Below are 56,579 nucleotides of genomic sequence, written 5' to 3'. Positions count from 1 at the left end.
GCGCTGTTGCAGAGCTGATGCAATTTCCGCGGTCTGCGGTGATTCGGTGCGGTGGGGTCGCCCGCGCCGTTTCCCCGCGCCCCCTGTCCGGTGCGTCCTGCTGGGCGTGCGCTGTCCCGTGCGGTGCGCTGGGCTGTTGCGCAGTTCCCCGCGCCCCCCATCGGGTGCGTTCCCCTCCGGGTGCGCGGTCGCGTGCGCGTGCGCTGTTGCTTCGCGCAGTTCCCCGCGCCCCTGTCGGGGGCGTTTGCCTGGCGGTGCGCTGATTGGTGCGGGGGCGTTTGTCTGGTGGTGGGGCGGGTGGCAGCGGTGGGCAGCGACCGCGATCCAGGGGCGCGGGGAACTGCGCGAAACGCCAGCGCACCGCACGGGACAGCGCACGTGCAGCGGGACGCACCGTGAGGGGCGCGGGGAACTGCGCGGGCAACCACAGCGCACCCGCACCGAACAGCGCACCGCCAGGCAAACGCCCCCCGACAGGGGCGCGGGGAACTGCGCGACAGCCCAGCGCACCGCACGGGACAACGCACGTCCGGCGGGACGCACCGTGAGGGGCGCGGGGAACTGCGCGACAGCCCAGCGCACCCGCGCTGAACGGCGCACGTCCAGCGGAACGCACCCGAGGGGCGACGCGTCGCACGCCATACAGTGGAGGGCATGACAGCACAGCCCCCTGCCACGGAGCCCGGCGACCCCGGCACCCACGGCGCCCCCAGCATCGCCGGCAAGCCCACCTCCGCTTCCCGGACGACGCTCAGCCACATCATGACCCACAACGACACCAACCTCCTGGGTACCGTGCACGGCGGCGTGATCATGAAACTGGTCGACGACGCGGCGGGAGCGGTCGCGGGACGGCACTCCGGCGGCCCGGCGGTCACCGCGTCCATGGACGAGATGGTGTTCCTGGAGCCGGTCAGGGTCGGTGACCTGGTCCATGTGAAGGCGCAGGTCAACTGGACCGGGCGGACCTCCATGGAGGTGGGCGTCCGGGTCATGGCGGAACGCTGGAACGAGTCGACGACCGCCACGCAGGTCGGCTCCGCGTACCTGGTGTTCGCGGCGGTCGACGCGGACGGCAAGCCCCGCATCGTGCCGCCGGTGGAACCGGAGACCGAGCGGGACCGGCGGCGCCACCAGGAGGCCCAGATCCGCCGCACCCACCGGCTCGCGCGCCGCGAGGCGATCCGTGAGCTGCGGGCCCGCCGGACCGCGGACGGGATCGTCGACTGACCCGGAAACCCGCTGGTCCGGGTCTGACGCGCGGCCTAGGGTGCCCGCATGAGCTCTCTGGTGCGACATGTGACCCTCGACTGCGCGGACCCCTACCGCCTGGCCTCCTTCTGGGTACGGGTGCTCGACGGGCGGCTCGGTGACGACGACCACCCCGGCGACCCCGAGGTCCTGGTGACCTCGGCGGGCGTCGACCTCCTGTTCATCCGGGTCCCGGAGGGCAAGACGGTCAAGAACCGGGTCCACCTCGACCTCCAGCCGCAGGACCGCACGCGCGAGGAGGAGGTCGAGCGGCTGCTCGCCCTCGGCGCCGTCCTCGTGGGGGACCACCGCCGCCCGGACGGTACGGGGTGGGCGACGCTGGCCGATCCCGAGGGCAACGAGTTCTGCGTGGAGCGCAGCGCGGCGGAGCGGGCTGCGGCCTGACGGTCAGGTCACGCCTGTCCGTCAGGCGGACGGCGCGCTGCTCAGGCCCCCGGTCGGCGACTGCCCCGGAACGCGGACTCCAGTGCGGCGGCCTGGCTGAGGGCCGCCGGTACGCGCAGGGCGTGCGCCTCACAGGCGTACACGTCCAGGCCGGGACCGCTGGCGCTGTGCACCTCCTCCACCAGTACGGGTTTCTCGGTCAGGGCGCCGCATCGGTAGCAGTACTGAGGGTTCATGGAGAAAGCCTCGGCCTGGACGCGCGACAGCTCAAGGGGGTTGCAGCAGCTCGCTGACATTCACCCGTTTGCGCACGTCGAACATGCTCGTTGCGCACGTTCGGCCCCGCCGACCACTGAACCGGCCGGGCCGGGCCCGGACACGACCCCGCCCCCGGTGCCGAGGGCAGCCGGGGGCGGGGGTGGTGCAGGGGGTGGGGTCAGAGGAGACCCAGGGCGCGGACCGCGTCGCGCTCCTCGGCGAGCTCCTTGACCGAGGCGTCGATGCGGGCGCGGGAGAACTCGTTGACGTCCAGGCCCTGGACGATCTCGTAGGCGCCGTCCTTCGTGGTGACCGGGAAGGAGGAGATGAGGCCCTCCGGGACGCCGTAGGAACCGTCGGACGGGATGCCCATGGAGGTCCAGTCGCCGTCGGCGGTGCCGTTGACCCAGGTGTGGACGTGGTCGATGGCGGCGTTCGCGGCGGAGGCGGCGGACGAGGCGCCGCGGGCCTCGATGATCGCGGCACCGCGCTTGGCGACGGTCGGGATGAAGTCGTCGGCCAGCCACTTCTCGTCGTTCACGAGCTCGGCGGCGTTCTTGCCGCCGACGGTCGCGTGGAAGATGTCCGGGTACTGGGTGGCGGAGTGGTTGCCCCAGATGGTGAGCCGCTTGATGTCGGCGACCGTGGAGCCCGTCTTCTTCGCGAGCTGGGTCAGCGCGCGATTGTGGTCGAGACGGGTCATCGCGGTGAAGCGCTCGGCCGGTACGTCCGGGGCGGCGGCCTGGGCGATCAGGGCGTTGGTGTTGGCCGGGTTGCCCACGACGAGGACCTTGATGTCGTCCGCGGCGTGGTCGTTGATGGCCTTGCCCTGGGGCTTGAAGATGCCGCCGTTGGCCTCCAGCAGGTCACCGCGCTCCATGCCCTTGGTACGGGGGCGGGCGCCGACCAGCAGGGCGACGTTGGCACCGGCGAAGGCGACGTTGGGGTCGTCGCTGATGTCGATGCCCTGGAGCAGCGGGAAGGCGCAGTCGTCCAGTTCCATCGCGGTGCCCTCGGCGGCCTTGAGCGCCGGGGTGATCTCCAGGAGCCGCAGCCGGACCGGCACGTCCGCGCCGAGGAGCTGGCCGGAGGCGATACGGAAGAGCAGGGCGTAACCGATCTGGCCGGCTCCGCCGGTGACGGTGACGTTCACGGGAGTGCGGGTCATGGCGTTCTCCGTATGACAGCTGGCGGTGGGGCGTCCCTGCCCCGGAAACGGGACCCCGCGCGAGCGCCCACGTGATCGATCAGCGGTCCCGATGATCGATCTCTTGGCGTCAAGAGAGATCCAGCGGTCAGGCTATCGCGCTCGGGCGGTCCCGGATCGGCGGGGCCGTGTGGCCCGCCCCACAGCCGGGGCGGGGGCCCCGCGGACGGCTGGTTCCGTGCTGTGCGGGGCCCGGCGGTCGGTGGTCGGGGCGGCTGCGCACCGGGCCGAGCGGTCCGTGCGGAGCGGGGACGGGCGGGGGTGAAACGGGGGCGGCGTGCGGTGCGGGGTGGGCGGCCGTCCGCTCAGGGGGGGGGGAGAGCGGACGGCCGCCGGGGGGTGGTGGCCGCTCCCGTGGGGGTATTCCTCCGTGTGCCCGGTGGTGTCCGTTCCATGCACGTTCCGGGCGTCGGTTTCGGTACGGGCGCCGGACGGGGCGCCGGACGGCTCCCCGGCGGCGGGTGGCGGTCGGGGCGCGCGGCGCGGATTCGGCCGGAATGCAGCGACCGCACGGGCCCGGGGGCGGGCCCGTGCGGTCGGTGGGACACGGCTCGGGCTACGGAGCTACGGGGTGCAGCCCTCCGTGGCCGCCCGGACCGTGGCGCACGCCTTGGCGTCGCCGGCCGCCTTGACCGCCACCATCGCGGTGTAGGCGTCGGTGTCCGGTGTGGTGCCCACCGTGCTGAGCTGCTTCTTGGCGCCCGGCGCGGCTATCTCTATGGTGTCGCCGTCCGCGGCCTGGGTGATCCGCGCCCAGGCGGACCCGCAGGTCTTGCTGTAGCGGACCTCGACCGTGGAGGTGCCGACCCGGATGGTGGCCGTGGTGCGTGCGTACTCGCCGCCGCAGCCCATGGTCTCCGGGTCCTTGCCCGTGCAGTCGGTGCCGCTGCACTCGACGCCGGCCGGCAGCGGCTTCTTGCTGACCTTGGCGGCGGGGGACGGCTTGGCCTCCGCGTCGCCGTCGCCGTCGAAGCCGCCCGCGAAGTAGAAGGCCGCCGCGATCAGGGCCAGCGCGCCGACGGCGCCCGCGAGGAACATCGTGGTGCGGCGCCCGCCCGCGGCGCCGGAGCGCTGTCGCGGCGGTCGACCGCCGGGAGGGCCGCCCCCCGGGCCGCCCGGGCCCGCGGCCTGCGGGACGGGACCGCCGCCGTGGGCGGGACGGCGGGTGGCGGGGCCGTTGGGGACGGCTCCGCCGAGGGGGCCCTGGTAGCGGACGCTCTGGAAGGTGACGTCATTGCCGGAGGGGGGAGTGTCGGAGGAGGTCCCGGGGCCGCCGGAGAAGCCGAGGGCCCCGTCCGCGGCCGGTCGGCCCGGAGCTCCGGTGCGCGGGCCGCGGGCGGCGTGCGCACCGCCCCGGGCGCCGGGGGCGCGGCCCGCGGGTCCGGTCGGGCCGGCGGGGCGCCCGGCGGCTCCCCGGTGGGCGGCGCGACCGCCCCGGACGTCGGTGCCCCCGGTCTCGCCGAGCGCGGCCCGCGCCTGGGAGATCCGGATGGCCTCCATCGTCATGTCGTGGCGCATCTCGGAGCGGCTCCAGGCCCGTTCCGCCAGCTCCCACAGCGTCGTCAGGTGGACCGGGTTGGTGCCGGTGACCTCGGCGAGCGCGACGATCGCGCCCTTCGGGGCGAGCAACCGACCGTTGAGGTAACGCTCCCAGGAGGTCTTGCTGTAGCCCGTGCGGTCCGAGACCGCCGCGATGCTCAGACCGCTGCGGTCGACCAGCCTGCGGAGCTGCCCCGTGAACTCCTTGACCTGTGGGTCGAGTTCTTCCGGCAAATCCTTCCAACGAGGCATTGTGTCCCCCTATCCCCCTGAACGTACCGGTACGCCGTCGCCGTCGCTGTGCGTACCCGTGAACCCACGAGCCCGTGGCCCATCCCGGTCCGGCTACCCACAGGGATGCCCGGGGCGGGAACGTCAGTTCCCCACCCGGGGGCGCACGGAAGCGTTCGAACCACCCTGCATGCGCCTCTCGCGCGCGGGTGGTCCGCTGCCTGCGCGCCAGTGTCCCACCGTCGGGGCCGTCCGCGATACGGAACCCGGCGTTCGGTTTCGACGGTCGTGGAGACGGGTCGACACCCGGTCCACGGCGGCTTACCGCCGGTCACCGTACCGCGCCCGCAGCCCGTGCGCAGGGGGTGCGGGCGATTTCGACCGCGGTCGACGCCCTCGGGCGTCGGCGCACGGGGTGCGGACACGACGGCGGCCCGCACCCGGGTGGGGGTACGGGCCGCGAGCGGTCCCGGGCTACGCCTTGATGGTGAAGTGGAGCACGTCTTCGAGGAACGGGACGTCCAGCAACGGTTCGGGTTGGGTCATCAGCGCCAGCAGCACGATCGCCCCGCCCAGCACCCCGTAAGTGATCATGTCCGTGAAGCGGGAGCGGACCGCCAGCATGCCCACCGACGGCAGCGCCCAGCGCAGCAGCCCGGCCGCGAGCAGCGCGCCCCCGATCAGCAGCGCGCCGACCCGGGAGGCGTCGAGCCCGGTGAGCAGCAGCCCCGCTCCGACCGAGCCGAGCACCACGAGCATCGGCCACTGGCGGGCCGGGGCCGGCGCGCCCCCGGGGGCCGTCCGGCCGCCGCCCTCGGGGCGGGCGGTGTCCCGGGTCAGGGAGAAACGGCGGTTGCGGACCTTGGCGACGGGCGCACCCGGGACCGGGCCGGTGGCGCCCTCGGCGCCAGGCGCGGCGCGGGGGGTGTCAGCCGACACCGTTCGCGTTCCGTTCCGCCGCCTCGACGACGTTGACGAGGAGCTGGGCGCGGGTCATCGGTCCGACGCCGCCCGGGTTCGGGGACAGCCAGCCCGCGACCTCGGCGACACCGGGGTGCACATCGCCGACGATCTTCCCGGTCTCGTCGCGGGAGACCCCGACGTCCAGGACGGCGGCGCCCGGCTTCACGTCCTCCGGCTTGATCAGGTGCGGAACGCCCGCCGCGGCCACGATGATGTCGGCGCGCCGCAGGTGGGCGGCGAGGTCACGGGTGCCGGTGTGGCACTGGGTGACGGTGGCGTTCTCGGAGCGACGGGTCAGCAGCAGCGGCATGGGGCGGCCGATGGTGACCCCGCGGCCCACGACGACGACCTCGGCTCCGTTGATCTCGACCCCGTGCTGGCGCAGCAGCCGGACGATGCCGAACGGGGTGCAGGGCAGCGGGGCCGGCTCGCCCAGGACCAGTCGGCCCAGGTTCGTCGGGTGGAGTCCGTCCGCGTCCTTGGCCGGGTCCATGAGTTCGAGGACGCGGTTCTCGTCGATGCCCTTGGGCAGCGGGAGCTGGACGATGTAACCGGTGCAGGTGGGGTCGTCGTTCAGTTCGCGGACGACCGCCTCGACCTCCTCCTGCGTGGCGGTGGCGGGCAACTCGCGCTGGAGGGAGGCGATGCCGACCTGCGCGCAGTCGCGGTGCTTGCCGGCCACGTACTTCTGACTGCCCGGGTCGTCGCCGACCAGGACCGTTCCGAGCCCGGGCGTCACGCCCCGCTCCTTGAGGGCCGCCACGCGGACGGCCAGTTCGGACTTGATCGCTGCTGCGGTGGCCTTGCCATCGAGAATCTGGGCGGTCATGGCCCCATCTTCGCGGATGGCACGGGCCGGGTTCCAATCCGGTGGGTGCGGCCCGCACCGACCGGCGCGTACGGCGACGGGCCGGGCCCCGGTGGGTGCCCGGCCCGTCGCCCTGCGGATCAGTGGAAGAAGTGGCGGGTGCCGGTGAGGTACATGGTCACGCCGGCCTTCTTCGCCGCCTCGACCACCGACTCGTCGCGGACCGAGCCGCCGGGCTGGACCACGGCCCGCACCCCGGCGGCGAGCAGGATCTCCAGCCCGTCCGGGAACGGGAAGAACGCGTCCGAGGCCGCGAACGAGCCGCGGGCCCGCTCCGCGCCGGCCCGCTCGACCGCGAGCTTCGCGGAGTCGACCCGGTTGACCTGGCCCATGCCGACGCCGACCGAGGCCCCGTCCTTGGCGAGCAGGATCGCATTGGACTTGACGGCCCGGCAGGCCCGCCAAGCGAACGCCAACTCGGCCAGTTCGCCCGGCGGGAGCGCGTCACCGGTCGCCAGCGTCCAGGAGGACGGGTCGTCGCCGTCGGCCTGGAGCCGGTCGGTCACCTGGAGCAGCCGGCCGCCGTCGATCTGCTTGACCTCGACGGGCGCGGCGGGCGCCCGGTGGGCACGCAGCACCCGGATGTTCTTCTTGCGGGTCAGCACCTCCAGGGCGCCGTCCTCGTACTCGGGCGCGACGATGACCTCGGTGAAGACCTCGGCGACCTGCTTCGCCATCTCCTCCGTCACCGGCCGGTTGACGGCGATGACCCCGCCGAACGCGGACAGCGGGTCACTGGCGTGGGCCTTGCGGTGCGCCTCGGCGACGTTGGCGCCGATCGCGATGCCGCACGGGTTGGCGTGCTTGATGATCGCCACGCAGGGCTCGTCGTGGTCGTACGCGGCCCGGCGCGCGGCGTCGGTGTCCGTGTAGTTGTTGTACGACATCTCCTTGCCGTGCAGCTGCTCGGCGTCGGCGAGACCGCCGGTGCCGTCCACGTACAGGGCGGCCCCCTGGTGCGGGTTCTCCCCGTAGCGCAGGGTGCTGCGGCGCTCGAAGGTGGCGCCGAAGAAGTCGGGGAACGCCGAGTCGTCGACGGGCGCGTACGAGGAGGCGAACCAGGAGGCGACGGCCACGTCGTACGCGGCCGTGTGCTGGAACGCCTCGGCGGCGAGCCGCTTGCGGGCGGGCAGGTCGAAGCCGCCGCCGCGCACGGCGGCCAGCACGTCCGCGTACCGGTCGGGGCTGGTGACGATCGCGACGGAGGGGTGGTTCTTGGCGGCGGCGCGGACCATCGAGGGGCCGCCGATGTCGATCTGCTCCACGCACTCGTCGGGGCTCGCGCCGGACGCCACGGTCTCCCGGAACGGGTAGAGGTTGACCACGACCAGCTGGAACGGTTCGATGCCGAGCTCGGCGAGCTGGGCGCGGTGCGAGTCGAGGCGGAGGTCGGCGAGGACGCCGGCGTGCACGCGCGGGTGCAGCGTCTTGACCCGGCCGTCCAGGCACTCGGGGAAGCCGGTCAGGTCCTCGACCTTGGTGACCGGGACCCCGGCGGCGGCGATCTTCGCGGCGGTGGAGCCGGTGGAGACGAGTTCGACGCCCTCGGCGTGCAGCCCGCGCGCGAGGTCTTCCAGCCCGGTCTTGTCGTAGACGCTGATCAGCGCCCGGCGGATGGCCACCTGCGCCCCCTCGGGGCTCTGCGTACCTTCGGCGGTCACGGGATAACTACCTTTCGTCCCTCGATCGAGTAGCCGTCGCGGGCCAGCCGGCCGACGACCTCGACGAGCAGCTTGCGTTCGACTTCCTTGATGCGCTCGTGGAGCGCGGCTTCGTCGTCCTCGTCCCGGATCTCGACCACGCCCTGGGCGATGACCGGGCCGGTGTCGACGCCGTCGTCGACGAAGTGGACGGTGCACCCGGTGACCTTGGCGCCGTACGCGAGGGCGTCGCGCACGCCGTGGGCCCCGGGGAAACTCGGCAGCAGGGCGGGGTGCGTGTTGACGGTCCGGCCGCCAAAGCGGGCGAGGAACTCCTTGCCCACGATCTTCATGAACCCGGCCGAGACGACCAGGTCGGGTGCGTGGGCCGCGGTGGCCTCGGCGAGCGCCCGGTCCCAGGCGTCGCGGGAGCCGTAGTCCTTCACCTGTCGCACGAAGGTCGGCAGTCCGGCGCGCTCGGCGCGCTCCAGGCCGAGGGTGCCGGGTCGGTCGGCGCCGACCGCGACGACCTCGGCGCCGTAGCGCTCCGGGCCCGCGGCGGCGATGGCGTCGAGGAGGGCCTGGAGGTTCGTTCCTGATCCGGAGACCAACACGACGAGGCGCTTGGCGGCCACGGTGGGGCCCTTTCTTGCGGGGGCGTTTCACTGGTCCGGCGCGGCGTGAGCCGGACGGTCCGCCGTCGTCCGTCCCCGCCCGCCGTACGACTCCTTGGAGGTTCGCACGAAGGCGTGGTCTCCCCGGATACGGGGAACTCTACGAAGCGGCCGACCGGCAGCAACGATACCGTCCGGGGCGGTGTGACCCCCTGGACGGGGGCGGAACGCGTCCGGCCGGCGACGGGCCCCGGGGCCGGGCCCGGTCCGGACGCGGGGTCGGCGCGGAGGCGGGCCGGAACACCGGCCCGGTGTGGTTCGTTGACCGGGTGCCCGGGCGGACGCGCGACCGACGGCACCCCCGATGGGGGGCCCGTACGGTCGCTCACCCGCGCGGGGCCCGTACCATCACTGGGGTCCACAGCGGTCACCGAAGACTCAGGCCGGATCGTCCCGGCCGCATCGGTGGACCGCGCGAGATCCACCGCGTTCCACCGAGGGGAAGTCGCACACCTGATGCCGGATCCCAGCCTCCGACTCCTGCCGCAGCACACGTGGCCCGCGCCCGGGTCCGCCCACGGCGCCGTCCTGCTGCGGGACCGCGGACAGACCGAGCCCAAGGGGGCGCCCGCTCCGCACGGCGGGGAGGGCTCCGGCAGCGAGAACGGCTCCGGCAGCCGGCCCGGCGCGGACCAGGACAACCCCTACGCACCGCCGCCCGAGGGCAGCCCCGACCGGCCGTGGCGGCCCCGGCGCCCCGAGGGCTCCGACGGTTCCAGCGGTTCCGGCGGTTCCGGCGGTTCCGGCGGCGAGGACGACCAGCGCGGCGGGCGCGGCCCGTGGGGCGGCCAGTGGAGCGACCGGCAGCCCGGGCGCTCCGCCGGTCGGTTCGGTGACCGACCCGGCCAGCAGGGCGGCGGCCCCGAGGGGCAGCAGTCCGGCATGCGCTGGGACCCCACGGACCCGTCGCAGCGGCGGGCCCGTTACTCGCTGCTCACCGGTATGTGGGCCTTCTTCTTCGCGTTGTTCAGCTGGCCGTACGTGGCGCTGATGTTGGGTGCCCTGGCCGTGTACTGGGGCGTGAGCGCGGTGCGGGGTGCGCCGCCGCGGGGTGAGCGGAACGCGGCGGGGTCCGGTGCGGGGTCCGGTGCGAACGGCTCCGGTTCCGGGAACGGGGGTGCCGTGGCCACCGGGGGCGCCGGTCGGGTCACCCCGCGGTCGATGAGCACCGCGGCGATCAGTGGGCTCGTCACCGGGGGGCTCGCGTTGGCGATGGTCGCCGCGACGTTCACGGCGCAGTTGGTGTACCGGGACTACTACGTGTGCGTCCGGGACGCGTTGACCGTTCCGCAGAAGGAGTCCTGCGAGGACTTGTTGCCGGAGCAGTTGCGGCCGCTGCTCAGCACGAAGGACTGACGTCCGGTCGGGCGGTTCTCGGGTGCGCCCCGCTGCGCGTGCGCTGTTCCGCTCGGGTGCGCGGTGCCGTTCGCGCAGTTCCCCGCGCCCCTTGATCTGGTGCGTCCACCTGGGGGTGCGTGGTCCGGCTCGGGTGCGTGGTGGGTTTTGCGCAGTTCCCCGCGCCCCTTGATTGGGTGCGTTCGGCGGGGAGTGCGTTGTTCTGCGCGCTCCCGATCAACCCAACAACGCACGCGCATCAGGACGCACCCCGATAGGGGCGCGAGGAACTGCGCAACACCACAGCGCACCCCGCAGAACAACGCACGCGCATCACGACGCACCGATCAGGGGCGCGGGGAACTGCGCGAAACCACAGCGCACCCAGGCCGGACAGCGCACGCGCAGCGGATCGCACTGATCAGGGGCGCGGGGAACTGCGCGAATCGGACCGCGCACCCGAGGTGGACCAGGTACCCCCAGGTGGACGTACCCGATAGGGCGCGCGGGGAACTGCGCAGCAGCACAGCGCACCCCAGCAGGGGCTCAACGAGAGCGAGTGCGGGCGAAGGCCAACAGCAGGCCGACCACCGCGGTCCACACCGTCGCGGCCGCCCCCGACTGCCACCACACGGGACCGACGTGGGCCAACGCCCCGGACCCCAACGCGCCCCCGGACACCAGCGCGAACCCCCCGGCAAGGGCCCCGCACCACACCGCCCCCTCCAGCACCCGCAACGCGACCCACCACGGCCCGCCGCCCAGGCGCCCCGCGGCCCACGCCACCGCGGCCCCCGCGGCCAGCGGCACGACGAGGACCCCCCAGGACGCCCACCCGGCGCCCCCACCGGGCACCGCGGCGAGCAGCGGGAACGGCGGCAGCGGACCGGCGTACCCGGAGGTGAGGAGACCGACGGGCACCGGGGAACCGAGCAGCAGCCCGGGCCCGAGCCCGTACCCCGCCGCCCACACCGCGGCGTTCGGCACCAGCGCCAGCGCCAGCAGGAGCACCGTGAACTGTCCGGACCACCCGTCGGTGAGCCCGGGGAACGAGGCGCGGACCGCGTCCCCGTGCCACAGCAGCGACGCACCGACGACGAGCGCGCCGGCGCCCACCAGCACCAGCGCTCCGGTCCACCCGACGAGCGCCCCCGACCACAGGTGCTTGCGCCAGGCGGCGCCCCGCCCGTCGCCGCGGAGCAGCGGGAAGTGGGCCGCCCGGCCGGACCCGGTCGGCGGCCAGGTGGGACGCGGTCGCCCGTGCGCGGTCCAGATGCCGGCCGCGGCGGCGGGCCCGACCAGTGCGGGGATCCAGACGCCTCCGCTCAGCCAGGAGGGCCGCAGGTCGCCGCCGGAGGCGTACCCGGCGGCGACCACCGCGACCAGGAGGTAGCCGGCGACCACCCCGGACCAGACCGTCGCCACGCCGCCCGGTCCGGACCGCGCGGCGTCGCGGCCGGCCCGGTGGGCCAGCCACGCGGGCAGCACGGCCAGCAGCAGGGGGGTGAGGCCGACGGGTGAGGCGGCCCCGGTGAGCGTGTCGGTGCGGACCAGGTCGGCGCCGTGGGTGAGGAGCCAGACGCCGGCAGCCGTGTGCAGCGCGCCCTGGGGGCCGCTGTCCGGGTACGGCGAGCTGCTCCACAGGGCCAGGACCAGCACGGCGAGACAGGCGAGGCCCAGCCCGGCCGCCGCCGCTCCGGTCAGCATGCAGGAGCCGAAGGCCGGGGCCCGTTCCCGGACCCCGGCGAGCAGGGAGGGCGCCGGGGCGGGCTCCGGTACGGGTTCCGAGGCGGGCGCGGGCACGGGCGGGGGTGCTGCCGGTACGGGCAGGGGCGCGGTGAGGGCGTGGGGGGTGCTCCGGGTCACGCGCGCCATGCTCCCAACGACACGCGCTTTCTTCGCGTAACGAGCGATTACCGGATGTGTCGCTCAAGATACTTTTATGTTCTTTTCTGATCGGTGGCCCGGCTTCTGTTCGGGGACGGCGTACGCGCGGTCGGCCCGCCCCAGGACGGGGCACCCGTGGTGAGCCGGCCCTCCGCCGCCCTGCCCCCGCCGAAGGAGCGGCGCCGGCTGCGCGAGGCGGGAGCGCTGACCCAGGAGCAGGTGGCCGCCCGGGTGGGGGTCACCCGGGAGACCGTACGGTCCTGGGAAACGGGCCGGACCGACCCGCGCGGTCGCAAGCGTCACGCGTACGCGACCCTGCTGGCGGAGCTCCGGGCCGAACTCACCGCACCCGATCGGCCGTACCCGACGGAGACGGCCGAGACGGTCGAGGCGGTCGAGGCGAGCGAGACGGTCGAGACGCTTCGGGCGGCCGGGGCGGTCGAGGCGGTCGGCGGGGCGGCGGAGCGGCGGGCCTCCCCCCGGGCGCCCACCACGCCGTCCCGAGCGCCCGCGCCGCCCCGCGCACCCACCCGGCCGCCCGCCCACGGGCGCCGCCCCGGCACCGCGCCCCCGCGCTCCACCGCGCCCCCGCTCGCGGGCCAGGTCCGCCACCACAGTCACGCACCGCCCGGAGGGCAGTCACCCGTGAACGCCATCGCCCAGCCCCTGCCCGTGACGGGCCCGTTCGGGCGCCGGCACGCGGCCGACGGTTCCGTGGTCGTCGCCGAGCGCGCCGACGGACTCACCGCCACCCAGGCGTTCGACCAGCTGTACGGGCACAGCGCCCCCGCACTGGTGCGTCAGGCGTATCTGCTCACCGGGCGGCGGACGCTCGCCCGGGAGTCGGTGGAGCGGGCGTTCCACCAGGCGTGGCAGCGGTGGCCGGAGGTCGCCGTGGACCGGGACCCGGCGGGGTGGGTGCGGGCCGCCGCGTACGAGTACGCGATGTCGCCCTGGCACCGGTTCCGGCGGGCGCACCGTCAGCCCGAGCCGCCCCCGGCGCACCCCGACGACCGTGCGCTGCTGAGCGCGCTGCTGGAGCTGCCGCCCGCCCACCGTCGGACGCTGTTGTTGTACGACGGCGTCGGGCTGGACCTGCCGGAGACCGCGGCGGAGACCGAGGCGAGCACCCCGGCGACGGCGCACCGGCTGACGAACGCCCGCCGCAGCGTCGCCGAGCGCGTGCCCGGGCTGGGCGATCCGACCGCGCTGCACCAGGGCCTCGACCGGCTGGCGCGCGGCGAGAAGCTGCAACCGCCCCGGGTGGGCACGATCCGGGAGGACTGCGAGCGCCGCACCCGGTTCTGGACCCGGACGGCCATCGCGTTCACCGTGCTGATCCTCGGGGCGACGGCGCTGACCCTGCGCACCGCGCCGACCGCGTACGAGCCGCCCGAGGCCCCGCCGGAGAGCGTGCGGGGCGTTCCGCCGCGGATGGGTCCCGGTCCGCTCACGGGCGAGCGGCTGGCCCTGCGCGACCTGCTCCGCGAGGCCCCCCGCCGCGGCCCGTACCGGACCCATCCCGAGCTGCGCTGAGCGGTGCCCACAACGGCCGGTGGGCCGCACCCCGTGAGGGTGCGGCCCACCGGCCGTGCTGTGCGCCAGCTGAGCGGGAACTACTTCAGCAGCTCGCGCGCCAGGGTCGCCGTCTCGGTCGGGGTCTTGCCGACCTTGACGCCAGCGGCCTCCAGGGCCTCCTTCTTGGCCTGCGCCGTGCCGGAGGAACCGGAGACGATGGCGCCGGCGTGGCCCATCGTCTTGCCCTCGGGCGCGGTGAAGCCGGCCACGTAGCCGACGACCGGCTTGGTGACGTTGGCCTTGATGAAGTCGGCCGCCCGCTCCTCGGCGTCGCCACCGATCTCGCCGATCATGACGATCAGCTCGGTCTCGGGGTCGTCCTGGAACGCGGCGAGCGCGTCGATGTGCGTGGTGCCGATGATCGGGTCGCCACCGATGCCGACGGCGGTGGTGAAGCCGATGTCGCGCAGCTCGTACATCATCTGGTACGTCAGCGTGCCGGACTTCGAGACCAGGCCGATGCGACCCGGCTTGGTGATGTCGCCGGGGATGATGCCGACGTTCGACTGGCCCGGGGTGATGATGCCGGGGCAGTTCGGGCCGATGATCCGGGTCTTGTTGCCCTTCTCGACCGCGTACGCCCAGAAGGCCGCCGAGTCGTGCACCGCGATGCCCTCGGTGATCACCACGGCGAGCGGGATCTCGGCGTCGATCGCCTCGACGACCGCGTCCTTGGTGAACTTCTCCGGGACGAAGATGACCGTGACGTCGGCGCCGGTCTTGTCGATCGCGTCCTTGACCGAGCCGAAGACGGGGATCTCGGTGCCGTCGAAGTCGACCGAGGTGCCCGCCTTGCGCGGGTTCACCCCGCCGACGACGTTGGTGCCGTCACCGAGCATGAGGCGGGTGTGCTTCATGCCGGTCGCCCCGGTCATGCCCTGGACGATGACCTTGCTGTCCTTGGTGAGGAAGATAGCCATGGCTGTGAGAACCTCGTCCCTTACTTCGCAGCCGCGAGCTCGGCGGCCTTGTCGGCCGCTCCGTCCATGGTGTCCACGCGCTGCACCAGCGGGTGGTTGGCGTCGGACAGGATCTTGCGACCCAGCTCCGCGTTGTTGCCGTCGAGGCGCACGACGAGCGGCTTGGAGACCTCTTCGCCCTTGTCCTTGAGCAGCTGGAGGGCCTGGACGATGCCGTTGGCGACCTCGTCACAGGCGGTGATGCCACCGAAGACGTTGACGAACACGGACTTGACGTCCGGGTCGCCCAGGATGATCTCCAGACCGTCCGCCATGACCTGCGCGGAGGCGCCGCCGCCGATGTCGAGGAAGTTGGCGGGCTTCACGCCGCCGTGGTTCTCACCGGCGTACGCGACGACGTCGAGGGTGCTCATCACGAGCCCCGCGCCGTTGCCGATGATGCCGACCTCGCCGTTCAGCTTGACGTAGTTGAGGTTCTTGGCCTTGGCCGCGGCCTCCAGCGGGTCGGCCGCGTCCTTGTCCTCCAGGGCTGCGTGCCCCGGCTGACGGAACTCGGCGTTCGCGTCCAGGGAGACCTTGCCGTCGAGGGCGATGACCCGGCCGTCGGCGACCTTGGCCAGCGGGTTGACCTCGACCAGGAGCGCGTCCTCGGCCTTGAAGGTGTCCCACAGCGTCACCAGGATCTCGGCGACCTGCTCGGCGACCTCGGCCGGGAACTTCGCCTGGGCGACGATCGCGCGGGCGGCCTCGATGGTCACGCCCTTGTTGGCGTCGACGGGCACCTTGGCGAGGGCCTCGGGGGTCTTCTCCGCGACCTCCTCGATGTCCATGCCGCCCTGGACCGACGCCATGGCGAGGAAGGTCCGGTTGGTGCGGTCGAGGAGGTACGAAACGTAGTACTCCTCGACGATCTCGGGCGCGGTCTCGGCGATCATCACCTTGTGGACCGTGTGGCCCTTGATGTCGAGGCCGAGGATGTCCGTCGCGCGGGCGACGGCCTCGTCCGGCGTCGCGGCCAGCTTGACGCCGCCCGCCTTGCCGCGGCCGCCGACCTTCACCTGCGCCTTGACGACGGACTTGCCGCCCAGTCGCTCGGTCGCTTCGCGCGCCGCCTCAGGCGTGTCGATGACTTCACCGGCCAGCACCGGTACACCGTGCTTGGCGAAGAGGTCCCTCGCCTGGTACTCGAACAGGTCCACGCGCGTCCGTCCCTATCGTGGTCTCGCGGTTCGTTGTCTGCGTGGGCGTGCCGCGAGGGGCAACGTGACTCCGCGGTCACTTGGGGGGCGCACACGGTCGGCCGGGTACGCGGCATGTCCGTCTCGCAGGTTATCCCCGACTGACGGGGGACCTTGAATCTCGGGTGGTCCGGGGGCGGTGATAACAGTCACAAGGCCCAGTGGGGCACGTGGGAGGCGTGTGATTCACGAGACCCGACCCACCACGAGCGGCGGGTGTGCGGCCGGCCGGACCCCGTGGGCACGGCGCGCAGCGGTTCCTAGTCGGCGGGCACCGGCAGGGGTCTGCGCTCGATCGCGGCGGCCATCACCTCGGGGAACGCCTCGGGCGTGCAGGCGAAGACGGGGACGCCGAGCGCGGCGAGCGCCCGCGCGTGCTCCCGGTCGTACGCGGGCGCGCCCTCGTCGGACAGCGCCAGCAGTGCCACGAACTGCGCCCCCGACGCCTTGATCGCCGCCACCCGCTTCGGCAGTTCGCCCCGGACCCCGCCCTCGTACAGGTCGGAGATCAGGACGACCACCGTGTCGGCCGGCCGGGTGAGGTGCCGCTGGCAGTGGGCGAGCGCCCGGTTGATGTCGGTGCCGCCGCCGAGCCGGGCGCCGAACAGCACGTCGACCGGGTCGTGCAGTTCCCCGGTCAGGTCGACCACGGAGGTGTCGAAGAGCACGAGCCGGGTGGCGAGCGACCGCATCGACGCCAGCACCGCGCCGAACACCGACGCGTAGACGACCGAGGCCGCCATCGACGCCGACTGGTCGACGCAGAGGATCACCTCCTTGGCGAGCGACTGGGCGGACCGCCCGTGGCCGACCAGTCGCTCGGGCACCACCGTGCGGTGTTCGGGGAGGTAGTGCTTCAGGTTGGCGGCGATCGTGCGGTTCCAGTCGATGTCGCGGTGGCGGGGCCGACGCACCTTGGCGCTCCGGTCGAGGGCGCCCTTGACGGCGGCCCGGGTCCGGGTCGCGAGGCGTTGCTCCAGCTCCGTCACGACCGTGCGGACGACCGTACGGGCGGTCTGTCGGGTCCGTTCCGGCATGGCCTGGTGCAGCGACAGCAGCGTGCCCACCAGATGGACGTCGGCCTCCACCGCTTCGAGCAGTTCCGGTTCCAGCAGCAGCGCGGACAGCCCGAGCCGGTCGAGGGCGTCCCGTTGCATGACCTGCACCACCGGGGACGGGAAGTACGTACGGATGTCCCCCAGCCAGCGCGCCACGGACGGGGCCGAGGCGCCGAGCCCGCCGGAGCGGTCGCCGCCGGTGCCCGGGTCCGCGGCGGGGGCCTCGTAGAGGGCGGCGAGGGCGCCGTCCATCGCCGCGTCCCGGCCGTGGAGCGGGGGGCCCGGGCCGTCGGCCGCCGCGCCGAGGACCAGTCGCCAGCGTCTGGCCCGCTCGTCGGCCGCCGGACCCCGTTCGCGGTGGTCCGGGGTTCCTCCGCCGGTCGCTGCGGTCATGCGGGGGCCTCCTCGGAGTGCGGGGCGGTCTCGGGGTGCGGGGCGGTCTCGGGGTGGGTGGGGGAACGGTCGCCCGTCGGTCCGGGCGGGGCGGCGGGCGCCGGGGCGCCGAGGAGCAGGGCCAGCACCGGCAGCACCGCGGCGGACCGGGCCGGGTCGGCCTCCGGACCGAAACCGTCGGGGCCCGTGGTCGTCGTCGCGGCCCGAGGTCGTCCGCGCACCAGTTCGCCCAGGGTGCGGCGGACCGCGGGTCCGTATCCGGAGAACGTTCTGCGGAGCAGCGGGAGCACGTCCGTGAACGCCTCCGCCGGGACCGCGCACAGCCAGCCGTCGACCAGGTTCCGCAGCCGCTGGTCGTGGACGAGGAGCAGACCGCCGGCGGGGCCCTGGCCGAGGAATCCGTCCAGCCAGGCGGCGGCCTCGCGGGGCGGGGTGCCGGGCGACAGGGCGAGCCCCATCAGCCGGGCCGCCCCGTCCTCGGACAGTTCCCCGTCGTCCAGCAGGACGCGGGCCGCACGGCCCCGGACCGTAGCGGACACCGTGTGCCGGGCGGCGAGCACGCGCAGCACGGCGTACCAGCGGGTCAGCGGGCCGGGGGCGACGGGAGCGGCTGCTGCTATCTCGGGCGTCTCGGGCGTCTCGGGCGTCTCGGGCGTCTCGGGCGTCTCGGCGAGTAGTCGCACCGCGCCGTGCACCGCCTCCAGGTGGCCGCACATCCGGGCGGCGGCCTCCTCGTCCAGCGAGGCGCACGCGGACGGCAGGCCGACGCAGATCCGGTCGGCCAGGCCCTCGGCGACCTTCCGCAGCGCCCCGGTCCCGGTGCCCCGGACATCGCCGTACCGCACCGAACGGACCAGGGCGGGCAGCGCCGCGGCGAGCCGGCCGACGTCCGTGTCGAGGGCGGCCCGGTCGGCGAGGACCCGCACCACCACCGGGAGCGCGTCCCCGAGCCCGGCGAGCAGACAGCGTTCGGCCAGCACCGTGACGTCCGCGAGGTGCCCGGCCGACACCGCGTCCGCCCGGGCCCGCGCGGTCGCGGCGTCGCGCACCGTGGTCCCCCAGACGCCGGCCTCGGCGACCCGCACCGACAGTTCCGGTTCCCACCGCAGCCGCCAGCCCTCCCGGAACGTTCCGGTGGAGCCGGGGGTGTCGGACGGCTCCCCCCAGGCCACGCCGAGCAGGCGCAGCCGGTGCAACAGCCGGCTGCGGGCCGCGTCGGTGTCGTTGCGCAGGTCGAGGTGGCGCTCCCGGTCCCCCGCCTCCGGGGTGAGCCGCAGCCGGCGCTGGAGCCGGGTGAGGTCCCGTTGGAGCGGCACGGCGGGCGTCCCGTCGGGCACCCGTCCGAGGACGTCCCCGACCACGAGCCGGTCGTGGACCAGGGCCAGCGGGACGTCCGAGCCGTCGCACATCACGGCGCGCGCGGCGTCCAGGGTCTCCGGCAAGCCGGGCAGCGGACGGCCGCGCAGTGCGGCGAGGGTCCCGGCGAGCCGCACCGCCTCGATGACGTGTGCGGGCGAGACGGTCCGGCCCTCGTCCCTCAGGAGGCCGGCGACCTCGATCAACCAACGCTCCACGGGACGGTCGACGCACCGGAACAGGTGCCCGTACCAGCCGGGGGACTCGATGCCCGCGCCGTAGCCGCCGCCCTGGGCGAGCCTGCGGTGGGTCCACGGCACCCAGGTCAGTTCCGCCTTGACCTTGGGCAGTCCGCGCAGTCGGGCCCGGTCCGCCGCGACCGTGACGCTGGCGGCCAGGGCGGGCACGTGCCAGGCGCCGCACACCACGGCCACGTCGTCCCCGAACTCGCGCCGGGCGGCCCGCAGGCGCAGCCGCATGTGGGCCTCGCGGATCAGGTCCCAGTCGTCGACGTGCCCCGGGTCGGTGCCGGCGTCGGCGGTGTCCGCGTCGGGGGGCGCCTCGCGGAGCGCGGTCATGGCTTCGGCGAGCGCTTCGAACGGAGCGAACGGAGCGCGGGGGTCGGACGGATCGGACGGGGTGGACGGAGTGGACTGGGTGGACGGGGTGGACTGGTTCGTGGCGGTGGTGCCCCGGTGTTCCACGACGTCCTCCCACCAGTGCTCCGCGTCCTCGTACCCGGCGAGCCCCGCCAAGACGGCGAGGGGGTCGGCGTGCTGCGGCGCCGGCGCTCCCCCGGCTGCGTCCGCACCGGGGACGGAGCGGGCCAGTGAGTGGGCGGCCGGGAGGTCGATGAACCGGACCGGAACCCCGTGCCGCAACGCCCAGCGCAGGGCGACCCACTCCGGGGAGAAGTCGGCGAACGGCCAGCACTCGTAGGGCACGGAGGCCCCCGAGGACGCGGAGGGCCCGTCCAGCGCATGGGCGAGCAGGGCCACCGGGGGCCGCATCGCCGGGTCCGCGGCGAGCGGCAGCAGCGCGTCCGCCTCGGGCGGGCCCTCGATGAGCACGGCGCGCGGTCCGGCCGCGTCCAGGGCCGCCGCCACGGCCCGCGCCGAACCGGGGCCGTGGTGCCGCACGCCCAGCAGCAGCGGCCCGGCGGGCCCCACGCGGCCGGGGGCCGGACGTCCGGTCATCCGTCCGCCTCTCGGCAGGCGCGGTAGAGGTCGGCCCAGCCCTCGCGTTCGCGGACCACCGTCTCCAGGTACTCCCGCCAGACGGTCCGGTCGGCGGCCGGATCGCGGACCACCGCCCCCAGCAGTCCGGCGGCGACGTCGGCGGGGCGCAGCACCCCGTCGCCGAAGTGGGCGGCCAGCGCGAGGCCCTGGGTGACGACCGAGATCGCCTCGGCGGTGGAGAGGGTGCCGCTCGGGGACTTCACCTTCGTCCGCCCGTCCGCGGTGATCCCGCCGCGCAGTTCGCGGAAGACCGTGACGACGCGTCGGATCTCCAGGGCGCCGTCCGGTGCCGACGGCAGGTCGAGGGCGCGGCCGAGCTGTTCGACCCGCCGGGTGACGATCTCGACCTCGTCCTCGGCGCTTGCGGGCAGCGGCAGGACGACCGTGTTGAAGCGGCGGCGCAGCGCGCTCGACAGGTCGTTGACGCCGCGGTCCCGGTCGTTGGCGGTGGCGATGAGGTTGAACCCGCCGACGGCCTGGACCTCCTCGCCCAGTTCGGGGATCGGGAGGGTCTTCTCGGAGAGGATCGTGATCAGCGAGTCCTGCACGTCGGCGGGGATGCGGGTCAACTCCTCGACCCGGGCCGTGGCGCCTTCGGCCATGGCCCGCAGCACGGGACTGGGGACGAGGGCGTCGCGCCGGGGGCCGTGGGCGAGCAGCCGGGCGTAGTTCCAGCCGTAGCGGATCGCCTCCTCCGGGGTGCCCGCGGTGCCCTGGACGAGCAGCGTGGAGTCCCCGCTGACGGCCGCCGCGAGGTGTTCCGACACCCAGGTCTTCGCCGTGCCCGGCACCCCGAGCAGGAGCAGCGCCCGGTCGGTGGCGAGCGTGCTGACGGCGACCTCGACGATGCGGCGCGGGCCCACGTACTTGGGGGTGATGACGGTGCCGTCGGGGAGCGTGCCGCCGAGCAGGTAGGTGGCGACGGCCCAGGGGGAGAGCCGCCAGCGTTCGGGGCGCGGGCGGTCGTCCTGGGCGGCCAGCGCGCCGAGTTCGGCCGCGAAGGCGTGTTCGGCGTGCGGTCTCAGCACCCGTGCGGCCGATCCGTCCGTCCTCGCGGGCCCTGCTGCTCCCTCGGTGCCTTCCGTGCCCGACCGGACGGACGGCGTGGGTGTGGGCGCGGACACGGACATCGGCGTTCCCCCTCCAGATCGACGGTTCTGATCCGGTGTCCACCGTGCACCACGCCACTGACAGCGGCCTCGATGGAGGGTGAACTCGCAGGTCAGGGGCGGTTGTCAGTGGGAGGGCCTACCTTCGGTGACATGGCTGGGCAGGGGGTGGGTGCGATGACGGACGCGAGGGGGGCGGCCCGGGCCGCGGCGGGCCGGCGGGCGGTGCGGCGGGAGGCCCGGGTGACGGCCGGGGCCGAGGAGTTGGAGCGGCGGCTCGCCGACGTGTTGCGCGGCGGGCTGGCGGCGGCCGAACGGGAGGGGCGGGCGTTCTGGGAGGAGACGGCGGCCCGGATGGTCGATGCGCAGGCGCCGGGGTTGGCCGCCCGGGCGCGGGAGTTGGCCGCGCTCGCCGGTTCGGGTCCGGGGTGGCCGGTGCGGATGCTGGAGGAGTGCGCGCTGTTGCACCTGTTGGCCCGGGGTTGGTTGCGTCGGGACGCGTTGCCGGGGGACCTCGCGGCCACGGTGCGGATGCGGGTCGGGCTGCCGTGCGCGCCGGAGGGGGAGCCGGTGCCGGACCGGTGGTCGGTGCTGGCGCAGTACGACACGGTGGAGCCCCCGTTGACGACCCGGCGGATCTGGGTGCACGGGGCGCGGTCCGGGCGGACGGCCCTGGTGCTGTCGTACGGGGCGGCCGGGCGGCCGCCCGCGCTGTCCCTCCCGGTCGGGGGCGTGGTGGAGGCCGCGGCCGTCCCGTACCCGGGGGCGGGCCGGTCGCGGGTGGACCTGGGGGCGGACGCCGTGGTGACGGGCCCGTCGCACGACCTCGCGCTGCCGGCCGGGGTGCGGGTGGCGGAGGCGGTCGCGGCGTACGGGGCGGGCGTGGCGGCCGATCCCTGGGCGGAGCACCGGGCGGTGACGGTCGCGGGGGTGGTCCCGGTGCTGGTGGGGGACCTCGGGCAGGTGGTCGATCCGGGGACCGGGCGGGCGTTGCCGCTGACCTCCGGGTTCCTGGGCGGCGCGGGGCTGTGGCGGCTGGTCTCCCTCGCGGGGGGCTCGGCGGTCACCGTGTTCGGTGAACTGGGGCACGGGGGTCTGCGACCGCTCAGCGCTTGGGCCCGTGACGGGCCGGTGGTATCGCTCGCCTGACCCCAGACGGTGCGTCCTTCCCTGCGGGTGCGCGGTGGTTACTCGCGCAGTTCCCCGCGCCCCTTGGGTGCGTCCCCCTGCGGGTGCGTTGTCCCGTGCGGGTGCGTCGGGGTTGCTCGCGCCGTTCCCCGCGCCCCTATCGGGGCCCGTGCCGGGGGCCATACCCGGGGGGGCGTGTTGGGGGCGGATGGCGATGAGGCGCCCCGTCAGGGGCGCGGGGAACTGCGCGAACAAGCACGACGCACCCGCAGGAAAGACACGGACGGGAGGTGATCCGGTGAGCGGCAAGTGGGACGACTGGATCGTGGCCGCACTGCTCGGCACCGCACGCCGGGAGGTCCCGGATGTGACGCCGGGCCCGTGGGGCCTGTTGGACGCAGCCGCCGAGGAGGTCCTCCGACGCCGAGCGGGCCTGACCCCCGCGACGGGAGCCCCGTTGCCCGGGCCCGCGCCCGCGGACCCCCGACCACCGACCCCGCGCGAGGCGGCGCACCGATTGGCGACGCTGCTCGCGGACCGCCCACGAACGGTCGGCGCGGCGCGCCGGGCCGCCGCACCGGATCTCACCGAGTTGCTCCCCCAGTGGCTCACCGCTGCGAACGCGCACGGCTACGCACCCCCGCCGGAGCTGCTGCCCGATCTGCTGGACGCGGCCCGCTCCCGTACGGACCTGCGCCCCGCGGTCCTCGGGTACGCGGGTCCCCGTGCCCGGTGGTTGGCCGGGCTCAACCCGCGGTGGCGCTTCGTGCTGCGCGCCGCCCCGGGCCCCGGGTCGTCGCTGCCGTCCGTCGACGACCCGCAGGCGGTGGCCCGGGTCTGGCGGGAGGGCCTGTTCGCCGAACGGGCCGCCCTGCTCGACACGGTGCGCGGCCACGATCCGGCCGCCGCCCGGGCCCTGCTCCGCAGCACCTGGGACGCCGAACGCGCGGAGGACCGGCTGATGTTCCTCGATGCGTTCCGCGCGGGGCTCGCTCCGGCCGACGAACCGTTCCTGGAGGTGGCCCTGGCCGACCGCAGCCGCAACGTCCGGGCGACGGCGGCCGACCTCCTCGCGGCGCTGCCCGGCTCGGCGCTCGCCGCGCGGATGGCACAGCGGGCCGCGGCGTGCGTGGTCCCCTCCCCCGCCCCAGCCTCCGCCTCCGAGGGAGGGCCCGCCGGGATCGTGGTGACGGCGCCGCGGACGTGCGACCCGGACATGGAACGCGACGGCGTCCTGGCGAGACCCCCGGCGGGCCGGGGCGAACGGTCCTGGTGGCTGGGCCAGCTGGTGGAGGCCGCCCCGCTCGCCACTTGGCCGGGGCGCCTGGGCGTGCCGGACGCCCGGGCGGTGCTCGCGCTCCCGGCGGCCGAGGGCTGGCGCGACGACCTGCACGCCGCGTGGTGCCGGGCGGCGGTCCGGCAGGGGGACGCCGACTGGGCCCGGGGGCTGCTCGGCGCCCCCGCCGCACCGGGCGCGGGCGGCCCCGGCGCGGTGTCCCTGGCGGAGCGGGCGAAGCTGCTGGCCGTGCTCGGCGACGGGGAGCGGGCCGACTGGGTCGCCGGGTTCATCGCGACGCACGGCCTCTCGGAGGCGTTCCAGTTGCTCGGCGGTTGTGCGGTCCCGTGGTCCCGGCCGCTCGGCCGGGCGGTGGTCGACGCGCTGAACATCGCTCGGGACGCGGGGAGTTACCCGTGGAGCTTCAGCGGGGTGATGGGGTTGGCGGAGCGGTGCCTCGACCCCGCCGAAGGGGAGCGGCTGACCGGGTTGACGGCGACTCCGGACGAGTCGGAGGACGCGGCTCCCGGCGCGGGCGGCTACTGGGCGGAGTCCTTCCAACGCCTGCTGGGCACCTTGGAATTGCGTGCGGTGATGCTGGCCGAACTGTCTCCGGACGCCCCGTGACCCGGCGCGGGCCCGCCGCCAGTCTTCCCTGCGGGTGCGTCGTGCTTGCTCGCGCAGTTCCCCGCGCCCCTGACGGGGCGCCCCTCACCGTCGCCGTTCCCCGACACGGCCTCAGCACGGGCCCCGATAGGGGCGCGGGGAACTGCGCGAGCAACCACCGCGCACCCGCACGGGACACCGGCGCGGGCCCGCGCCGGGCGGGCCGGGGCCACCCGGAGACCTCGGTCACGCCCCGGCGGACTGGCGGACGTTCGCCCGCACCCAGTCCACGATGGAGGTGGTGGTGGCACCGGGGGTGAAGATCTCGGCGACGCCGAGCGCCTTGAGCGGGGCGATGTCGGCCTCGGGGATGATGCCGCCGCCGAAGACCAGGATGTCCTCCGCGTCGCGCTCCCGGAGCAGTTCGATGACCCGGGCGAAGAGGGTGTTGTGGGCGCCGGACAGGATGGACATGCCGATCGCGTCGGCGTCCTCCTGGATCGCCGTGGCGACGACCTGCTCCGGGGTCTGGTGGAGCCCGGTGTAGATGACCTCCATACCGGCGTCCCGCAGCGCCCGTGCGATGACCTTCGCCCCCCGGTCATGACCGTCGAGCCCCGGCTTGGCGACGACCACACGGATCGGCCCGGCTGCCACACCCATCACTGCCTCCCAGTACGTACGAGAACGAACCCGCCCGACGGGCATGTACCCACGGTCACCCGCCGTGTGCACGACGGTGGTTCCCGCCGTGCGGGGCCGGTGCCCCCGGCCCCACGGGCCCGGTCAGTGAACGAACGTTATCCCGGGCGCCCGAGGGCCGGCAGTTTCGCGATGCCGACCGAGGGGGAAATCACACCGTGGGACACGTTCACCGCGTCCGTCACCGCGGCCACCCACGAGGGCCGCCCCGGCAGCGGGCGCGCGGGAGCCACGGCACGCACCGCTCCCCCCGCTCCCCCGGGACCGCGAGCCACGCGGACCGGCGGTGGGGAACGGGCCGCACGCCGTACGGTCGTCTGCGCCGAGCCGGGCGCGGGGCGGACGGGACGGCGCCGGGTTCCCCTGAGGGCGTCCGGGGACAGAGCCGTCCCCCGGGTGCCGACGGGAGGTCCGCCGATGAAGGTGACCCGCACGGGGCCCTTGTCCCCGCCGTTGCTCCGGTGCCTGCCGCTGGTCCGCGCCCTGGCACTGGGCGAGCAGCCGGCGCCCCCCGGTCGGGGCCTGCCGCCGCTGCCGTTCCTCCCGGTCTCGCTCTCCCTGCTGCGACTGCCGTTCCCGCTGCCCCCGGCCGGTGCGGAGCGCGCCGCGCTCACCCGGGCCGGCCTGCTCAAGGCCACGGCGCTGGAGGCCGCGGTGCTCGCCGGGCACCTCCTGCTCTACCCCTCGGGGCTGGTCCAGGAACGGCGCGGCGCCCTCACCCGCTCCTCGGACGGGCCCGACGTCCCCGACGGCCCGCCCGAGGTCCCGCCCGACGACCGACCGACCCCCCTCCCCGCACCGCCGCTCCCCCGCGACTCCCGCGACTCCCACGACTCCCACGACTCCCACGACGGACGGTCCGACGCGCCCGGCCGGACGGACCCGGGCCCCCCGGTGGTCCTGCTGCACGGCTTCGTGGACAACCGCTCCGTGTTCGTCCTGTTGCGACGGGTGCTCGGGCGGCACGGGCGGCAGGTCGAGGCACTGAACCACTCGCCGCTGACCTGCGACATCCGGACCGCCGCCGAAAACCTGGGCCGGTACGTCGAGGAACTGTGCGCCCGCACGGGTCGGGCGGAGGTGGACCTCGTCGGACACAGCCTGGGCGGACTGATCGCCCGCTACTACGTCCAGCGGCTCGGCGGTGACGCCCGGGTGCGGACCGTGGTGACGCTGGGGACTCCGCACGCCGGGACCCGGGCCGTGCCGTTGATGGACCTGCACCCGGTGGTGCGACAGATGCGGCCGGACTCCGAGGTGATCGCGGAGCTGGCCCTACCGGCACCGGGCTGCCGGACCCGCTTCGTGAGCTTCTGGAGCGATCTGGACCAGGTGATGGACCCCCTGGAGACGGCCCGTCTGGACCATCCGGACCTGCTCGCCCGCGCGGTGCGCGTCAGCGGGGTCGGCCACCTCGCCCTCCCCGTCCACCCGACGGTCACGGCGGGCGTCCGGGCGGCTCTCGACGGTGACGATCCCGACGACGGAGCCGCCGACCGCACGCGGCACGCCCGCGCACCCCGACGACACCCCCATGGAAATGTAACCGACGTCACACCCCGTTCCGGCAACCGTGGCGCCGACGGTCGCACCGCTGCCTGATCCCCGCCATCCGACGGAGACGTCGGCCGAGACGCCGGCGACCCGCCGACCCCCGGGCCGACACGGGTGTCACCGCACCACAAGCGCCCCCCGCGCACTCCACACCACCCTCCAACACCCCAACGCGCTCCCATCCCCGAACCGCCGGGGCGCGCAACCCCCTTGGCTTCTGCGAATCGAACGCCGTTCGAACGCACGACCAAGGCTCCGTCGAGGCCCCGTCAAAAGGCGGCTGAATGCCCGTTTCCCCACCCCAGGAAGCCCGACGAAGATTGTCGCGCCCGCATACCGCCGGGTACAGTCGCCGCACTGTTCCGCCCCCTGGGCCCGCTCCCTCAGCGGCACCGCCGTCAGGTCCCAGCCCAGCTCCTGCTTCCGAGCGAAAGAGAAGTTGGTGAACGACCGTCACCCGGCGGGGACCGCAACTCCCCCGGCAGCACCCCAGGAAGCGGCTCCGTCCCCCTTCGGGTCGTACGACCAGGGCCCGCAGCACGGCGGGTACGGGGGGTACGACGGCCACTCCAGTTCCTCGTTCACCACCTTCGCCGCCGACCCCCTCTTCGGGGACATGGCCGCCCCGGCCGACACGACCGGCGCGTACGACACCGGTTCCTGGGGCACGGTCGCCGACACCGGCACCCACGCCTCCCTGAACTACGACGCGTACGCCGCGCAGCACCACGCGTACGACGCCGGGGCCACCGGTTCCTACACGACCACCGGAACCTGGGACGTTCCCGCGTACCCGCTCGGCGGCATCCCCGAACAGCAGCTCCCCGAGGCCGCCGACACCGGGCAGTGGCAGACGCAGCAGTTCACGGGGACCACGTACGACACCCGCACCTTCGCCGCGCAGGAGTACGACTCCGGCACGTACGACGCCACCGCCTGGAACTCCGGCGGCCCGGCGCCTTCCTACGACGAGCCCGGTGAGTACGCAGAGTACGAACAGCCCGTCGCCCCGCAGGAGTCGTACGCGGAACCCGAACGGGTCGCCTTCGCCCAGCAGGAGACCATCTGCGGTCCGCTCGACGTCTACGGGGAGTCCGAAGCGGCCTCGACGACCGTCCTGCCCGAGGTCGTCCCCGTCGACGCACCCCCCGCGCCCGGTGGGCTGCCCGCCGAAGACGGGGCGGACCACCACCACCCCGAGGTCGCGCCCGTCGTGCTGTCGCGCCGCGCCGCCCCCGCCTCCCGGTCCCGCCGTCGGCCCCCCGCCAAGCGCTCCGCCCTGCTGACCGTCGCCGTGCCCTCCGCCTGTGTGATGGGCGTGGCCGGGATCGCCGCCGCATCGGTGACCATGGCCAGCGACGGCGACAGCAAGGAGAAGACGGTCGCCGCGCCGGACCCGACCGCGGTCAAGCCGTCCGTCGCCAACAACAAGCTCGACTCCCAGATCGCCGGCCTCTCCGCCGACGCGGGTGACTTCGCGGACCGCGCCAGCCGGACCCAGGAGCGGATCGACCTCAAGGCCAAGCAGGAGGCGGACCGCAAGAAGGCCGCCGAGGCCGCCGCGCTCAAGGAGCGGCTGCGGCCCAAGTTCATGCTGCCGGTGAAGCAGAACGGGCTCAGCGCCTACTACGGCCAGGCCGGCATCAACTGGATGTCCCTGCACTCGGGCATCGACTTCCCCGTCGGCTACGGCACGCCGGTGATGGCCGCGACCGACGGCACCGTGCGGACGCAGGTCCACTCCGCGTACGGGAACATGGTCATCGTCACCGCCAAGGACGGCACCGAGACCTGGTACTGCCACCTGTCGCGGTACGGGATCGTGAACGGTCCCGTGAAGGCGGGCGACGTCATCGGGTACGCCGGCGACTCCGGCAACTCCACCGGTCCGCACCTCCACTTCGAGGTCCGTCCGGGCGGCGGGTCACCCGTCGACCCGCTGGCCTGGTTCCGCAGCCACGGCCTCGACCCCACCTGATCGTTTCCCCCCCCGCTCGTCGCCGGGGCGGCCCCGAGGGACCGCCCCGTCTGCAACGACCAGGGCTTCACAGCTTTTCGACGGGGGCGTACCGCAGCACCAGCCGCTTCGGCCTGGCGTCCCCGAAGTCGATCGTGGCCGTGGCCTTGTCGTCCACGCCGTCCAACGAGACCACCGTGCCCAACCCGAACTGGTCGTGGGTGACCCGGTCCCCCACCGCGAGGGCGATCACCGGCTTCTCCGACACGCGTCGGGTCGCGAACCCGGAGGCACCGGACGCGGAGGTCCGTGACCTCGTACGGGACAACGAACCCGCGATGCCCGCCGCCGGGCCGGAGACGGACGGCGCCGCCCCGCCCGTCCGCTTCCACCGCAGATGGGTCTCGGGGATCTCCTCCAGGAACCGCGACGGCGGGTTGTAGGAGGGCTGGCCCCAGGCACTGCGCAGGGTGGAGCGGGTCAGGTACAGCCGCTCGCGCGCCCGGGTGATGCCCACGTACGCCAGGCGGCGCTCCTCCTCCAGTTCCTTCGTCTGGCCGAGGGCCCGCATGTGCGGGAAGACGCCGTCCTCCATGCCGGTGAGGAACACCACCGGGAACTCCAGGCCCTTGGCGGTGTGCAGGGTCATCAGGGTGATGACGCCGGAACCGTCGTCCTCGTCGGGGATCTGGTCGGAGTCGGCGACGAGGGCGACCTTCTCCAGGAACTCGGCAAGGGTGCCCCCGGTCGGGCCGGCCGCCTCGCCCTCCGCCGCAGCGGCTTCCGCCGCGGCGCCCCGCTCCTGCTCGAACTCCAGGGCGACCGCGGCGAGTTCCTGGAGGTTCTCGATCCGGGTCTCGTCCTGCGGGTCGGTGGAGGACTGGAGTTCGGCGAGGTACCCGGTGCGTTCGAGGACGGCTTCCAGCACGGTGGCCGGGCCCGCCCCGGACTCCACGATGGTCCGCAGCTCCTCCATCAGCGTGTTGAACCGCCGCACCGCGTTGGTGGACCGGGCGGCCATCCCGTACGCCTCGTCCACCCGGCGCAGGGCCTGCGGGAAGCTGATCCGCTCGCGCTGCGCGAGGGCGTCGATCATCGCCTCGGCCCGGTCCCCGATGCCCCGCTTGGGCACGTTCAGGATGCGGCGCAGCGGTACGGAGTCCTCCGGGTTGGCGAGCACCCGCAGGTACGCGAGGACGTCCCGGACCTCCTTGCGCTCGTAGAAGCGGACCCCGCCGACGACCTTGTACGGGAGGCCGACGCGGATGAAGACCTCTTCGAAGACGCGGGACTGGGCGTTGGTGCGGTAGAAGAGGGCGACGTCGCCCGCCTTCGCCTCGCCCGCGTCGGTGAGCCGGTCGATCTCGTCGGCGACGAACTGCGCCTCGTCGTGCTCGGTGTCGGCGACGTAGCCGGTGATCGTCGCGCCCGCGCCCGCGTTGGTCCACAGGTTCTTGGGGCGGCGGCTCTCGTTGCGTTCGATGACGGCGTTGGCGGCGCTCAGGATGGTCTGCGTGGAGCGGTAGTTCTGCTCCAGCAGGATCGTCCTGGCGTTCGGGTAGTCCTCCTCGAACTGGAGGATGTTGCGGATGGTGGCCCCGCGGAAGGCGTAGATCGACTGGTCGGCGTCGCCCACGACGCACAGCTCGGCGGGCGGCAGCTCGTCCGCGCGGGGCGGCTCGTCCTCGGCGCGGGTGCCGCCGGCGGGGCCGACCAGCTCCCGGACGAGGGCGTACTGGGCGTGGTTGGTGTCCTGGTACTCGTCGACGAGGACGTGCCGGAAGCGGCGGCGGTAGTGCTCGGCGACGTCCGGGAAGGCGCGCAGCAGGTTGACCGTCGTCATGATCAGGTCGTCGAAGTCGAGGGCGTTGGCCTCGCGCAGCCGCGACTGGTAGAGCGCGTACGCCTGGGCGAGGGTCCGCTCGAAGCCTCCCCCGCCGTCGGTGCCGGCGGCCTGCGCGGCGAAGTCCTCCTCGTCGATCAGCTCGTTCTTGAGGTTGGAGATCTTCGCGCTGAAGGACTTCGGCGGGTACCGCTTGGGGTCGAGGTCCAGATCGCGGCAGACCAGGGCCATCAGCCGCTTGGAGTCGGCCGCGTCGTAGATCGAGAACGAGGAGGTGAAACCGAGCTTCTTCGACTCGCGCCGCAGGATGCGCACGCACGCGCTGTGGAAGGTCATCACCCACATCGCGGCGGCCCGGGGGCCCACCAGGTGCTCGACGCGCTCCTTCATCTCGCCCGCGGCCTTGTTGGTGAAGGTGATCGCGAGGATCTCGCCGGGGTGCGCCCTGCGGGCGGCGAGGAGGTGGGCGATGCGGTGGGTGAGGACGCGGGTCTTGCCGGAGCCGGCGCCCGCGACGATGAGCAGCGGGGAGCCCGCGTGCACCACGGCGGCGCGCTGTTCGTCGTTCAGGCCCTCCAGCAGGGACGCCGGGTCCACCGGGGGGCGCGGGGCGCCGTCGCGGTAGTGCGTGTCCCGGTGCACCGGGGCGTCGAAGCGTCCGCCGAACAGGTCGTCCGGGATCTCCTCCGGACCGTGGTCCTCGGGCGGCGGGGGCTGCTCGTCCGCTGCGGGGCGCGGGGGCTGGAGTCCCGCGAGGAAGTTGTCGTCGAAAAGGCTGCTCATCGCCTCCCGAGTCTAGGCGGCACCACCGACAACCGGGACCGGTCCCGGGAACCTGCTGGTCACGGACCTGCACATGGGCGAGGATGGCGTCCATGCCCGTAGTGACCCTCCCTTCGCAGGTGTTCGAGCCAGGCCGGCCCCAAGGCGGGGCGTCTGGAGAAGGGCTCGAACGATGGCACATTCACCTCATCGGCGATGGAAGGGCTGCTGTGCGTGGTGCGCACCGCATGCGGTGCGCGGGGTCGGGCGCTCGGCGAAGGATCCGTTCGCTGTGCGGCGGCTCCTCGGCAAGTCGCGGCGGCTGACCCGCGGGGACCTGGGCGGCGACCAGGGCTGATCCCCGCGTCTCCCCGTGCCCCTGATCGGGTGCGTCCCGGTGGGCGTGCGCTGCGCGGCTCGGTGCGCCGTCGTTCCGCGCAGTTCCCCGCGCCCCTGGATTGGGTGCGTTCCGCTGGGGGTGCGCTGTTCGGTCGGGGTGCGTCCCGGTGTTGCGCAGTTCCCCGCGCCCCCAGCGGGTGCGTCCCAGTGGGGGCACGGGGTTCGGTACGGGTGCGCTGTTGTTCCGCGCAGTTCCCCGCGCCCCTCTATCAGGTGCGTTCACCTGGAGGTGCGCTGTCCCGTGCAGGTGCGCGGTGGGATTCGCGCAGTTCCCCGCGCCCCTCTATCGGGTGCGTTCACCTGGGGGTGCGCTGTTCGGTCAGGGTGCGTCCCGGTGTTGCGCAGTTCCCCGCGCCCCTGGATTGGGGCGCTTCTCGACGCTGTCGTCCGCCCCCGGTACGGGCCCGGCAGGGACGCCGGCAAGCTGCCGCGGCCAGGCGGGCCCCGACAGGGGCGCGGGGAACTGCGCGAGCAACCCAGACGAACCCGCAGGCAAGCCCCCGACCAAGCCGACCCGACGATCAGGGGCGCGGGGAACTGCGCGACAGCTCAGCGCACCCGTGCCGGACCGCGCACGCCCAGCGGAACGCACCCGAATCAAAGGGGCGCGGGGAACTGCGCAGCAGGAGGACGCACCCCGACCGAGCAGCGCACCGCCGGGTGAACGCACCTGATCAGGGGCGCGGGGAACTGCGCAAACCCCCCGCGCACCCGCACGGGACAGCGCACCGCCAAGGGGGACGTACCGGGAGGGGTCGCGGGGAGACTGCGCGGGACTAAGTCCAGAGCACTGCGATGAACACGTTCGCCGTGGTGAGCCCACCGACCAACGCGAACAGCCCCTTGTCGACGCCCTCGTCGTCCCGCTTCACGTACACGAGCCCGAGGATCACCACGAGCAACGCCAGCTTCACGCCGATCTTGACGTTGTCGACGGTGTTGCCGTCGGCCTGGTTGAGGCCGACCAGCGCGACACCGGTGACCAGCATGGTCAGCGCACCGTGCAGCATCGCGGGGGTGTAGCGGGCCGTGCCCCCGCCCATCGCCTTCATCTGGGTGAGGAACCCGCCCAGCAGCGCGGCGATGCCGATGATGTGGAGGCCGACGACCAGATGGATGAGTACGTCCATGGGGCGGACTCTAACCGGGGCGTTCCGCTCGCTTCCGGCCAGGTGACCCTAAGCGGACCAGGACGTTCCCGACGCCCGCCATACCACCGGGCACTCCCCTGGGACCCCCCTTCCGCCACTTCGGTCACACCTGCCCGAAAGGGATCAACCCACCACTCCCGGCGGTCGCGTCCGGTCAGCGGGCGGGCGCGACACGAACAGCTAAGGACAATGCGCGATGGGGCCGTCACCTTGCGTCATACCTTCCTTGACCAGCACTCGCCGGGCACCACCGGCGACCCCGCCCGCCGGCCGGCCGCCGCCCCGGGCGGCCCGAAGAGAGGACCCGGCACCCCGTGGCAGCGCACCGCAAGAAACCGAGGAAGCGCCCCTCGTACGGCACGGCGCTGCGCCGGGCCGTGACCCTGGCGCTCGCCGGGGCCGCCACGGCGACCACCGGCGTCCTCGACGGCACCGCAGGCGCCGACCCCGGGTCCCCGGCGGAGCAGGTCAAGGACGAGGTCGACCGGCTCTACCGGGAGGCCGAGGTGGCGACCGAGAAGTACCTCGGGGTGAAGGAGCGGACGCGGACGGCCCAGGGCGCGTACGAACGGCTCCAGGACGAGGCCGCGCGCCGCACCGACAAGCTGAACTCCGCCCGTCGCACCCTCGGTTCGTACGCCGCGGCCCAGTACCGGGAGAGCGGCATCGACCCGGGCGTGAAGCTCGCGCTGTCCGCCGACCCGGACCGGTACCTCGCGGGGACCGCCCTCGCCGACCGGGTGGGCGACCGTCAGGCGCGGGCCGTGGAGGAGGTCCGGCGGGAGGCGGCGGGGCTGGAGCGGCTGCGGGAGGAGGCCGGCGACCAGCGGGACCGCGTCACCCGGCAACGGGCCGAACTGCGGCGGCACAAGAAGGCCGTCACCGACAAGCTGGGTGCGGCGCGGCGGGTCCTGTCCCGGCTCACCGCCGCGGAACGGGAACGGGTGGCCACCGCCGGCACCGCGCCGGCCACCGGTCCCGTCGCACCCGTCACCGGTGGCTCGGCCCGGGCCCGTGCGGCGATCGCGTTCGCGCAGCGGGCGATCGGCAGCCCGTACGTCTGGGGGGCCACCGGGCCGCGCGCCTTCGACTGCTCGGGGCTGACCCAGGCCGCGTACCGGGCGGCCGGGGTTTCCCTCCCGCGGACCACGTACACGCAGGTCAACGCCGGGCGGCGGGTGGGGCGCGACGAACTGCGCCCGGGCGACCTGGTGTTCTTCTACCCCGGGGTCACCCACGTCGGGCTGTACGTCGGGGACGGTCGGATGATCCACGCGCCCCGGCCGGGCTCCACGGTGCGGATCGCCTCCGTGGACGAGATGCCGTTCGCCGGGGCGACCCGCGTCCTCTGACCACCCCGTCCGCCGTGGCGGTCAGCCCGGGCCGTGGGGGTCAGACCAGGCGGCGGGCGGTGGCCCAGCGGGTCAGCTCGTGGCGGTTGGACAGCTGGAGCTTGCGCAGCACCGCCGAGACGTGCGACTCGACCGTCTTGACGGAGATGAACAGCTGCTTGGCGATCTCCTTGTACGCGTAGCCGCGGGCGATCAGCCGCAGCACCTCGCGCTCCCGCTGGGTCAGCCGGTCCAAGTCCTCGTCGACCGGCGGGGCGTCGGTGGAGGCGAAGGCGTCGAGCACGAACCCGGCGAGCCGCGGGGAGAACACCGCATCGCCCTCCTGGACCCGGAACACCGAGTTGATCAGGTCCGCCCCGGTGATCGTCTTGGTGACGTAGCCGCGGGCGCCGCCCCGGATCACTCCGATCACGTCCTCCGCCGCGTCCGACACCGACAGCGCGAGGAAGCGCACCGGGGCCTGCGGGTCGGACATCAGGGAGGAGCAGCGGCGCAGCACCTCGACGCCGCCGCCACCGGGCAGGTGCACGTCGAGCAGGACGACCTCGGGTCGGGTCGCCGTGATCACGGTGACCGCCTGGTCGACGTCGGCGGCCTCGCCGATGACCTCGACGCCGGTCGTTTCGGTGCGGCCGATCTCGGCCTGCACGCCCGTGCGGAACATCCGGTGGTCGTCCACGAGCACGACCCGTACCCGGCGCCCGTCCGCCGCCGTGCCCTCGTTCGCCCCGGTCACGTCGCTCATGACGTCCTCTCCGCCCTCTCCATCGTCAACTCGACCTCGGTGCCGCCGTCGGGCACCGCACGCAGTCGCGCGGTGCCGCCGTTGCGCTGCATCCGGCCGATGATCGACTCCCGCACGCCCATCCGGTCGGCGGGCACCGCGTCCAGGTCGAAGCCCGGGCCGCGGTCGCGGACCGAGACGAACACGCTGTCCCCCTCGACCTCGGCGAACACCTGGACGGCGCCGCCCTCGCCACCGTACTTGGCCGCGTTCACCATCGCCTCCCTCGCGGCCTGCATCTGTGCGGTCAGTCGGTCGTCCAGGGCGCAGTCGCCGACGACGACGACCTCGATGGGGACACCGTGTTTGTCCTCGACCTCGGCGGCGTGCCGACGGACCGTGTCGGCGACGTTGCCGGGGCCCTCCGCCTCCTCGTCGGCCCGCCCGCTGCCCTCCGGCTTGTACAGCCAGGCCCGCAGGTCGCGTTCCTGGGCGCGGGCGAGCCGGCGGACCTCGCCGGCGTTCTCCGCGTTGCGCTGGATCAGGGTGAGGGTGTGCAGCACCGAGTCGTGGACGTGCGCGGCGACCTCGGCGCGTTCCTGCGCGCGGATGCGCATGGTGCGCTCCTCGGACAGGTCCTGGGTCATGCGGACGAGGTAGGGGCCGGCGAGCAGGGCGATGCCGACGAGGACGGCGAGGGACGCCTGGAGGATCGAACCGAGGTGGGCCGCGGAGCCCTGGAGCACGAAGATGCCGGTGACGCCCGTACCGACCAGGAGGACGCCGGCGGCGGACCGGGCGAGGGCGAGGTTGCGGCCGCGGCGGGTGGCCTCCGCCCAGCGGGCCCGGCGGGCGTTGTCGGCCTGCCGCCAGACCAGGGCGACGCCCGCGCCGACCAGCAGCGTCGGCCACAGGTACGCCTTGGCGGTGGTGCTCAGGTCGACGCTGCTGACGAACATCATCGCCACCAGGACCAGGGCGAGCAGCGCGACGATCTGCCCCTTGTCGGGCTTGCGGGCCACCAGGCGGCGCCGTCCGTCCGCGGAGACCTCGGTGGTCAGCGGCGGGGGCCGCTCGGCGTCGACGCCGCCGACCCCGAGGGGGACGAAGAACCAGAACGCGGCGTACAGCAGCGCGCCGAGCCCGTCGGCGGTCAGCAGGCCCGCGAAGACGAGACGGACCCAGACGACCGGCAGCCCCAGGTGTCCGGCGAGTCCCCGGGCCACCCCGCCGAGCAGGCGGGCGTCGCCGCTCCGGTACAGCTTGCGCGGGGAGCGTGGTTCGTCGACGGTCGCCGTCGCTGCTTCGGGCATGCCCCGATCGTCACACGTCCCGCGACGGCCGAACATCAGGGTCCGACCCTAAGACGCCCCTGACGCCCCTGACGCCCCCGCGCCGGACCGCGCCGGGCGGTCCCGGAGGCCGCGGCCCGGGGGATATCAGGGTCGGACCAGGGTCGCCGCGGGTCCCGCCGGGGCGCGGCGACCGTCACCATGGACCCATGACCGAGCAGCAGGACGCCACCCGGCCCGCGGGCCCGGGGCCGGGCGGCGCGACGGACGCCCCGGACCGACCACCGGCCAGGTTCCGGCGCGACCGCGAGCACAAGACGCTCGGCGGCGTCTGCGCGGGGCTCGGCCGGCACTGCGACATGGACCCGGTGATCTTCCGGGTCGTCCTCGCGGTGCTGAGCGTGGCGAGCGGTCTGGGCCTCATCTTCTACGGGTTCGTCTGGCTGTTCGTCCCGCTGGACGGCGAGGACGAGAGCGAGGCCCGTCGGATGCTCACCGGTCGGGTCGACGGCCCCGCCCTCACCGCGGTCGTCTTCGCCCTGGTCGGCTGCGGGCTGTTCCTGTCCATGCTGAACAACGGCACGTTGATCACCTCCGGCGCCACGCTCGCCCTGCTGCTGGCGGGCGCCGGGTACTGGTCGCGGCAGCGCGACACCCCGGACCCCGATCCGCTGGCCGCGCAGGCGGTGGCCGACGCTCCGCCGGAGACGACGGCGCCGCCCGTCCCGGGTTCCGGGCCCTGGTGGCGGGACCGGCTCGACAAGGACGGTTCGCCGGGCGGCAGCACCGGCTACCTGTGGGCGCCGCCGGACTCCGTGCCCGGGACCGCCACTGCCGGCAAGGAGTCCGGCGCCGGCGCTCCCGGTGCCGCGGGGCGCCGTCCGGGGCCGGTGGGGGGCCGGCTGATCAGCGGTTGGGTGACGTCCGCCGCCACCGCCGCGGGGACCCTCGCCACCGTGGCGACCTGGGAGGACTCCGCGCTGACGGTCAGTCTCCAGACGGGTCTCGCGGTGGCCCTCGCGATCTTCGGCCTCGGCATCGCGATCAGTGCGTTCCTCGGGCGCACGGGCCCGGGGACGGTCGTCCTCGCCGTGGTCACCGCGGTCCTCCTGGGCGTGGCGACCGCCCTGCCCGACACGATCACCACCCACTGGCTGCGCACCACCTGGGCCCCGGGCAGCGCCGCCGCGGTGGCCCCCCGCTACGACCTGGGCACCGGGGTCGGCACCCTGGACCTGCGCAAGGCGTCGCCCGCCGCGGGCCGGACGGTGACCTCGGACGTCACCGTCGGCGCCGGCCGCCTCAGGATCATCGTCCCGGACGACGTACGGGTCTCCCTGAAGATCACCGTCGCCCTCGGCGACATCCAACTGCCCGGCGAGGGACAGCACGACGTGGACGTCTCCCCCAGCAGGTCGAGGACCGTGACACTGGAACCGGTCCGGGCCACCGAGGACCCCGGCACCTTCGCCCTGACGCTCGACGTCGCCCTCGGACAGGCGGAGGTGGACCGTGCGGCATGAGTTCCAGCCGGGCCGGCTGATCGCGGGGCTCGTCCTGATGCTGGCCGGTGCGCTGTTCCTCGCGGACGCCACCGGGGAGGCCGAGCTGCCCTGGTACGCGCTGCCGCCGATCGTCGGGGGCGGTCTGGCCCTCGCCGCGGCGACCGGGATCGCGACGATGCTGCTGCGCCGTCGCCGTCGCGAGAACGGTGACCGCACCGGCTCGGACGGCTGAACCCGGGCGCTCCGGTTCGGAAACGGTCGCCCGGCGAGTGAGTCACGCCACGTTTCCGTACGTATGGTCCGGTGGAGGGCCCGCTACGGCCCTCGCGCACGTCTCCCGGACCAGGAGCGCGAAAGGCGGCGGCACGATGGCGCATTCGACGATGACGGGCTACGACAGCACGGGTGATCCCCACGACGACGGGGGGTACGGCGGCTGGCGGGCCGTCGCCGCCCGGTACTCGTTGCTCCCGCTGCGGCTGTTCCTCGGGGCGACCTTCGTGTACGCCGGGATCGACAAGTTGACCGACGACGCGTTCCTCCGTGAGACGGGGGTGGGGTCGATCGGGGACCTGATGCGCAACGTCCGGGACGGCTCGGCGGTGCCGTCCCTGGTGGACTTCGCGTTGGGCGACCCCGTGTCCTTCGGGTACGCCATCGCGCTCGGTGAGGTCGCGGTGGGCGTCGGGGCGCTGGTGGGGCTGTTGACGCGGGTGGCCGCGGTGGGGGGTGCGCTGATTTCCCTCAGCCTTTGGCTCACCGTCAGCTGGAACACGACGCCGTACTACTACGGCAACGACCTCGTCTACCTGGTGGCGTGGACTCCGCTGGTCCTTGCGGGGGCGGCGGTGGCGTCGCTCGATGCGCGGGTTGCGGCGGCGCGCTACCGGTGAGGGTTCCTGGCGGGTCCGTTTCGCCTGACGGGGTCCGTTCACCTGGCGGTGCGCTGCTCCGTGCGGTGCGCTGGGCTGTTGCGCAGTTCCCCGCGCCCCTTTCGGGGCCGACTGGTCGGGAGTTCGTCCGCGGGTGTGCGGGGCCCGGTCCGGGGCGGGCGGACGACGGCGACGGGAAGCGCCCGAGATCCAGGGGCGCGGGGAACTGCGCAAACCCACCGCGCACGCGCAGCCGAACGCACCGGACAGGGGGCGCGGGGAACTGCGCGAAACGGCAGCGCACCCGCACGGGACAGCGCAGTACTCAGGGGCAGTCACAGGGGCAGGCCGTGGGGCCCTCCCACACACGGAGCCGCAGCGGCGGCCCCTGCACCCCGCTGTCGAGGCGGTACCAACTCGTCCCGTGACAGTGGTGCTCCCGGAGACCGAAGATCCTCGCCTTCACACACGGAGCGCAGGGCACTCCTTCGGGTACGCAACGCCGGTGGAGGTCCAGCGTGCAGCCCGGGCCGGACGGCGAGAACCGCAACCGCTGCGTACGGGCGTGCCACCAGCGAATGGGCCCCTCGCACCGTGCGCAGTGGCGGCGGACCCGGCTCACGTGCGGACCCCCACCGCGACCGTCTCCGAACCGGCCAGCGCGGCCAGCGCCCGCAGCACGAGCACCAACCGTCGCTCCCCCAGCTCCCCCACCCGCGCCAGCGAGATCGGCGAGCGCTGCGCCACCCCCAGCACGAAGAGCAGGAACACCGATTCCGCGTCCGACAGCTCACCGATCAGGCAGTGCCGGCGTGCCAGCCGCTCCCAGTCACACGCGAGCCGTCCGTCCTCCTTGACGACGAGTGCCAGCCGCACCTGGTCCCGCGTCAGCAACTCCCCCTCCGCGACCAGCGCCCCCACCGCGACGCGGTCCGCGAGCTTCCGCCCCCGCGCCCACTCCACCAACAACTCACCCAGTGTCGGCGGCCTCTCCTCCACCACGTCCTCTCCCCTCACCACGCCCACGCTTGTACCGTGCTCCACGTCGGCTCTCCCTGTTCGGTCGGTCGGCCACGCCCCGGGACCGCGCGCACGGTCGCCGGGGCTCCTGCGATTCACCAGACTGGGGGCAGCACAAGGCCCCGACTATCAGGCGTTGTTGATAGTCAGGGCCAAGGATTCACGCGACGTGTTCGCCTAGTAGCCGAGCCAGGATCCGAACGACAGGAAGTCGCCGGGCAGACGCCGCTTGGCCGACTCCAAGCCCTGGTAGGTCTGTCGTACCGTGGGCGAGTACCGGGCCTGCTGCGGAGCGGCCTTACGGGACCGAACCAAGCTCCGGAACGCCCCGTCGATGTCGCCGGTCCACAGCTGTGACTGGGACAGTTCGGCGAAGTGGTGACTCGTCCGCGAGGAGGGCCAGTCACCGGGCAGCGACAGGTCCGCCCCGGCCCGGACCGCGGCCTCGTACTCGTTGGCCTCGGCCAGCACGCTGACCCGGTGCACCGCCACGTTCGCGGGGCCGAACGCGAGCCACCACACCTTCACCGCCTCACCCGTTCCGGTGGCGATGCGCTCCGCCTCCGCCAGGTGCTCCTTCGCGCCGGTGAGGTTCTGTGACCGTCCCGCGATGACCGCGGCGCCCAAGTGCAACTGTCCCGTGACCACCGCGCGTTCCCGTCCGTCGTCCGCCTGTCCGACCGTCTCCAAGCCGAGGGTCACCAGGCGCCGACCGGTCTTGTACTGCCCTGCCCTCAGGTACGACAGAGCACGCATGTAGCGGCTGATGCCGCACACCACGGCGCTCGATGCCCGGCCTGCCGCCCAGTCCATCCGGGTCAGCGCCAGTGCGGCCAGATCGGGGTACCCCAGCTTCGTCGCCACGTCGTAAGCGGTGCGATAGGCGCTGGCCAGGGTCAGCCAGTCCTCGGACGCGGCACCCGCGTGGGCGGCGGTCGTCGCCTCCTCGATCAGAGCGGCCACGCGCGAAGCAGCCCGCTTCAACTGCCCGGCCCGGACGGACACGCACAAGCCTTCGGCCTCCGCCGCGAGCCGCTCACGCGAGCGGGGCGCGACGTCGGGGTCCACTCCGAGGTCGTACAGGTCCAGGGCCTCACGAATCGGCAGGATCAGTATGTCCAGTTCATCGGCCCGCAGTTCAGCGACGTACGGCTGCCCGTTGAGTGTGCTGACGTCGACCCGGAGGGCCCGGGCGAGACAGCTGAGGACGTACGGGGTCGCGGGGATGACTCCCTGCTCGGTCTTGGTCAGCGTGGAGTAGGCGACCCCCGAGACATCGGACAGTGCCTTCTGGGTCAGCTGCCGCTCCAGGCGGTGACGCTTGATGCGGGCTCCGGTGTGATCCTGCGGACGTGCGGACATACTGGGCTCCGTTCCGGCGAGATGCCAAAACGGTACCGGGAGCCCTACGGGTCGGCCCCATATCCAATGTTGCGACTGCTTGACGGGTGGTCAGGCCCCTGCCCACTGGGCAAATGCGGAAACCGCCTCGTCGTTGCCCCGGGTGAGCCTCATCAGCGTCCCGGCGGTGTGTCGTGCCGTGGGGTGGAACCGGGTGTGCGCGGGAGAGATCCGACGGGCCGCCGTCAGGTCCACGAACGCACCGCCCCGGTCACCCTCGGCAAGTCGGGCGGCGGCTACGTCGATGTGGTGGTGCGACGCCCGCTCGGCGGCGAGATCGACCGGCAGCTCCCACATGTCCTGCCCCTGCTCGGCGCCCCACTCACGCAGGCGCGCCAGTGCCTCGCCCGTGCCACCGACGTCGATCAACGTGGCGATCTCGTGGATGCGCACGTTCGTGGGGCCGAACGACATCTCGTAGTGCGTGCTGTCGCCACCGAGCACCCCCGCCGCCGCTCGTGCGTCGGCCAGCCGTTCCCACGCGCGTTCCGGCTTCCCGTCACGTGCTTCGACGACCGCCAGCTTCAGGAGCACCGCTCCCTGGACCGCGAGTTGCGCAGTCGTCAGCGCGCGTTCCGGCGCCAACCGCTCGATCTCCTCGACCAGCGCCTCCAGCAGCTTGCGCGCGGAGCCGAGGGCGCCGAGCCGCAGCATCGCACCAGCCTTCAAGTAGGCGGCCGTGACCTGCATCAAGGAGTCTCCGGCCCGGTCCGCCGCCCAGTGGACCCGCTCCACCGCGGTCAACGACAGGTCGTGGTAGCCCAGCTTGTGAGCCAGCGAGTTCGTCGCCCGGTAGCCGCGGGCCAGCCATCCGAACGCCCGCCGCTGCTCTTCGCCCGTGGACGTCAGCGCCACGTGCGTCAGCTCGGAAAGCAGTGCCGGCAAGGGCGGACCCATGGCGACGTACTGGCCGTCCTGACGCAACCGGGACAGCCGCTCCGTCTCGATGGCGAGGGCCGACAGCGACCGGGGCGCCAGGACCTCGTCATCCGGATGGTCGTAGGTCAGGCAGATCCTGCGCAGCTCCGGAATCACGGCCTGAACGGCGTGTTCGGACTCGGCGCCGTTCATGTACGGCTGCCCCGTGAGCCGATCGGGCCCCACCCGCAACTCACCGGCGATCCGGGTGAGAAGAGCAGGTGACGGGGACCGGTCTCCCGATTCGATCTTCTCCAACAGACTGGTACTGATCGCGACTCGCGTCGCCAGCTGGCGAACGGTGAGGTGCCGCATCTTCCGCAGCTGACGTACACGCTGACCGACATGGATGGTGCCCATGGGACCCCCTGTAGGTGAACCGGAGGCCAGCCTAAGCCGACCCGGTTGCTCGACCGCCGCCCGAACGTGAACTCTCACCCCCGTTCCCCGCACGACCGGATCGCGCAGAACGCCCACCCGAGCGAACGACCGCTAGTCCAAGGGGCGCCAAGCGAAGTCGTCGCCGTGGCGATCCACGTGGCCGAAGACCACGTCCGCGAAGTGGACGCCGAAGCCGATCGTGTCGGGTTCGGCCAGTTCCGCGAGGAGCCGACGACGGCGCTCCGCCGCGCGGACGGGATCGTGGTCGAAGACGGTGGACCACGCGGGGTGGGCGACCTGGATCGGGGAGTGCAACACGTCGCCGAAGGCGATCAGCCGCTGAGCGCCCGAGGTGATGACGTACTCGGCGTGGCCGGGCGAGTGACCGCCGGTGACCCGTACCCGTACGCCCGGGAAGACCTCCTGCCCGTCGGCCACCGTACGGACGTACGGGGCCAGGCCCGCGGCCTCCGGCTCCTGGAGGAGGTCGCGCCGGGCCCATTCCGGTTCGGACACCAGGTAGTCGGCACCGGCGAAGGCGGGGCGGCCGGCGCCGGGTGCGGAGTGCCAGGCCCAACCGGTGTGATCGGGGTGCAGATGGGTGAAGGCCACCGCCTCGATCTGCGCGGGGCCGCGGCCGAGCCGGGCCAGGCCGTCCAGGAGCGCGCCCCCGTGGATCGCGCCGAGCGGACCGTCCGGCGCGGGCGGCCATGACCTCGGCCCGAAGCCCGCGTCGATCAGCAGCGCCCGGTCGCCGTTCTCCACCAGGAGGCCGCCGATGCTCGCCACCAGGCTGCCGGACTCGTCCAGGTACTCGGGGTGGGCGGCCCACACCTCGTCGTTCGCGTCGGGGATCAGGTCGCGCGGCCTGAGCCGCACCGCTCCGTCCGGCACGTAGGACACCTTCGTGTCGCCCAGCCGTAACGAACGGGGGCCGGCCGGCCTCCGTAGCCGCTCGCCGTCCCGGTCCCTCGTGGAATGCGTCATCTACGTCTCCGCTGCTGCGTTCTGACGGACCGTCATCGCGCCTCGTGGAGGCGACGGTAACGACCATAAGCATCAAGATAGAATCATGCAAGCTAGAAATATTCTTGCTTGATGGACTTGTTAGAGTGGACTCCATGACGACGCCCTCGGAGCCGCCCGCCCTCGCCGAGCGGGACCTGTGCTGCCTGGTGAACGGGCTGGCCCAGCAGATCGCCGAGCACACCCGCGACTGCGCCGTCACCCTGGGCCTCACCGGGGCCCAGGCGACCGCACTGCGCGAGATGGCCGGGCCGATGACCATGCGGGAACTGGCCGAACGCATGAGCTGCGAGCCCTCCAACGCCACCTTCGTCATCGACAAGCTGGAGAAACAGGGCCTGGTCGAACGCCGCGCGCACCCCACCGACCGCCGCGCCAAGTGCCTCGTCCTCACCCCGGCGGGCAGCGCCGCTCGCGAACGGCTCCTCGAACTCCTCGTCCAGAACTCACCGTTGGCCGGTCTCGACCCGGAACAACAACGGTCCCTGCGCAGCCTGCTGGAGCAGGCGATCACGCGTTCCTAGTCGGCGTCGACACAGGGGGTACGGGTGTCCGTGCACGAGATCGAGGACCTGGTCGCGGACTCGGTCCGGGCCCTGGACGACCGTGCCGAGCCGGGCGATCCGCGCGTCCGGGGCTGGTTCGCGACGCTGTACCGGTTCCAGAGCGGGTACGACTGCTCGTTCACGCACTTCCGGGTGATGGACGCACTGCTGCGCCGCGGGTACGCGTACCGGTTCCCGGTCGAGCGGCACCCCGACCACGCCGCACGGCCCGAACGCTTCCACGCGCTGACCGAGTTCACCGGCCTGCGCACCTTCGACGAGGACGCCCCCGACTTCGCGGGCTACGACTCCTGGCTCGAAGACGGGTACGTGGACCCGCCGTTCCTCTACTGCGACGCCGGCACCGCACTGTGGCGGCGCATGGTCGCCGCCGGCGCGCTCGTCGGCGCCGACGCCGTCCCGCCGGACCGCACCCCGCTGATCGAGGTGGTCCGGGAGGTCGCCGTCGCCGCCGAGGAGGCGCAGCACCACGAACTCGTCGCCACCTGGTACGCGCTCGGCTGCGCCACCCTCCTCGGTGGCCCCGCCGGCTGCCCCTACGACGTCGCCGAACTCGCGGAGCTGCCCGCCGTACGGGACCTGCGCGCCGTGGTGCGCCGCACCGGCACGCTCCCCCTCGCACGCCGGTCACCCCTCGCGGTGCCCGTGGAGTTCGCCGAGGACCACGACCTCGAAGCCTGGTGGTGGCAGCTCTAGGCGCAGCGGGGGCGGTAGGCCGTGGCCCGTACGCCGAAGAGGGCGACGCCGTCCGGCGTCGCCCTCAGCGCTTCCCCGTCACAGGAAGCAGTGGTGCAGGTTGCTCAGGAGTGCCGTGCGGTCGTCCTACGCAGCCGGGTTGGCGCCCGTAGGACGGGTCGGCCAGGTCGGCCGAGTTACCGCACGGGCCGTCGTCCCCGTCAGCGCACGTCGACGAAGTCGGCCGCCGAGTTCACCGCACCCGTCGTGGTGGAACCGCCGTAGGTGAAGCGGTAGTGGCCGTCGGACGACGCCTTGACCGTCGCGTTCACCCGGCCCCGGCTGTCCGCCGCCACCGTCTTCACCGTCTGCCAGCTGCCGCCCCGCTTCTTGAACTGGAGCTTCACCTGGTCGGCCGCGAACCCGGCGTACCACTGCTTGTCCCAGCTCACCCGGGACAGCGCGCCCTTCACCGTGAGGTTCGCGCCCCGGCGCACCGGCTCCGGCGTCGCGTCCGCCGACAGCCGCGCCGCCCGCTTCAGGTAGTGGGTCGCGTAGTTGGTGAGGGTCCCGGCCGGCATCTCACCGTGGTCGGTGGCCTCCAGTGCGAAATTCCACTTGCCCGCGTTCGCGTCGTCGAGATCGTAACGGGCCTCCCTCGCGTTCGGGTTGGCGGAGAACTTCACCACGCACTTCACCTTGGTCCACGTGACGCGTTCGCAGTTGCGGGGGTCGCTCTCCTCGGGGACGTACATCCACTGCCTGCGGTCGAACTCGTAGTAGCTCGGCCCCCGCCACAGGCCCCCCGTGACGAACCAGAGCCCCCCGGGGTGCTCCGCGGTGAACGTGGCCTCGACGGTCTTGGACTGGAGGCCGACCACCGTTTCCTTGCCACCGCGCACGGTGAAGTCGGTGATCTTCAGGTCGTCCGCCGGGTCGGCGGCCACCGGTCGGACGGGCCGGTCCTCCGCGTGGGCGACGGGCACGACAACGACACCCAGCGCCAGAGCGCCGGTCACCAGTGCTATTGCGGCACGGCTCTTCATACGGTTGTCCTGTCGGTACGGGCCCCGCCGCCGTACGCCACCCCGTGCTTGCAGTTTCCAGGGCGTACGGCCACGGGACCGATGGTCGTGGTCGGACGGGCGGAGTCGCCGGGTCGTCCGGTGCTCCGCCCCGCCCCCGGACCGCGTGGACCGGGGGCAGTACTCACGTGCGTTCTTTACCGCGCGTGTTGGACGTCAGCGGACGTCAGCGGACGTCGATGGCGTCGGCGGGCGAGGTCGCCTTGCCCGTCGTGGTGGAACCGCCGTAGGTGAGGCGGTAGCTGCCGTCGACGGACGCCTTGACGGTGGCCTTGACCTTGCCCCGGCTGTCGGCGGACACCGTCTTCACGGTCTGCCACGCCCCGCCCGTCTCCTTGAACTGGAGCTTCACCTTCCCCGCCCCGCCCCCGAAGCCGTCGTACCGGTGCGTGTCCCAGTTCGCCCGGGTCAAGGTGCCCTTCACCGTCACGTCCGCACCCCGCCGCACCGACTCCGGCGACGCGTCCGCCGTCAACTTCGCCGCCCGCTTCACGCTGACGTCGCTGTAATGGATGTCCTCCGCGACGACGACGGTCCGGCCGGGGGCGTCGAGTTCCCGGAAACCACCCCCGGCGGTCTTCCAGACCCCGGCGTGCTTGTTCTGGAGGTCCAGGTGGGAACTGCCGGAGTGGGACTTCGGGTGGGCCTCGAAGACGAACCGGCAGGTGGCCGAGGTCGCGGTGTACTCGCACGGGGCGGGGCGCGCCTCGTACGAGGTGATCAGCGTTTTCGAGGTGAGGTAGAGGCCCTGGTACAGGGCGGCGGCGGTCTGCTCGACACCGCCCTCGTCCCAGGCGCTCACCTCGACGGAGAACTTCTTCACCGAGGTGCCGACCACCACGTCCGCACCGCCGTTCACGATGATGCCGGTGAGCTTGCCGGTCGCCACGTCGGACGCCGAGGGCGCCCCGGACGGGCTCGGTCCTCCGCCGTCGGCCTGGGCGGACGGAACGGTCAGGGCCGAAAGGGCCAGAACGCCGCTCACGACGGCGATCGGGGCACGCATACGCATCAAGAACTCTTCCCCACGTAGTCGGAACTGTTCGGTCGTCGGGTCGACGCACCGCCCTCCCGTGGTCACGGTGCGTTACCGGTCGGCGCCCGTCCGGCTGGTCGCGGAGTCCATCGACTCCACCGGAACAGACCGTCCGACCTTCCCAACGGTTGTACGGGCGTGTGGAGTTGGTCTTATCCTCCACCGCCCCCCTGGGAGTGCCAGGGTCGAGCACTCTGGTCACCGCGCGTACGCGGTGCCGGACGTCAGCAGACGTCAGCGGGCGTCAGGGCGCCTCAGCGGACGTCGACGACGTCGGCGGGCGAGGTCGCCTTGCCGGTCGTGGTGGAACCGCCGTAGGTGAGGCGGTAGCTGCCGTCGACGGACGCCTTGACGGTCGCCTTGACCTTGCCCCCACTGTCGGCGGACACCGTCTTCACGGTCTGCCACGCCCCGCCCGCCTTCTTGAACTGGAGCTTCACCTTCCCCGCCCCGCTCCCGAAGCCGTCGTACCGGTGCGTGTCCCAGTTCGCCCGGGTCAAGGTGCCCTTCACCGTCACGTCCGCACCCCGCCGCACCGACTCCGGCGACGCGTCCGCCGTCAACTTCGCCGCCCGCTTCACGTAGTGGGTGGCGAACTTCTCGTCGACTTCGATGAGCGTGCTGTCGTAGGTCAGTGACGCCGCCACGTTCCAGCGGCCCGCGTACTCGTTGTTGAGGTCGGTGTCGGGCACGTCGCCCTTCGGGTCGGCGACGATCGGGACCACGCAGGAGGAGAAGCGCAGGACGATGTTCTTGCAGAAGCGCGGCACGGTCCCGTCGTCGTTGACCTGCGGCGCCAGGACGCGCTCCGCCGACTCGACGCCCGCGCCGCCCCGCCACAGGACCACGGTGCCGTTCTTGATCTCCCTGTGGTACTTCGCGGTGAACGTGGCCTTGAACTCCTTCGGGGAGACGCCGACGACCAGGTCCTTGCCGTCGTTCACCACGAAGCGGTCGATGTTGTCGTCCAAGGGGCCCGGCTCCTGCGCCGCAGCGCTGGACCGCGCGGACGAACCGGCGGACCGGTCGTCCGCGTGTGCGGCGGGAACCGCGAGGGCGGTCAGGGTCAGGGCTCCGGTCGCGAGCGCGATGAGGTTATGGGTCTTCATGCATGGTTCCTGTCCGTGTGGGCCGACCGCCGCGCACGCCGCCTGGTGCCTCCGGCGCGCGTCGGCGGGGCCGAAACGTGGGGCGGAGCAGCCGGGATGCGGAACTCCACGGCCCCTGGGCAGTTTCGTCCGGGCTATCTGATCCCTCGTCAGGCCGTGTCGTCAACTGACGCGCAGCCAGGGGGATCGAGGGTCAGCTCCCGTACGCGCCACCCAGACGGGGGGGTCGGTTGCGTGGTCAACCGGGGGCGATCGAGGCGATCGCCTGCACCGCGCTGACGGCTCGGGCGGCGCCGACGAGGGTCCGTACGGGGCCGTCGTGGTGGACTCCACGACCGGGCGCGTTCACCGGCACCCGGCCGGGTCCCGTAGGGAGGGGGACGGGGGCTGTGTGCCGGGCGACCATGCCATCGGCCGGTCCCGCGGCGGGCCGACCACGAAAATCCCCCTCGCCGCCGACGGTCACCGCCCTGCGCGGGTACTCGTTCTCACCGCCGGACCGGCCTCGGACGCGCCGCCGTCCACCGAAGCCGCCGAAGCCGAAGTCAAAGCTGAAAGCTGACGCCGAAGCCGGCTAGTCCGCCGCGACCTCGATGGTCGTGCGGTTGGTCTCGATGCCGGCCGCGGTGATGACCTGGACGTCCACCCGTCCCGGTTCGACCTCGGCGGGGACCGGGACGGTCAGGACCCCGTCGGACGGGTTGGTGAAGCCGCCCGGGATCGGGATCAAGGGCACGTGGACGTTCACCGGGCCGATGCGGACCACCAGTCGGGTCAGCGACTCGGCGTCCTGGCCGCCGGGCGGGACGAAGCCGGCGCCGCGGATCTCGATGTCGTCGCCCGCGCGGATCGGCGAGTCGAGGTCGCCGGCCTCCCGGGAGCGCACCACGGAGTGGATGATCGGGCGCCCGCCCTCCGCGTACTTCCCGGCGAGGTACGTCACGGCCGAGACGAGGACGAGGACGGCCAGGCCCCAGGGCAGGTCGGGGAAGCGCTCCGGGCGCCGGCCCAGTCGGACGGCCGTGAAGACCAGGGCCACGCCCGTCACCAGGACGTACTGGACGTCGGTGAAGCTGCCCCGCCCGGAGTCGTCGGTGAGGAGGTCCGCGGCGCGGGGCCGCAGCGCCCGTACCTTCTGGAGCCGCTGCCCCAGCACCCGGACCGAGACCACCCGGCGGACCAGCACGGCGACCGCGCACAGCACCGCGACGACCGTGAGCGTGCCGGCGCCGCGGGCGAGCGCCAGGCCGTCGATCAGGGCGTCCCGTTCGGCGTGCCCGGAGGCGCCGGCGAGTTGCCCGGCCAGCACCAGCACCGCGTACCCGATGAACAGCACCCACGCCCCGGCGACCGCGCGGGAGGTGGAGAGGCGGTTGTCCTCGCCGATCAACGGGGCGAGGACCCCGCCGCTGGCCCGGTGGACCCGGGCCGCCAGGGTGAGCAGACCGGCGACCAGGACCGTGGCGACGAGCCCCGCGGTGCGGACGGTGTTCCAGCCGGTGCCGAAGGCCGTGAAGGTCTGGACGACGAGCAGGGCCCCGGTCGCGCCCCACACCACGGCGAGGGTGCGCGGCCACAGGGACGCCCGCCAGGACGTGCCGGCGGCCCGGCCGCGGGCGGCCACCACCTCGGCGGACTGGGTGAGTTCGTCGGACACCCACTGCCGGGTGGCCCCGGCGGAACGGGCGACGGCCGCGGGCAGCCCCCGCCCGGCGGCCAGTTCGTCGCGTTTGGCGAGGAACGCGGCGACCGCGCGCCGGTGCCCCTGGCGCGCGCCGTGCGGGCAGTCCCCGCACGCACAGCCGCCCTCGTGCGTGTCCCGCCCCGCGTCCGTCAGTGCCACCGCGCCCACTCCGCTTTCCCCGTACGTCCCCGCGTCGCCGCCGGCTTTGATCGTGCTCCGCGCTCGCGTCCGCGCACGCACGGGAGTTGACCCGTACGTGGACGCAAGTTCCTTGTGATGAACGAGAATTGTGCCCTACCCGGGCGGACTCCGAGGGCCCCGGGCACCCCCCGAACGGGAGCGGACCGGGTGTCCGGCTTGACCGGAGCGCGCGTTTTCCGCCGCGATCGAGGTCCGTACGGGTTCGTCCGGTACGCGGGATTGCGCCGTTGCGTCGCCCGTGGGTGTTCATCGTCGCTGGTGAGGCGGTTGCGCCGGGCCCGTGTGCGGGTGGTGGACGCGACGCACCGCGCTGTGTTGGAAACGGAACGCAACCGTTTCCGGGGGTCGCGGGGTCGCGGAGCCGATCGGTGGACGTTCAGGAATACCGGACAGGAGCTGTCGGGTATTGGGGGGACAGTGGCGGCATGCGAGAGACATCCCCACCGAGCCGCTGGGCCGCGTTCGCCGCAGCCGCACCCGAGCTGGCGGCAGCGACCCAAGCACGGTTCGCCGCCCACACCCACCACACGCTCGCGACCCTCCGCCGGGACGGGTCGCCCCGGACCTCCGGCATCGAGGTCCAGTTCCGGTACGGGGAGCTGACGATGGGCATGATGCCGGACTCCGTGAAGGCACGGGACCTGCTGCGCGACCCCCGCTTCGCGCTCCAGGCCAACCACGGGTCCGGCGCGGGGGAACTCGCCCAGGGGGACGTACGGGTCGCCGGGCGGGCGGTCGAGGTGGTCGACGCCGACGAGCTGGCACGGTTCCGAGCGGAGGTGGGGCCGCCGCCCGGGCCGTTCCACCTGTTCCGTACCGAGGTCACGGAGGTCGTGCTGACCACCGTCGAGGACGAGCAGTACCTGGTGGTCGAGTTCTGGACGCCGGCGGCCGGGGTGCGGAGGCGGCGCCGGACGTGACCCCGGCGCGCGACCCGCGCGACCCCGACGAGGAATGACCGTGTGGGCACCGCTCCGCCCTGCTAACGTCTCCGCCATGAAGCGCGCTGCGATGACGACGACGCCGGAAAGTGTCCCGGCGCGCTGACAGACGATCTGATCCGAAGCCCCGGGGCACGTGCCCCGGGGCTTCGTCGTCGGCCCGGTCACGTGCCCCGCACCCAGCGAGGAGACCGCGATGACCACCCGGCACGACCACCGCAAACTGGGCCGTGAGCTGAACCTGTTCGACACCGACCCGCTGATCGGCGCCGGCCTGCCGTACTGGCTGCCCGACGGCGCGACCGTACGGCACACCCTGGAGGAGTACGTCCGTGACGCCGAGCGGCGGGCGGGCTACCAGCACGTGTACTCACCGGTGCTCGGCAAGCGGGAGCTGTACGAGATCTCGGGGCACTGGGCGCACTACAGCGACGACATGTTCCCGCCGATGGACCTCGGCGGGGAGCAGGTCGTCCTGCGCCCGAGCCTGTGCCCCCACCACGCGGTGATCTACCGGTCCCGCTCCCACAGCTACCGCGAACTGCCCCTGCGCATGGCGGAACTGGGCGGCATGTACCGCTCCGAGCTCTCCGGCGTGCTCGGCGGGCTGACCCGGGTGCGGGCCATCCAGCTCAACGACGCGCACGTCTTCTGCACCCTGGACCAGGTCGCCGGGGAGGCGCGGGCGGCGCTGGAGATGATCCGCCGGGCGTACGAGGCGCTCGGCATCACCCCGACCCGCTACCGGCTCTCCCTCCCGGGCCCCGGCGGCAAGTACGTCGCCGCGCCCGAGAAGTGGCAACGGTCCACCGCCCTGCTGACCGACGTCCTCGACGGCTCCGGCCTGCCCTACGAGGCGGCCGAGGGAGAGGCCGCGTTCTACGGTCCCAAGATCGACGTCCAGGTCACCGACGGCGCCGGCCGGGAGTCCACCCTGTCCACCGTCCAGGTCGACTTCCACCAGCCCGAACAGTTCGACCTGCACTACATCGGCGCGGACGGCGCCAAGCACCGCCCGGTCATGGTCCACCGCAGCATCATCGGCAGCGTGGAGCGAGCCGTCGCCCACCTCGTCGAACAGCACGGCGGCGCCTTCCCCGCCTGGCTCGCCCCCACCCAACTGGTGGTCCTCCCGATCTCCGACGCCGAACTGCCGAACGCCGAAGCCCTCGCCCGGCGCTGCACTGCTCTCGGGCTGCGCGCCCGGGTCGCGGGACCGGACCGCGGCAGCCTGGGCGCCCGGGTCCGCGAGGCCCGCCTGGTTCCCTACCAGGCCGTGATCGGCGCCAAGGAGGCCGCTGACGAGTCCGTCGCCCTGCGCCTGCGCGACGGACGCCGACTCGACCCGCGGCCGGTCGCCGACGCACTGACCCGCATCAGCGCTCTGGTCGGGGCCCACAGCACCGAATTGTGGGCCGACGCCACCTCGTAGCGGGCGTCCTCGCCTCAACCAGGCCGGGGTGCGGAGGCGGGGCCGGACGGGACGCGTCAGATCGGCAGGTCCCAGCCGGGCCCGTCCGCACGGCCGAGCCACACCCGCTGACCGGCGGCCGAGACCGTGAGGCCGAACGCCTCCTGCCCGGGTTCGTCGGCGGACTGCCAGCACTGCACGGCCCGTTCGACCCGGTCCCACAGCCGCACGGGCCCGCGCTGCACGACGGTCCACCCGCCGTCGGGACCGGGAGCCGTCCGGGCCTGCGAACCGGTGGACACGTCCCACAGGATCTGCTCCGCCCCCGCCCCCAAGCGCTCGGCCGCGGGCGCCGCGAGCTGCGCGACCCAGGCACCCGTCCAGTCGTCGAGCTTCCCGGGGTCGATCCGGCTCGGGCGCTCGTCGCCGGGCAACAGGGCCAGCGTCGGGCGGGGCGGCCGGTCGTGCGGCCGGGCGATCATGAAGCTGGTGCATCCGGGCAGGAACCGGCCCGTGGCCTCCCCGGGACCGGTCACCTCCAGCAGGGCGAGGGCGTTGGCGTAACCCCACCCTGACAGGGTGACCAGAATCTTTCCGCCCGGCCGCACCTGGTGCAGCCACGGCAGCGGAACGTACCGGACCGCGCACGTGGCGATGAGCCGGTCGTACGGGTCCCCGTCCGGGTCGCCGCGCAGCCCGTCACCGAGGATCAGTCGCGGGGCGAACCCGGCAACCTTGAGCGCCGCGGCGGCAGCTGCACCGACCACCGGGTCGTACTCGATGCTGGTGAGCCGGGCGGACCCGAGACGGTGCGCACCCAGGGCGGTCGAGTACCCGGTTCCGGTGCCGATCTCCAGCACCCGGTGCCCCGCTTCGGCGCCGAGCTGCTGCCACATGCGCAACACCAGCGAGGGCAGGGTGGACGACGAGGACGGGGAACCGGACACGGCCCCTTCCGCTACGTCGTCGGGCCTGGTCCGGCCGTCCAGCTGAGTGATCAGCGTCCGGTCGGAGTAGATCCCTTCCAGCCATCCGGGCGTGCCCTCCCGCACCGGCCGGTAGCGGGTGGGGGCGCTGCCCGCCACCGGCGCGAAGTACGACCCCGTGAAGAGTTCCCGGGGCACCGACCGGGCGGCGCTGCTCCACTCGGGTTCCGTCAGGGTGCCGTCCTCGGTGAGTCTGTCCGTCAGGGTGTCGCGGAGCCGTGCCGATGTACTCACGTGTCGGGGCCTTTCTCCAACTGGTCGGCCAGGGCGCGGGCGATCGCCGAGGTGGCCTCCGCGGGCTGCCACGCCCATTGGCCGTTCGGGTTGCACTCCAGGAAGTACCAGTCGCAGCCGGCGGTGACGGCGAAGTCGAACGCACCGTAGGTCAAACGGAGTTCGGCGAGGTAGGTGACGACCGCCCGCGCGACCGGCTCCGGCACCTCGATCGGTGTGCACGTCATCAGGTCCTGACGGCGGCGCCAGTCGAGATCGGGGCTGTCGATCCGGACCCCGATCAGTCGACCGCCCACGGCGGTGACCCGCACGTCGAACGCCTTGTCCACCTTGACCTGGAACAGGTGCGGACAGACGGACACGGCGTCGGTGATCTCGGACCCGTTCACCTCACGGACCCACACGCTGTGCGGCTGGCCGTTCACTCGATAGGGGGAGTTCCACAACGGCTTGTAGACCACGGCGCCGTGCGAGGACGCGACGAACCGTCGAGCTTCCTCGGCGTCATCGGTCATCACCGTATTGGGCACCAGAAGGCCGCAGCGCCGTGCGGTTGACAGTTGCACGGGCTTGAACTCGGCCGCTCGGTTGTCCCACGGATGATTGACGTAGTGCGCTCCGGGCAGCGACGCGAGGACGCCGCCGGCACCCCAGAACGACTGCTCGGCAGCGAAGCGGCGGTTCTGGCCGTGCTGCTCCGACGGACCTTCGTAAGGAGAGGGTCGACGCGTCCACACCGACCGCACGTGGTCGAGGTCGAGCTCCCGACTTGCCGTGCGCAGAGCGCCCCGCTGGTCGCCCGTACGGAACGTGACGGTCAGCGAGGCGCCCGCGTGCAGGTCGACGCCGGGGTCGAGACGGACCGCCGGCACCCGGCGCTCGGCGAGCAGCCGCAGCACCACGTCCGCGGTCACGTCGTGGGGGTTGGTCAGCACCAGTACCGACCTGCTGCCGGCCATCAGTCGGAACTCTGGTCCTGGTCGTACGACTCAGTGGTGTCCGCGTCGGTCGCGCCGTCCGGACCGGACCCGTCACCGGGGGTGGTCATGGTGGGCGTCAACCCGCTCGTGCTGGTGCCGTGGCGGCCCAGCTCGACGGTCCGGCCGTGCTCGTCCACGGTCACCGCGATCTGCGTTTCGGGGTCGATCACTGGCGTGCACTGCGGAACCGCGGTGGTGCTCGTGTACGGCCCCATCCGCTGCGTGCCCCACGGCGCGCTGCTCTGCGTCATCTGTCCTACGCCTCCGTTTCCTGGTGTGGTGTCGGTAGTTCAACGACTTGGCTGAGCAGCCGAGTTACGCACTGCTCCCGTACGGGTGTCACCGACCGGCCCGCACGGCGGACGCGTGCCGACGCACCAGTGCGGCAAGACGGCGCTCTTCGAGCGGGGACGCCGGGCGCAGCGCCCCGACGCGGGCCTCCCAAGGGCGCCCCGCTGCGCGCTGGAGCATCGCCAGGTCGTGATGGAGTCCGATGACCCGCCCCACCGCGCCCTTGGTGGGGTCGAACACGACCGCACCGACCGCGGGGGCCTCCGGCGTCCCCGGGTTCACATGCCCTCCGTCGCGACGAGCACGACGACGACCATCAGGGACCCCCACGCCAGCAACAGGACGATGCCGCCCCACAGGGTCCCGTCCGGGGTCACCCGGTAGCGCGGACGACGACGCGTACGGCTCACGCGTCCGTCCCCGGGGTGCCCACGAGTCGACGCATGATCAGGGCCTCCGCGATGACCTCGCCGGCCCGGGCGTTGCACCACCCCAGGTAGACCAGTGGGGGCCGGGCGCCGTCCTCCAGTACGGACAGCCCGGGCAGCTCGATCCCGCTCTGCCGCGTGGCGGCGGTCAGCCGCTCGACGGCGAGGTCCGCGGCGTAGTCGCCGCCGGGCGGGGGTGGGGTTCCGTGTTCGCCCGCGCGGATTTCCGCGAGCGTCGGGCGGGGCGGTTGGGGTTGAGGGTGAGGGGGTTCCATGTGTCTCCTCGTGAGGGTGATCCCGGTCAACGCCCCGCACTTGGGCGGGGGTTGCCTAACCTCAACGCTGCCCGGGCGACGAGGCACCGTGCAACAGTGCACGGTGGGTTTGGCACCGAACGAGGTGCGAGTAGCCCTTCACCGGCGCACGGTGCGTGACAGTTCACGCACCGTGCACGACTTTCGAGAGGACCGAATGGTCAGGGGACAAACCACAGTCGCTCGGCGGCAACTCGGCCGGAACCTCCGCCAGCTCCGTCAAGCCGCAGGGATGACGAAGCGGGAAGCTGCCGACCGGCTGGAGTGGTCAGAGTCGAAGATCTGGCGGATCGAGGGGGGTAGAACCCCGCTCCGGTCCATGGACGTGCAGAACATGTGCACCGTGTACGGCGCGGACGAAGCAGCGGCGGCCCTGATGGGGCTAGCGCAGGAGTCCAAGACGCGCGCCTGGTGGCATAGCTACAACGCGCCTGGCTTCAACATGTACGCCAGCCTGGAGGAGACCGCCTGGCAGATCGACACTTACGAAGGCGACCTCGTACCGGGCCTGCTCCAGACGCCTGACTACGTTCGCGCCATCGTGCGCAGCCATTACCCCACCATGGCTGACGAAGAAGTGGAGACTCGCGTCGACATCAGAATGGCACGGCAGAGAATCCTGACCCGTACGGAGGGAGCGCCCAAGGTCCGCGTAGCCCTGGATGAAACCGCACTGCGCCGACCGATCGGCGGCGCGGCGGTAATGGCCGCGCAGATCGGGCACTTGGTGTACGTGGCGGGGGTGAGACGGGCATCGATCAGGGTAGTTCCGCTGTCGGTGGGAGCCCACCCCGGAGTTCTCTCAGGGTCGTTCGTGATGATGAGGTTTCCGACCGTAGTTGGGGGAGAGCCCACCACTGTGTATGGCGATACGCTGACCAGCGGGTACTACCTTGACAAGGACGCGGAGGTTGAGCAGTACGGCGCCGCCTTCGCGAGTATCTGGTCCATGGCACTTGACGAGGATGCGAGTAGTCGCGTCCTCGCCGAGGCGGCGAGGAGTTATCAAGAGACATGAGCACCATAGGTCAAGACTGGTTCAAGTCGTCGTACAGCAACGGGAACACGCACAACTGCGTGGAGGTCCGCGGGCACGGCAACGCGGTTCAGTTCCGGGACAGCAAGCGCGGCGAATCGGCGCCCATCGTGGCGGTCGCCGCACGCAGCTGGAGTGCGTTCGTAGCGAACCTCTCGGACACCAACCAGACGTAACGGCCTCGGAAACGAGAAGCGCCCCCACCCAGCCAGCTGGCGAACGGGACGGGGGCGCAACCCTGCGCACGGGTGCCACGGGTGCCCGGGACCGCGGCCGGTGGACACGTTCCGACCACGAAGCGCACGATGGACGGATGTTAAGCACCCTGCTCGCCTTCCTCGGCGCCTGCGCCCTGATCGCCGCCTCGCCCGGCCCGAGCACCATGCTGATCATCCAGCAGTCCCTGCGCAGCAGGCGTGCCGGCTTCCTGACCGTCCTGGGCAACGAGACCGGCGTCTTCGTCTGGGGCGTCGCCGCCGCACTCGGGCTCACCGCACTGCTCGCGGCCTCCCAGGTGGCGTACGACGTGCTGCGGATCGGCGGCGCCGTGGTCCTGATCGTCTTCGGCGTCAAGGCGCTGATCAA

51 protein-coding genes (1 of these 51 running past the window's edge) are annotated in these 56,579 nt (G+C 73.2%); 19 read left to right on the top strand and 32 right to left on the bottom strand.

Going from position 1 to position 56,579, the window contains the following annotated elements; genetic code table 11:
• The first annotated feature begins 654 nt into the window (after positions 1-654).
• Both ACFYOU_RS20105 and ACFYOU_RS20100 read left to right on the top strand, forming a co-directional pair.
• Entirely contained in the window at positions 655-1,230 is a 576-nt protein-coding gene (locus tag ACFYOU_RS20105) for a hotdog domain-containing protein (protein WP_391307201.1), read from the top strand.
• Positions 1,231-1,278: 48 nt separating this feature from the next.
• Entirely contained in the window at positions 1,279-1,656 is a 378-nt protein-coding gene (locus ACFYOU_RS20100; protein WP_391307199.1) for a VOC family protein, read from the top strand.
• A gap of 41 nt (positions 1,657-1,697) precedes the next feature.
• Here ACFYOU_RS20100 and ACFYOU_RS20095 read toward each other — a convergent pair whose 3' ends face one another.
• The 7 genes from ACFYOU_RS20095 to purN form a co-directional block, all read right to left on the bottom strand.
• Positions 1,698-1,892: a hypothetical protein gene (locus ACFYOU_RS20095; protein ID WP_385493484.1), complete on the bottom strand. Its 195-nt coding sequence runs from the start codon at positions 1,890-1,892 to the stop codon at positions 1,698-1,700.
• Between the two features lie 200 nt (positions 1,893-2,092).
• The gene (locus ACFYOU_RS20090; protein WP_391307198.1) at positions 2,093-3,082 is read right to left on the bottom strand and encodes a malate dehydrogenase; all 990 of its coding nucleotides are present in this window, start codon (positions 3,080-3,082) and stop codon (positions 2,093-2,095) included.
• Between the two features lie 603 nt (positions 3,083-3,685).
• Positions 3,686-4,912, bottom strand: a complete 1,227-nt coding sequence (locus ACFYOU_RS20085) for a DUF2690 domain-containing protein (protein ID WP_391307196.1) — start codon at positions 4,910-4,912, stop codon at positions 3,686-3,688.
• Positions 4,913-5,365: 453 nt separating this feature from the next.
• The gene (locus tag ACFYOU_RS20080; RefSeq protein ID WP_391307194.1) at positions 5,366-5,830 is read right to left on the bottom strand and encodes a DUF3017 domain-containing protein; all 465 of its coding nucleotides are present in this window, start codon (positions 5,828-5,830) and stop codon (positions 5,366-5,368) included.
• Positions 5,820-6,683: a bifunctional methylenetetrahydrofolate dehydrogenase/methenyltetrahydrofolate cyclohydrolase gene (locus tag ACFYOU_RS20075; RefSeq protein ID WP_385493491.1), complete on the bottom strand. Its 864-nt coding sequence runs from the start codon at positions 6,681-6,683 to the stop codon at positions 5,820-5,822. The genes ACFYOU_RS20080 and ACFYOU_RS20075 overlap by 11 nt, the downstream gene beginning before the upstream one ends.
• A 119-nt stretch (positions 6,684-6,802) precedes the next feature.
• Complete coding sequence (gene purH, locus ACFYOU_RS20070) at positions 6,803-8,383, bottom strand: bifunctional phosphoribosylaminoimidazolecarboxamide formyltransferase/IMP cyclohydrolase (protein ID WP_389767314.1); 1,581 nt, start codon at positions 8,381-8,383, stop codon at positions 6,803-6,805.
• Positions 8,380-8,997, bottom strand: coding sequence for a phosphoribosylglycinamide formyltransferase (gene purN / locus ACFYOU_RS20065; RefSeq protein WP_391307192.1), 618 nt, complete (start codon positions 8,995-8,997; stop codon positions 8,380-8,382). The genes purH and purN overlap by 4 nt, the downstream gene beginning before the upstream one ends.
• A gap of 495 nt (positions 8,998-9,492) precedes the next feature.
• On the opposite strand from purN, the gene ACFYOU_RS20060 reads away from it, so the two are divergent.
• The gene (locus tag ACFYOU_RS20060) at positions 9,493-10,392 is read left to right on the top strand and encodes a hypothetical protein (protein ID WP_391307190.1); all 900 of its coding nucleotides are present in this window, start codon (positions 9,493-9,495) and stop codon (positions 10,390-10,392) included.
• Positions 10,393-10,917: 525 nt separating this feature from the next.
• Here ACFYOU_RS20060 and ACFYOU_RS20055 read toward each other — a convergent pair.
• Entirely contained in the window at positions 10,918-12,237 is a 1,320-nt protein-coding gene (locus tag ACFYOU_RS20055; RefSeq protein ID WP_391307188.1) for a DUF6350 family protein, read from the bottom strand.
• 156 nt (positions 12,238-12,393) lie between these two features.
• On the opposite strand from ACFYOU_RS20055, the gene ACFYOU_RS20050 reads away from it, so the two are divergent.
• Complete coding sequence (locus ACFYOU_RS20050; RefSeq protein ID WP_391307257.1) at positions 12,394-13,794, top strand: helix-turn-helix domain-containing protein; 1,401 nt, start codon at positions 12,394-12,396, stop codon at positions 13,792-13,794.
• A gap of 80 nt (positions 13,795-13,874) precedes the next feature.
• On the opposite strand, the gene sucD is transcribed toward ACFYOU_RS20050, so the two are convergent.
• The 5 genes from sucD to ACFYOU_RS20025 form a co-directional block, all read right to left on the bottom strand.
• Positions 13,875-14,756 (bottom strand): succinate--CoA ligase subunit alpha, encoded by an 882-nt coding sequence (gene sucD, locus ACFYOU_RS20045; protein ID WP_385493497.1) that lies wholly within the window; start codon positions 14,754-14,756, stop codon positions 13,875-13,877.
• Positions 14,757-14,776: 20 nt separating this feature from the next.
• The gene (sucC, locus tag ACFYOU_RS20040) at positions 14,777-15,955 is read right to left on the bottom strand and encodes an ADP-forming succinate--CoA ligase subunit beta (RefSeq protein ID WP_387000095.1); all 1,179 of its coding nucleotides are present in this window, start codon (positions 15,953-15,955) and stop codon (positions 14,777-14,779) included.
• A 299-nt stretch (positions 15,956-16,254) separates the two neighbouring features.
• Positions 16,255-17,445, bottom strand: coding sequence for a VWA domain-containing protein (locus tag ACFYOU_RS20035; protein ID WP_391307186.1), 1,191 nt, complete (start codon positions 17,443-17,445; stop codon positions 16,255-16,257).
• Positions 17,442-19,997 (bottom strand): DUF5682 family protein, encoded by a 2,556-nt coding sequence (locus tag ACFYOU_RS20030; RefSeq protein ID WP_391307184.1) that lies wholly within the window; start codon positions 19,995-19,997, stop codon positions 17,442-17,444. Before ACFYOU_RS20030 ends, ACFYOU_RS20035 begins: the two co-directional genes overlap by 4 nt.
• On the bottom strand, positions 19,994-21,169 hold the full coding sequence (locus tag ACFYOU_RS20025; RefSeq protein ID WP_391307182.1) for an AAA family ATPase: 1,176 nt from the start codon (positions 21,167-21,169) through the stop codon (positions 19,994-19,996). The genes ACFYOU_RS20030 and ACFYOU_RS20025 overlap by 4 nt, the downstream gene beginning before the upstream one ends.
• A gap of 132 nt (positions 21,170-21,301) precedes the next feature.
• On the opposite strand from ACFYOU_RS20025, the gene ACFYOU_RS20020 reads away from it, so the two are divergent.
• A complete protein-coding gene (locus ACFYOU_RS20020) occupies positions 21,302-22,297 on the top strand; it encodes an SWIM zinc finger family protein (RefSeq protein WP_391307180.1) in 996 nt (331 codons plus the stop codon).
• 187 nt (positions 22,298-22,484) lie between these two features.
• Positions 22,485-24,179, top strand: coding sequence for a DUF5691 domain-containing protein (locus tag ACFYOU_RS20015; protein ID WP_391307179.1), 1,695 nt, complete (start codon positions 22,485-22,487; stop codon positions 24,177-24,179).
• A gap of 225 nt (positions 24,180-24,404) precedes the next feature.
• On the opposite strand, the gene ACFYOU_RS20010 is transcribed toward ACFYOU_RS20015, so the two are convergent.
• Positions 24,405-24,821 (bottom strand): cobalamin B12-binding domain-containing protein, encoded by a 417-nt coding sequence (locus ACFYOU_RS20010; protein WP_385493506.1) that lies wholly within the window; start codon positions 24,819-24,821, stop codon positions 24,405-24,407.
• A gap of 456 nt (positions 24,822-25,277) precedes the next feature.
• On the opposite strand from ACFYOU_RS20010, the gene ACFYOU_RS20005 reads away from it, so the two are divergent.
• Positions 25,278-26,462 carry an alpha/beta fold hydrolase gene (locus ACFYOU_RS20005; RefSeq protein WP_391307177.1) on the top strand — a complete coding sequence of 395 codons (1,185 nt, stop codon included), beginning with the start codon at positions 25,278-25,280 and terminating at the stop codon, positions 26,460-26,462.
• 394 nt (positions 26,463-26,856) lie between these two features.
• Entirely contained in the window at positions 26,857-28,392 is a 1,536-nt protein-coding gene (locus ACFYOU_RS20000) for a peptidoglycan DD-metalloendopeptidase family protein (protein WP_391307175.1), read from the top strand.
• Between the two features lie 67 nt (positions 28,393-28,459).
• Here the strand turns inward: ACFYOU_RS20000 and pcrA are convergent, their stop codons facing one another.
• On the bottom strand, positions 28,460-30,997 hold the full coding sequence (pcrA, locus tag ACFYOU_RS19995) for a DNA helicase PcrA (protein WP_391307174.1): 2,538 nt from the start codon (positions 30,995-30,997) through the stop codon (positions 28,460-28,462).
• A gap of 1,154 nt (positions 30,998-32,151) precedes the next feature.
• On the bottom strand, positions 32,152-32,505 hold the full coding sequence (locus ACFYOU_RS19990; protein WP_391307172.1) for a hypothetical protein: 354 nt from the start codon (positions 32,503-32,505) through the stop codon (positions 32,152-32,154).
• 335 nt (positions 32,506-32,840) lie between these two features.
• On the opposite strand from ACFYOU_RS19990, the gene ACFYOU_RS19985 reads away from it, so the two are divergent.
• Complete coding sequence (locus ACFYOU_RS19985) at positions 32,841-33,878, top strand: NlpC/P60 family protein (protein ID WP_391307171.1); 1,038 nt, start codon at positions 32,841-32,843, stop codon at positions 33,876-33,878.
• Positions 33,879-33,918: 40 nt separating this feature from the next.
• Here ACFYOU_RS19985 and ACFYOU_RS19980 read toward each other — a convergent pair whose 3' ends face one another.
• Both ACFYOU_RS19980 and ACFYOU_RS19975 read right to left on the bottom strand, forming a co-directional pair.
• On the bottom strand, positions 33,919-34,623 hold the full coding sequence (locus ACFYOU_RS19980; RefSeq protein ID WP_385493512.1) for a LuxR C-terminal-related transcriptional regulator: 705 nt from the start codon (positions 34,621-34,623) through the stop codon (positions 33,919-33,921).
• A complete protein-coding gene (locus ACFYOU_RS19975; RefSeq protein ID WP_391307170.1) occupies positions 34,620-35,915 on the bottom strand; it encodes a PspC domain-containing protein in 1,296 nt (431 codons plus the stop codon). The genes ACFYOU_RS19980 and ACFYOU_RS19975 overlap by 4 nt, the downstream gene beginning before the upstream one ends.
• A gap of 188 nt (positions 35,916-36,103) precedes the next feature.
• Between ACFYOU_RS19975 and ACFYOU_RS19970 the strand changes: the two genes are divergently transcribed.
• From ACFYOU_RS19970 to ACFYOU_RS19960, 3 genes are all read left to right on the top strand, one after another.
• Positions 36,104-37,417 carry a PspC domain-containing protein gene (locus tag ACFYOU_RS19970; protein ID WP_391307168.1) on the top strand — a complete coding sequence of 438 codons (1,314 nt, stop codon included), beginning with the start codon at positions 36,104-36,106 and terminating at the stop codon, positions 37,415-37,417.
• Entirely contained in the window at positions 37,407-37,631 is a 225-nt protein-coding gene (locus ACFYOU_RS19965; protein ID WP_389767278.1) for a hypothetical protein, read from the top strand. The genes ACFYOU_RS19970 and ACFYOU_RS19965 overlap by 11 nt, the downstream gene beginning before the upstream one ends.
• A gap of 136 nt (positions 37,632-37,767) precedes the next feature.
• Positions 37,768-38,292, top strand: a complete 525-nt coding sequence (locus ACFYOU_RS19960) for a DoxX family membrane protein (protein WP_391307165.1) — start codon at positions 37,768-37,770, stop codon at positions 38,290-38,292.
• 597 nt (positions 38,293-38,889) lie between these two features.
• Here ACFYOU_RS19960 and ACFYOU_RS19955 read toward each other — a convergent pair.
• From ACFYOU_RS19955 to ACFYOU_RS19940, 4 genes are all read right to left on the bottom strand, one after another.
• Entirely contained in the window at positions 38,890-39,315 is a 426-nt protein-coding gene (locus tag ACFYOU_RS19955) for a hypothetical protein (RefSeq protein ID WP_391307163.1), read from the bottom strand.
• Between the two features lie 153 nt (positions 39,316-39,468).
• The gene (locus ACFYOU_RS19950; RefSeq protein ID WP_391307161.1) at positions 39,469-40,653 is read right to left on the bottom strand and encodes a helix-turn-helix domain-containing protein; all 1,185 of its coding nucleotides are present in this window, start codon (positions 40,651-40,653) and stop codon (positions 39,469-39,471) included.
• 90 nt (positions 40,654-40,743) lie between these two features.
• The gene (locus tag ACFYOU_RS19945; RefSeq protein WP_391307160.1) at positions 40,744-41,970 is read right to left on the bottom strand and encodes a helix-turn-helix domain-containing protein; all 1,227 of its coding nucleotides are present in this window, start codon (positions 41,968-41,970) and stop codon (positions 40,744-40,746) included.
• Between the two features lie 132 nt (positions 41,971-42,102).
• A complete protein-coding gene (locus ACFYOU_RS19940; protein WP_391307158.1) occupies positions 42,103-42,978 on the bottom strand; it encodes an MBL fold metallo-hydrolase in 876 nt (291 codons plus the stop codon).
• Between the two features lie 134 nt (positions 42,979-43,112).
• Here ACFYOU_RS19940 and ACFYOU_RS19935 point away from each other — a divergent pair, with 134 nt between their 5' ends.
• A complete protein-coding gene (locus ACFYOU_RS19935) occupies positions 43,113-43,541 on the top strand; it encodes a MarR family transcriptional regulator (RefSeq protein WP_391307156.1) in 429 nt (142 codons plus the stop codon).
• 24 nt (positions 43,542-43,565) lie between these two features.
• A complete protein-coding gene (locus ACFYOU_RS19930; RefSeq protein WP_391307154.1) occupies positions 43,566-44,279 on the top strand; it encodes a hypothetical protein in 714 nt (237 codons plus the stop codon).
• A gap of 200 nt (positions 44,280-44,479) precedes the next feature.
• Here the strand turns inward: ACFYOU_RS19930 and ACFYOU_RS19925 are convergent, their stop codons facing one another.
• From ACFYOU_RS19925 to ACFYOU_RS19910, 4 genes are all read right to left on the bottom strand, one after another.
• A complete protein-coding gene (locus ACFYOU_RS19925) occupies positions 44,480-45,304 on the bottom strand; it encodes a calcium-binding protein (protein ID WP_391307152.1) in 825 nt (274 codons plus the stop codon).
• Positions 45,305-45,509: 205 nt separating this feature from the next.
• Positions 45,510-46,355: a calcium-binding protein gene (locus ACFYOU_RS19920; protein WP_391307150.1), complete on the bottom strand. Its 846-nt coding sequence runs from the start codon at positions 46,353-46,355 to the stop codon at positions 45,510-45,512.
• A 278-nt stretch (positions 46,356-46,633) separates the two neighbouring features.
• Entirely contained in the window at positions 46,634-47,488 is an 855-nt protein-coding gene (locus tag ACFYOU_RS19915) for a calcium-binding protein (protein ID WP_391307149.1), read from the bottom strand.
• A 574-nt stretch (positions 47,489-48,062) separates the two neighbouring features.
• Positions 48,063-49,331, bottom strand: coding sequence for a hypothetical protein (locus ACFYOU_RS19910; protein ID WP_385493528.1), 1,269 nt, complete (start codon positions 49,329-49,331; stop codon positions 48,063-48,065).
• 467 nt (positions 49,332-49,798) lie between these two features.
• Here ACFYOU_RS19910 and ACFYOU_RS19905 point away from each other — a divergent pair, with 467 nt between their 5' ends.
• The gene (locus ACFYOU_RS19905) at positions 49,799-50,293 is read left to right on the top strand and encodes a pyridoxamine 5'-phosphate oxidase family protein (RefSeq protein ID WP_391307148.1); all 495 of its coding nucleotides are present in this window, start codon (positions 49,799-49,801) and stop codon (positions 50,291-50,293) included.
• Positions 50,294-50,510: 217 nt separating this feature from the next.
• The gene (gene thrS / locus ACFYOU_RS19900) at positions 50,511-51,746 is read left to right on the top strand and encodes a threonine--tRNA ligase (RefSeq protein ID WP_391307146.1); all 1,236 of its coding nucleotides are present in this window, start codon (positions 50,511-50,513) and stop codon (positions 51,744-51,746) included.
• A gap of 56 nt (positions 51,747-51,802) precedes the next feature.
• On the opposite strand, the gene tgmC is transcribed toward thrS, so the two are convergent.
• The 6 genes from tgmC to ACFYOU_RS19870 all read right to left on the bottom strand — a co-directional run bounded on the left by tgmC (position 51,803) and on the right by ACFYOU_RS19870 (position 54,919).
• Positions 51,803-52,945 carry an ATP-grasp peptide maturase system methyltransferase gene (gene tgmC, locus ACFYOU_RS19895; RefSeq protein WP_391307144.1) on the bottom strand — a complete coding sequence of 381 codons (1,143 nt, stop codon included), beginning with the start codon at positions 52,943-52,945 and terminating at the stop codon, positions 51,803-51,805.
• On the bottom strand, positions 52,942-53,904 hold the full coding sequence (gene tgmB / locus ACFYOU_RS19890; RefSeq protein WP_391307143.1) for an ATP-grasp ribosomal peptide maturase: 963 nt from the start codon (positions 53,902-53,904) through the stop codon (positions 52,942-52,944). Before tgmB ends, tgmC begins: the two co-directional genes overlap by 4 nt.
• Entirely contained in the window at positions 53,904-54,176 is a 273-nt protein-coding gene (gene tgmA / locus ACFYOU_RS19885; protein WP_387000050.1) for a putative ATP-grasp-modified RiPP, read from the bottom strand. The genes tgmB and tgmA overlap by 1 nt, the downstream gene beginning before the upstream one ends.
• Positions 54,177-54,264: 88 nt before the next feature.
• Positions 54,265-54,498, bottom strand: coding sequence for a hypothetical protein (locus ACFYOU_RS19880; protein ID WP_391307141.1), 234 nt, complete (start codon positions 54,496-54,498; stop codon positions 54,265-54,267).
• The gene (locus tag ACFYOU_RS19875; protein ID WP_385493534.1) at positions 54,495-54,626 is read right to left on the bottom strand and encodes a hypothetical protein; all 132 of its coding nucleotides are present in this window, start codon (positions 54,624-54,626) and stop codon (positions 54,495-54,497) included. Before ACFYOU_RS19875 ends, ACFYOU_RS19880 begins: the two co-directional genes overlap by 4 nt.
• Positions 54,623-54,919, bottom strand: a complete 297-nt coding sequence (locus tag ACFYOU_RS19870; protein ID WP_389767250.1) for a hypothetical protein — start codon at positions 54,917-54,919, stop codon at positions 54,623-54,625. Before ACFYOU_RS19870 ends, ACFYOU_RS19875 begins: the two co-directional genes overlap by 4 nt.
• A 196-nt stretch (positions 54,920-55,115) precedes the next feature.
• Between ACFYOU_RS19870 and ACFYOU_RS19865 the strand changes: the two genes are divergently transcribed.
• The 3 genes from ACFYOU_RS19865 to ACFYOU_RS19855 all read left to right on the top strand — a co-directional run.
• Positions 55,116-55,976 (top strand): Scr1 family TA system antitoxin-like transcriptional regulator, encoded by an 861-nt coding sequence (locus ACFYOU_RS19865; protein ID WP_391307256.1) that lies wholly within the window; start codon positions 55,116-55,118, stop codon positions 55,974-55,976.
• Complete coding sequence (locus ACFYOU_RS19860; protein ID WP_391307138.1) at positions 55,973-56,170, top strand: DUF397 domain-containing protein; 198 nt, start codon at positions 55,973-55,975, stop codon at positions 56,168-56,170. Before ACFYOU_RS19865 ends, ACFYOU_RS19860 begins: the two co-directional genes overlap by 4 nt.
• 137 nt (positions 56,171-56,307) lie before the next feature.
• Positions 56,308-56,579, top strand: partial view of a LysE family transporter gene (locus ACFYOU_RS19855; RefSeq protein WP_391307136.1) — the beginning only. It continues 349 nt past the right edge of the window; only the first 272 of its 621 coding nucleotides appear in the window; the start codon lies at positions 56,308-56,310; the stop codon falls past the right edge of the window.

It is taken from the genome of Streptomyces sp. NPDC005955 (assembly GCF_042871255.1).
Classification (GTDB): domain Bacteria; phylum Actinomycetota; class Actinomycetes; order Streptomycetales; family Streptomycetaceae; genus Streptomyces.
This window is presented reverse-complemented; position numbering and strand designations above follow the sequence as displayed.

Excerpts from the sequence above, each read along its gene's own strand:
- ACFYOU_RS20105 (WP_391307201.1), top strand. The coding sequence starts at position 655 with ATGACAGCACAGCCCCCTGCCACGGAGCCCGGCGACCCCGGCACCCAC.
- ACFYOU_RS20100 (WP_391307199.1), top strand. The coding sequence starts at position 1,279 with ATGAGCTCTCTGGTGCGACATGTGACCCTCGACTGCGCGGACCCCTAC.
- ACFYOU_RS20095 (WP_385493484.1), bottom strand. The coding sequence starts at position 1,892 with ATGAACCCTCAGTACTGCTACCGATGCGGCGCCCTGACCGAGAAACCC.
- ACFYOU_RS20090 (WP_391307198.1), bottom strand. The coding sequence starts at position 3,082 with ATGACCCGCACTCCCGTGAACGTCACCGTCACCGGCGGAGCCGGCCAG.
- ACFYOU_RS20085 (WP_391307196.1), bottom strand. The coding sequence starts at position 4,912 with ATGCCTCGTTGGAAGGATTTGCCGGAAGAACTCGACCCACAGGTCAAG.
- ACFYOU_RS20075 (WP_385493491.1), bottom strand. The coding sequence starts at position 6,683 with ATGACCGCCCAGATTCTCGATGGCAAGGCCACCGCAGCAGCGATCAAG.
- ACFYOU_RS20060 (WP_391307190.1), top strand. The coding sequence starts at position 9,493 with ATGCCGGATCCCAGCCTCCGACTCCTGCCGCAGCACACGTGGCCCGCG.
- sucD (WP_385493497.1), bottom strand. The coding sequence starts at position 14,756 with ATGGCTATCTTCCTCACCAAGGACAGCAAGGTCATCGTCCAGGGCATG.
- ACFYOU_RS20035 (WP_391307186.1), bottom strand. The coding sequence starts at position 17,445 with ATGACCGCAGCGACCGGCGGAGGAACCCCGGACCACCGCGAACGGGGT.
- ACFYOU_RS20030 (WP_391307184.1), bottom strand. The coding sequence starts at position 19,997 with ATGACCGGACGTCCGGCCCCCGGCCGCGTGGGGCCCGCCGGGCCGCTG.
- ACFYOU_RS20025 (WP_391307182.1), bottom strand. The coding sequence starts at position 21,169 with ATGTCCGTGTCCGCGCCCACACCCACGCCGTCCGTCCGGTCGGGCACG.
- ACFYOU_RS20020 (WP_391307180.1), top strand. The coding sequence starts at position 21,302 with ATGGCTGGGCAGGGGGTGGGTGCGATGACGGACGCGAGGGGGGCGGCC.
- ACFYOU_RS20015 (WP_391307179.1), top strand. The coding sequence starts at position 22,485 with ATGGCGATGAGGCGCCCCGTCAGGGGCGCGGGGAACTGCGCGAACAAG.
- ACFYOU_RS20010 (WP_385493506.1), bottom strand. The coding sequence starts at position 24,821 with ATGGGTGTGGCAGCCGGGCCGATCCGTGTGGTCGTCGCCAAGCCGGGG.
- ACFYOU_RS20005 (WP_391307177.1), top strand. The coding sequence starts at position 25,278 with ATGAAGGTGACCCGCACGGGGCCCTTGTCCCCGCCGTTGCTCCGGTGC.
- pcrA (WP_391307174.1), bottom strand. The coding sequence starts at position 30,997 with ATGAGCAGCCTTTTCGACGACAACTTCCTCGCGGGACTCCAGCCCCCG.
- ACFYOU_RS19990 (WP_391307172.1), bottom strand. The coding sequence starts at position 32,505 with ATGGACGTACTCATCCATCTGGTCGTCGGCCTCCACATCATCGGCATC.
- ACFYOU_RS19980 (WP_385493512.1), bottom strand. The coding sequence starts at position 34,623 with ATGAGCGACGTGACCGGGGCGAACGAGGGCACGGCGGCGGACGGGCGC.
- ACFYOU_RS19975 (WP_391307170.1), bottom strand. The coding sequence starts at position 35,915 with ATGCCCGAAGCAGCGACGGCGACCGTCGACGAACCACGCTCCCCGCGC.
- ACFYOU_RS19970 (WP_391307168.1), top strand. The coding sequence starts at position 36,104 with ATGACCGAGCAGCAGGACGCCACCCGGCCCGCGGGCCCGGGGCCGGGC.
- ACFYOU_RS19960 (WP_391307165.1), top strand. The coding sequence starts at position 37,768 with ATGGCGCATTCGACGATGACGGGCTACGACAGCACGGGTGATCCCCAC.
- ACFYOU_RS19950 (WP_391307161.1), bottom strand. The coding sequence starts at position 40,653 with ATGTCCGCACGTCCGCAGGATCACACCGGAGCCCGCATCAAGCGTCAC.
- ACFYOU_RS19945 (WP_391307160.1), bottom strand. The coding sequence starts at position 41,970 with ATGGGCACCATCCATGTCGGTCAGCGTGTACGTCAGCTGCGGAAGATG.
- ACFYOU_RS19940 (WP_391307158.1), bottom strand. The coding sequence starts at position 42,978 with ATGACGCATTCCACGAGGGACCGGGACGGCGAGCGGCTACGGAGGCCG.
- ACFYOU_RS19935 (WP_391307156.1), top strand. The coding sequence starts at position 43,113 with ATGACGACGCCCTCGGAGCCGCCCGCCCTCGCCGAGCGGGACCTGTGC.
- ACFYOU_RS19925 (WP_391307152.1), bottom strand. The coding sequence starts at position 45,304 with ATGAAGAGCCGTGCCGCAATAGCACTGGTGACCGGCGCTCTGGCGCTG.
- ACFYOU_RS19920 (WP_391307150.1), bottom strand. The coding sequence starts at position 46,355 with ATGCGTATGCGTGCCCCGATCGCCGTCGTGAGCGGCGTTCTGGCCCTT.
- ACFYOU_RS19915 (WP_391307149.1), bottom strand. The coding sequence starts at position 47,488 with ATGAAGACCCATAACCTCATCGCGCTCGCGACCGGAGCCCTGACCCTG.
- ACFYOU_RS19905 (WP_391307148.1), top strand. The coding sequence starts at position 49,799 with ATGCGAGAGACATCCCCACCGAGCCGCTGGGCCGCGTTCGCCGCAGCC.
- thrS (WP_391307146.1), top strand. The coding sequence starts at position 50,511 with ATGACCACCCGGCACGACCACCGCAAACTGGGCCGTGAGCTGAACCTG.
- tgmB (WP_391307143.1), bottom strand. The coding sequence starts at position 53,904 with ATGGCCGGCAGCAGGTCGGTACTGGTGCTGACCAACCCCCACGACGTG.
- tgmA (WP_387000050.1), bottom strand. The coding sequence starts at position 54,176 with ATGACGCAGAGCAGCGCGCCGTGGGGCACGCAGCGGATGGGGCCGTAC.
- ACFYOU_RS19870 (WP_389767250.1), bottom strand. The coding sequence starts at position 54,919 with ATGGAACCCCCTCACCCTCAACCCCAACCGCCCCGCCCGACGCTCGCG.
- ACFYOU_RS19865 (WP_391307256.1), top strand. The coding sequence starts at position 55,116 with ATGGTCAGGGGACAAACCACAGTCGCTCGGCGGCAACTCGGCCGGAAC.
- ACFYOU_RS19860 (WP_391307138.1), top strand. The coding sequence starts at position 55,973 with ATGAGCACCATAGGTCAAGACTGGTTCAAGTCGTCGTACAGCAACGGG.